Consider the following 57671-nt stretch of genomic DNA (forward strand, 5'->3'; position numbering starts at 1 on the left):
TGTCGCCAGCTACCACTCATGTTTATCATAGGCCTTATCCGAATGATATTTTGAAGCCAAATTTCTTTCATAAATAATGTTTAGTATAGGGGATTTCCTAAAAAATATAAATTTTTTTAATTACTGTTATGTAGCAAATGGAAGCCTTTACTATTGGTTGTTTTAGGAAGGGGCTTTTTGAATGAGGAAGTTCCTTATGTTATAATCAAATTTCTGTTTCGAAGACCTTATAGAAATATAAGGTCTTTTGTTTTGCTTTTTTATGTAAGAGGAATAGATTATTTCTTTTAAATAAGGGATTTGGCATATTTTTAGGGACAACATAAGTATGTGGGAAATCGATAAAATATTATTCATATATAATTATTGTGTTTTGGGTTTAAACAAGAAAACATAATAAAGTTGTTTTTTTAGATTGCTGAGGAAGGAGGAAGTGTAAATGAGGATGAAGAGTCGAAAAACGGATTGGCCTGTATTTCTTATTAGTGGTGGTTCGCTTTTATTATTTGTAATCGCGGTTTTCTTAAATAAAAGTTACGTAGAGGGAGCTATTAATAGTAGTTTTGCATTTTCAATTCAGTACTTCGGAGCTTTCTGGCAAATTTTATTGTTAGGTACATTTATTGTTGCAATGTGTATGGCGTTCTCGAAATATGGGAGAGTTAAACTTGGGGGATTAGAAAAACCTGAGATTAGTACGGCAAAATGGCTTGCTATTATTATGTCTACATTACTTGCCGGGGGTGGCGTTTTTTGGGCAGCAGCAGAGCCAATGTATCACTTTATGACAGTTCCACCAATACATGAAGGGATATCTGCCGGAACGAAAGAAGCAGTCATGCCTGCTTTAGCACAAAGTTATATGCATTGGGGTTTCTTAGCTTGGACAATTTTAGGAACAATTAGTGCAGTAGTGATGATGTATGGGCATTACCATAAAGGGATGCCGTTAAAACCTCGCACACTTTTATATCCTATTTTCGGGGAGAAATTACGAAAGAGTATGCTTGGAACGATGATTGATGTATTTGCAATTATTGCGGTAGCTGCAGGGACAATTGGTCCAATTGGATTTTTAGGTTTACAAGCAAGCTATGGCTTACAAGCATTATTTGGGATACCTAATGTGTTTACGACTCAATTAATGATTATTGTTTGTGTCGTGGCTGTTTCTACTATATCTACAGTAACAGGAATTAATAAAGGGATTCAAATTATAAGTGATTTAAATGTTAAGTTAGCGATTTTATTGATGGTATTTGTATTATTCTGTGGACCAGGCGGATTTATTATTGATTCCTTTATTTCTTCGTTTGGCTTTTATATAAATGAATTTATTCCAATGAGCACATATCGAGGGGATACAGCTTGGTTAGGATCTTGGACGATCTTTTTCTGGGGATGGTTTATTGGATATGGACCGATGATGGCAATTTTAGTGAGCCGTATTTCAAGAGGAAGAACAATTCGAGAAATCATAGTTGCAATTGGAATTATTGCCCCAATTATTACAACGTTTTGGTTTACTATACTAGGGGGATCAGGTGTGTTTTATGAGTTAATGAATCCTGGTTCTATATCGGGTGCATTAAGTGAATCTGGTATGCCGGCGGCTATGATTGCAATTACAGAGCAGTTGCCACTTTCTAATATTATTGGACCTGCATTTCTATTATTAACAATTTTATTTGTAGTGACAACAGGAGATTCAATGGCTTATTCTATTTCAATGGCAGTGACTGGAGATGGAGATCCTAGAGTTAGTTTGCGAATTTTTTGGTCGCTTATTATGGGAACAGTTGCAGCGATTCTTTTATACATGGGTGAGGGAAGCATTAATGCGTTGCAATCATTCATTGTAGTGACCGCTGTTCCGGTATCAATTCTATTATTCCCAATGCTATGGTTAGCTCCTAAAGTTGCAGGAGAATTAGCATTAAAACAAGGTATTGTAAAAGAAGAAGATAAAACGGCTTTCTTATTCCAAAAGGCTAGTAGATCGAAATAAATAAATAAACATTGAAAAGAGGAAGCATCTTAAATGAGATGCTTCCTCTTTCACGTTTAATCTAACACTTTTCCTTTTGTTTCTGGTACACATAACAGCATTGTAACTAAACCAATTGGATAGATAATGAAGATGAGAGATAGTGCTCCCATTAAATTACCACCTGCAGCAAGTAATCCGATAATTACAGGTCCAAATCCAGCTAAACCACGTCCGGTACCGAAAATAAAGTTTTCTGCTGTAGAGCGAGCTTCAGCGGGGTAGTTTTCAGCTAAAATTGCCCCGAATCCTCCCATCATTCCATTTGCAAAGAAACCGAGCAATGCGCTTCCCCATAATAATAATGTTGAATCTGTGAATAAGAAGAAATAAATGAGACAGTATATAGTACCGCCGACATAATAGATTGTAAAAGTTTTACGGCGACCAATTTTATCGGCTAGAATACCAAAAGTTGCAATGCCAATTAGCATTCCGATCGTAGAGATGAACATCCAACCGCTCGCCTTTGCTAATGTGTAGTTATATTTATTCGCTAAGATAGTTGGCATCCATGTGAAAATTCCATAATATCCAAAGTTCTGGATGAACGACATAATAATAAGACCAATTGTCGTTATCGTTACCTTTTTATTTGCAAATAACTTTCGAAGTGGGAACTTTTTCATTTGCTTTAGTTGTTCTGCTTCAGTATTCGTTAAATTACCTTCAGCTTCCTTTTGCAACAATTCCTTTTTGTAACGTTGCTTTTGTTCCCATATTTTCGGTTCACTTAAACTTTTGCGGACGTAAACAGCTAATAAAGCAGGAATGAGTCCAAATAAGAAAACAGCTCTCCAGCCAAAATGTGGGACAATAAATGCTGGAAGGAGTGAAGCAACGAGAACACCAAACTGCCAACCGAGTGCAACGACTGATGTCGCCTTAGCACGCATTTCTTTAGACCATGTTTCTGTTACGATGGCCATTCCAATTCCGAATTCACCACCAACTCCCATTCCGACTAAAAAACGAAGAACTAATAACTGCCAGTAATCTGTTGCGAAATAAATAAGTGCTGTTGCTAGTGAAAATAATAAGATTGTGAAGGCCATTGTACGGATACGGCCAAATAAATCAGCAATAAATCCAAATAAATAAGAACCAATTAGCATCCCGATTGTGGTAGCTAATGTTAAGTTTCCACCTTCAACAGGGCTTAGATGAAATTCTTTTAAAATATAGACAAGCACGAAAGATAAGAGCAACATATCTAAACCTTCTGCAGCGTATCCTAGTGCAGAACCAAACAATGTTTTATATCGTTTCTCTTTCGTCTCCTCTGTTGTTTGTTGTACATCAGTAGTGATGTTCATTATTACTCCTCCTTATTTTCTTCTACAGTCGCTATGGAAGAATAACAAAAGGCCTTCTCACCTGATATGATGAGAAGGCCAAAAAAAGCATACGTATCCCTAAAAAAGAACATACGTATATTATATTCCGACTTCCTTCTCAACCTCACGGGGTTGGGTTAAAGGACTGTATTATATTACTTTATTTTTAGCACTCTTCTATCATATTGTCAAATAGAGAAGAGTATTTTATGGGTAAAATATTTCAAAAACTATTGTATTCTTCTTGACTGCTACTTCATTATTTTCCCATAATAAAACTAACGAACTAAAAAGGGATGACTCACAGATGTTAAATTTAGTACTTATGATGATTGAACGTGTTGGACTTATTGTGATTTTAGGTTTTTTACTCTCTCATACTAAGACATTCAGGCGCCTACTTTATAGGCAGGACGGATATATAGATAAGTTTAAGCTTATTTGTATTTTTTCAGTGTTTACAATTGTAAGTAATTACACAGGAATTGAAATTGCAGGGAATACGATTATGAATGAAAATTGGCTACAAGGCGTTTCTTCATCGAGTACGATTGCAAATACACGTATTATGGGTGTTGGAATTAGTGGATTGCTCGGTGGTCCTATCGTTGGGATGGGAGTAGGATCGATTGCTGGTATTCATCGTTATATGCTTGGCGGGACGACAGCGGCAAGCTGTGCAATATCGTCAATTTTAGCAGGAGTAATAGCGGGGTATATTGGGTACATTTTCAAAAAATATAATCGTACCATTACACCTAAATTTTCAGCGATTTTAAGTGTATTTATCGTTTCTTTAGAAATGATTATGATTCTAGTAATTGTAGAGGATGGAATGAGTATTGTGAAAACAATTGCGATACCGATGATCCTGGTGAATAGTTTCGGGAGCTTTATTTTACTTTCAATGATTCAAGCTATTTTGCGTCAGGAAGAGAATGCAAAAGCATTGCAAACTCATAAGGTATTGCGTATTGCTGATAAAACGTTACCTTATTTTCGCCGAGGCTTAACAGAGGAATCTTGTAAGCATGTGGCACAAATTATTCACCGCTTTACAGGAACAGATGCGGTATCCTTAACAGATACAGAGAAAATATTAGCTCACGTTGGATTAGCATCAGATCATCATATTCCTTCACACAGTTTAATAACAGGTTTATCGAAAGAGGTTCTATATACAGGGAAAATAATGAAGGCGAAATCGCGTGAGATTATTAATTGTGAACATGAAGGGTGTCCATTACAAGCAGCAGTTGTTATTCCGTTAACTTCACATGGGAATACGATAGGAACGTTAAAACTTTATTTTAAAAACGCTAGTCAATTAAGTCGTGTTGAGGAAGAGTTAGCGGAGGGATTAGCAAAAATATTCTCCACGCAGCTTGAATTAGGTGAAGCTGAGTTGCAAAGTAAGCTATTGCAAGATGCTGAAATAAAAGCGTTACAAGCACAAATCAATCCGCATTTTTTATTTAACGCAATTAATACAGTGTCCGCTTTATGTCGAACAGATGTAGAGAAAGCGAGAAAATTATTATTACAACTTAGCGTCTATTTCCGTTGTAATTTGCAAGGGGCACGCCAATTACTTATTCCATTAGAACAAGAATTAAACCATGTACACGCATATTTATCACTGGAACAAGCGAGGTTTCCAAATAAGTATGAAGTAAACATGTATATTGAGGAGGAGCTAAAGACAACTTTAGTCCCACCGTTTGTTCTTCAACTATTAGTTGAAAATGCATTGCGACATGCTTTTCCGAAGAAACAACCAGTATGTCAGGTCGAGGTACACGCGTTTGAAAAAGAGGGAATGGTTCACTTTGAAGTGAAGGATAATGGACAAGGGATTGAGGAAGAACGTTTAGAGCAATTAGGAAAGATGGTAGTTTCGTCAAAAAAAGGGACCGGAACAGCTTTATATAATATTAATGAACGCCTAGTCGGTTTATTTGGGAAAGAGACGATGCTTCATATTGAAAGTGCGCTACAAAAGGGAACGGATATTACTTTTATAATTCCCAAAAAAGTAAAGGAGGAAGAACGGGTTGTTAAAGGTATTAGTAGTTGATGATGAAATGTTAGCACGTGATGAACTAAAGTATCTATTAGAAAGAACGAAAGAAGTTGAGATAATTGGTGAGGCTGATTGTGTGGAAGACGCATTAGAGGAACTAATGAACAATAGACCAGATATTGTATTTCTAGATATTCAATTATCGGATGATAATGGATTTGAAATCGCAAATATATTAAAAAAGATGAAAAATCCCCCTTCAATTGTATTTGCGACTGCCTATGATCAATATGCACTGCAAGCATTTGAGGTAGATGCATTGGATTACATTTTAAAACCATTTGATGAAGAACGTATTGTACAGACATTAAAGAAGTATAAAAAACAAAAACAAGCGAAAATAGAAACAAAGCAAGAAATAAAGGGAGGCGATGTAACAGCAGAGATGCACAAATTAGCATTGCCAATTGAGGAATCAATCGTACTTGTAAATATTGAAGATATTATATATGTAGGACTTGTAGATGGAAAGGTAACCGTAAAAACAATGAGAGAAACGTATGTAACACACGATACACTTGTAATTTTGGAAAAGAAGTTGCCACAGGCAAGTTTTATGCGTGTTCATCGTAGTTTTATTGCAAATATTAATCATATTGTAGAGGTACAACCGTGGTTCAATTCTACTTATAACTTAGTTATGAAAGATGGATCTAAAGTCCCTGTTAGCCGTACATATGCAAAAGAACTCAAGAAGCTGCTTCGTATTTAGGAAGCAGCTTTTGTATTTCACCCTCATATTATTGCAACTGATTATCTGTATTTAACGCTCTACTTTGTAAGCGCTTACTAAAATCGTTATATCTTATACAATAAGGGTACCAAATCGAAAGAGGTGGCCAAAATGAGTACAAAAAAAGTATATGGTTTTCTATCACAAGTATTTATTTTCTCAGCTATTATGCTAGCTTCTAATATTATTGCAACACATTTACCAATTCCGATGCCTTCATCGGTAATCGGTTTAGTTGTTTTATTTATTCTATTATGTTTAAAGGTTATCAAATTGGAGCAAGTTGAATCATTCGGAACAGCTTTAACAGGTATTATCGGATTTCTTTTCGTTCCATCAGGTATTTCGGTTATTAATTCTCTTGGCGTAATGAGCCAATATTTCGTACAAATCTTAACTGTAATTGTTGTGGCGACAATTATTTTACTTGCTGTAACAGGTTTATTTGCACAAATGATCTTAGGGAAAGATGACAAAGAAACAAAAGATACAAAAGAATTAAAAGTTGTAAACAAAGGACGCAAACACGGAAAAGTCGCATAGCTATTTTAGACCATAAATGGTTAGGAGGTAATGAACATGACAAGCACAATGACTCCATATTTCGGAATCGTCGTTTCATTAATTGCATACGGAATCGGAACATTTTTATTCAAACATTCAAAAGGATTCTTCTTATTTACACCATTATTCGTAGCGATGGTATTAGGGATTGTATTTTTAAAGGTAGGTAACTTTACTTTTGAAGAATATAATACTGGTGGGAAAATGATCAGTTTCTTCTTAGAACCAGCAACAATCGCATTTGCAATTCCATTGTATAAACAAGTGGATAAGTTAAAAAAATACTGGTGGCAAATTTTATCAGCCATCGTGGTCGGATCTATTTGTTCAGTGGTTGTCGTGTTCATTATTGCAAAAGCAATTGGTTTAGATACAGCGGTAATGAATTCAATGTTACCACAGGCAGCAACAACAGCTATTGCATTACCAATTTCTGAAAGTATTGGCGGTATTCCAGCAATTACATCATTTGCAGTTATTTTTAACGCAGTTATCGTATATGCATTAGGAGCGTTATTCTTAAAAACATTTAGAGTGAAACATCCAATTGCAAAAGGTCTAGCACTTGGAACAGCAGGTCATGCATTAGGAGTTTCAGTAGGAATTGAAATGGGTGAAGTAGAGGCAGCGATGGCAAGCATTGCTGTAACAGTAGTTGGGGTTGTGACAGTAGTTGTCATACCGATGTTCATGCCATTTATTGGATAGTAAAACTTACTTAAAAAAATGAGAAAAGCAAGCTATTTGTAGGACGGATTTCTACTGATGGCTTGCTTTTTATGTTACAGTAGTGGTAAGACCTATCGGAATACAAGTTTCCTTAAATCTTCATTAATACTATGTATAATACGTGTTGAATTAGGTCATTGTATTGTAAAATAAGAAGTAAGCTATTATAGAGTCCGGTAAGGGATGCGTATACTAAGCTTATAAGAATCTTAATATGAATGAATAATTAAAGGTAGAAAAGAGAGATAAATCTACTTATTAACGTTTTACTTTATAGGACAGGAGAGAGTACTCGTCGATTATGCAAATAAAAAACCTGTTTCAAAGCAAAGGATTTCAGAGGTTAATCGTATTAGTATTACTTGCTCTCGTATTGTATGGGATGCAAAGTATGTTAAATTTAATTTTAATTACGTTTATGTTGACGTATTTAATGGATCGATTCCAAAAGTTTATTTCTCGTAAATTAGAACATTTCATGCCAATTAATCGAAAAATTATTATAGCGCTTTTATATGTAATGTTAGTGGCGGGAATTGCCATTACGCTATTTAAATATTTACCGGTATTAACAATACAAATTTCGCAATTGATTTATCAATTCAATGTATTTTTAAGAAATCCACCGGATAGTGAATTAATTAAGTATGCGGTTAATGCTGTTAATCATATGGAGCTTTCTAAATATGTAGGGCAAGGCGTAGACATTTTGTATAAATCCATTACGAATGTTGGGAAATTTGGCCTTCAAGTTTTACTTTCTGTAATTTTAAGCTTATTTTTCTTACTTGAAAAAGGGCGTATCGTTGCTTTTACTGCGAAGTTTAAAGAAAGCAGGCTTGCAATTTTCTATACGGAAATTGAGTATTTTGGAAAGAAATTTGCACGTTCATTCGGAAAAGTAATCGAAGCACAATTTTTAATTGCAATTGTTAACTGTGTTTTATCTGTTATCGCATTATGGATATTAGACTTCCCGCAATTATTAGGCTTAGGGTTAATGATTTTCTTGCTTGGTTTAATTCCAGTGGCAGGTGTTATTATTTCGTTATTCCCACTTTGTATGATTGCTTACAATATCGGCGGTATTATGTATGTCGTTTATATTTTAATTATCGTAACAGTAATCCATGCGCTCGAAAGCTATGTGTTAAACCCGAAATTTATGTCACAAAAAACAAATTTACCGATCTTCTACACGTTTATGATACTAATTTTCTCTGAACACTTTTTAGGTGTTTGGGGACTAATTATCGGTATTCCAATCTTCATTTTCTTATTGGATGTTTTAGATGTGACAAGTGATGAAATGGATCAGGATGTTGGAAAACAATAGAGTAAAGAAAAAGCATCGATATTCGGTGCTTTTTCTTTTATAACATGGTGTTTCTTATGCCATACTGTAAGAAGAATATAGAATAGGGGTGAAAGAATGGCTGTAAATGAAAAGGTAGAATTAGCTACATTTGCCGGAGGATGTTTCTGGTGCATGGTTTCGCCATTTGAAGAGATGGAAGGGATTATACAAGTTGTTTCAGGCTATACAGGTGGCCATACAGAGAATCCAACGTATAAAGAAGTATGCTCGGAAACAACTGGACATTATGAGGCAGTACAAATTACATTTGATGCAAACAAAATGCCGTATGAAGAGTTATTAAATATATATTGGAGACAAATTGATCCGACTGATATCGGAGGGCAATTCCATGACCGTGGACAGTCTTACGAAACAGTGATTTTTTATCATAATGAAGAACAACATAAAAAGGCAGAAGCTTCAAAAGAAGAGCTTGAGCATAGTGGGCGCTTTTCAAAACGAATTGCGACAAAAATATTGCCTGCTACTACATTTTATCCAGCTGAAGAATATCATCAAGGATATCATAAGAAAAATACATTTCGCTATGAGTTATATCGTAAAGGCTCGGGCCGAGATGCTTTTATTAAGCAACATTGGCCAAAGGATAATGCCCATTTAAAAGAAAAACTCAATGAGATGCAGTTTTATGTAACACAGGAAAATGGTACAGAACCACCATTTCGAAATGAGTATTGGAACCATCAAGATGAAGGTCTTTATGTAGACATCGTTTCAGGTGAACCGTTGTTTACTTCTATAGATAAATTTGATAGTGGGTGTGGATGGCCGAGTTTTACAAAACCAGTTATGGCAGCAAGTGTGAAAGAAAAAATGGATGTGAGTCATAATATGACGCGTACAGAAGTGAGAAGTAAAGAAGGGGATTCACATCTTGGGCATGTATTTCCAGACGGTCCAGGACCAAATGGCCTTCGTTACTGCATTAATTCAGCAGCCCTTCGATTTATCCCAAAAGGGGAATTAGAGAAAGAAGGATACGGTGATTTCCTAATCTTGTTTGGGAATAAAAAATAACCTCGCATTTAGCGAGGTTGTTTTTTTATTTTACTTTACTTTTTTATTTTTAAATTTGCTTAGTGCTTCATAAACGATTGGAACGATAAGAAGTGTTAATAACGTTGAACTTGTTAGCCCACCAATTACAGTTACACCAAGTCCTTTCGAAATTAAACCGCTACCTTCAAATCCTAATGCAAGCGGGATAAGGGCTCCGATTGTTGCGATTGCAGTCATTAAGATAGGACGCAGACGTGTTGCACCAGCTTCTAATAAAGCTTCACGTGTTGATGCACCTTCATTTTCTTTATGAATAACGCGATCGATAAGAACGATTGCGTTTGTTACAACGATACCGATTAACATAAGCGCACCAATCATTGCAGATACACTTAATGTTTCGCCAGAGATTAATAAGGCAACAAGAGCCCCAATAATTGTGAATGGTAGCGAGAATAAAATTGCGAATGGTGCAAGTGCACCGCCAAATGTAACGACAAGAACGAAGTATACAATAGCAATCGCAGCTAGCATCGCTAAACCAAGTTGCTTAAATGATTCTTGAATATCTTCTGTAACACCGCCCATAGAAACATCTACACCAGAAGGAAGATCCATTTTATCCACTTCTTTTTGGACTGCAGAAGATGCTTTTGAAACGTCATCAGATGTTAATTTTGCACTTACTTCTGCATAAACGCGGCCATCACGATGTGTTACTGTGTTAGAAGTTTCACCTTCTTTTACAGTCATCACATCTTTAACTGCAATCTCATTACCAAGTGGTGTTGTAATTTTACGATTCGTTAAATCATCGATTGTTTCATACTGCTGTTTCTCAGCTTCTACATATACATTTACATCTTTACCGTCTTTTTTAATTGTTGTAAGAACGGGGCGATCGTGTTGATTAGAAAGTCCCATTCCAATTTGAGCGGCCGTTAGACCCATCTTGCTTAGTTTTTCCTGATCTGCGACTAAAGTGTACTCTGCATACGTTTTGGCCATACTAGAATCTACATCTTTTAAGTCTTTATTTTTCTTCATGATATTTTGAATATCTTTCACGACAGGTTTAATATCTTCCGAGTTATCTCCGTAAACGTATAGTTTAATTTCGTTACTACCGCTACTTGCTCCGAAGTCTTGGTTTTTCCATTCGCCTTTTCCAGACATTTTTTGTAAATCTTTCACGACTTGTTCTTTTTCTTTTTCGAAGTTTTTCGTGTCGTTATCATATTGAACGAAGAACATCGCTTGGTTTGTTTGACCAGGACTCATTGGGTTTTCTCCACCTAATGAGAACTGAATTGTTTTCACGTCTTTTTTATCTTGGAAGTGCTTTTCAGCTTTCGTTGCAATTTTTTCAACGTCTTCTAACGTTTGACCCGGTTCAGGGTTGTATGTTGCAATAATCATTTTTTCTTCTTCAGATGGTAAGAAACTTACACCGATAACCGGTACAAGTGCAAGACTGCCTACTAATAGAAGGACAGCGATACTTGATGTAATGATTTTATGATTTAAAGCCCATTCCAATATACGTTTATAACCATTTGCTAATTTACTTGGTTTTTCTTCATGATGTACTTCTTTCTCTCGCAAGCTTTCTTTTCTAAATAAAGAATGAGCTAACATTGGTACGATTGTAATTGCCACTAGTAACGATGCTAATAAAGCGAAGACGATAGTTAAGGCGAATGGTAAGAACATTTCACCAATCATACCTTTCACAAGTCCGAGCGGTAAGAATACGGCAATTGTTACAATAGTAGAAGACATAATTGGGATAAACATTTCCTTCGTGGCTTCACGAATTAAATCTTTTCCACGTAATTTTTCTTCGGATAACGACATGCGTCGGTAAATATTTTCAATAACAACAATGGAATCATCAACAACGCGTCCGATAGCGACTGTCATGGCACCCAGTGTCATAATGTTCAGCGTAATATCCATTTGCTTTATAACTGAAACAGCAATTAATAAAGAAAGTGGTATAGAAACGACAGAGATTAACGTCGTTCGGATATTTCGTAGGAACAACATGATAATAACAATCGCAAAGATAGCCCCGAAAATTGCTTTGCTCAGCATTGTTTCAACTGATTTTTCAATCGGTGCACCTTGGTCGAATGTTGAAATGATCTCTAAGTCTTTATATTTTTTCTCAAGGTCGTTTACTTTGTCTTTAACAGCATTTACGACATCAACTGTGTTTGCATCAGCAGCTTTCACAATTTGAATTCCAATTGCTTCTTTTCCATTTGTTCGAGAAATCGATTCTGCTTTCCCAACTTCTTTAATGTCAGCAATTTCTTCTAATGTAACTGTTGGAATGCCATTCATAGTAGCTGGATTCATTTGTGTGGCTTGTGCGTTAGCGCCAGCATTTGGAATACCTTGACCGTTCGGTGACGAAGGGATAACTGGAATTTTTAATTCTTTTAATGCTTTAATCGTTGTAATATTACCATCTACAACAACTGATTTTTCCGTATCTTTAAATGTATATAAGCCAAGTGGTAAAGATACGTCCGATCCTTTAATCATATTTTTTACAGTATCTTCACTTAGCCCTAATTCTTTCATCTTATCTTTCTTAAAGACAAGTTGTACTTCATCTACTTGTTGTCCCGAAATTTGAACAGATGCAACTCCATCAAGCCCTTTTAATCCTGGAATAACATTTTTTTCTACATTTTCAGTTAAAGTAGCTAAGGATTCATTTTTACTCGCTACGCTTAATGAAATAACAGGAAAAGCATTGAAGTTTACTCGAGAAACTTTCGGATCTTTAACACTGTCTGGCAGTTTCACATTCGTGAGAGCTTCTTTAATTTCTGTTTCTGCTTTTTCCATGTTTTTATCAAAATCATATTCTACTTGAATAGAAGATGCGTTTTGAAAAGATGATGAACTAACAACGTTAACACCGCTTAAATTTTGCAGTTGTTCTTCAATCGGCTTTGAAACTTTATCAGCTACTTCTTCTGGTGTAGCACCAGGATAAACCGTAGTTACTGTTACAATGGGTGTTGTAATATCAGGAATTGTTTCCAGCTTCATATTGAGCCCAGAATAGATCCCGGCGATAGTAACAATAATGGTTAGTAGCCAAACTGCGAACTTATTTTTTAACGAGAAATTGATGATTTTGTTCATGTTTGCGCTCCCTTTTTATTATATTGACCAATCGGTCAGTCTAATACATAATATAACTGACTGATTGGTCAGTAGTCAATGAAAAGAGATGGTATAATAAAGTGAAACTGTAATCAGTGGGTGGGTGCCCATCCCACACTGGTTATTAGCCCTCATTAATCGGGCATTTACCTCCCGCCCAATGTCCTCGTATTCGCCGAATGTGAGATGGGAGTTTTACTGCCCATAAATAGCGGGATAAAGTGAAACTTTAATTCATGATTTTTTACTGTGGCAAGTAGTGGGATATATTTAGTATAAGATGCGAGATTAAATTTAGGAGAGAAGATATGAAAGAAAAAGAACGCTTAATTATAGAGATGGCTATGAAGTTATTTGCGACCAAGGGTGTGAATGCGACATCAGTACAAGAAATCGTCACAGCCTGTGGTATATCGAAAGGGGCTTTTTACTTATATTTTAAATCGAAGGATGAGTTGTTATTAGCAACACTTCGATATTATTATGACAAAATCCAAAATAAAATGATGGATATTGATAAAGAATCATTATTACCGCGTGAAAAATTTGAAAAACAATTATATTGTCAGTTTAATGATATACAGAAGCATAAAGAATTTATTATTATGCATGCGAGAGAAAATGCTATTCCATTTAATAAAGAAGTGGAAGAATTTATGATGCGGATGAAATTAGAGTCGCACGCATTTTATCGGAATAGCTTATTGTCTATTTATGGTGACAAGGTCATTCCATATTTATTGGACTTAGTAATTATAGTGGAAGGGATATGCCGTGGGTATTTAGAATTAATCATTTTACAAGCACCAAAAATTGACTTAGCCTATGTATCAACGTTTATTTTAAAAAGGATAGATCATCTAGTAGAGGGACTTATAGGGTCTATGGAAGAGCCTGTTTTACATGAAGAAAGGCTTGGAGAGTTTCTTTGTAAATCAGAACTAATTAAGGAACAAGTTAAGGAGCACTTTTTAAAAGAAATCATTGTGTTTAAACGTACATTAGCTGATCAATTAGAAGATGATGGATTACTTGTTACGTTAGATGTTTTGGAGGCGGAAATGAGGTTGCCAAATCCAAGGCTTCCGGTTATTCAAGGGATGCTGTCTAATTTAGATGTATATCCAAATTTAAAAGAATTTCGCTTGCGACTTATGGGATATTACAATATAAAAAGGTAACAATGATTGTTTTCATTGTTACCTTTTTTATTATACATTCACTGTTTCTTTTTTCTGTGCTGTCTCTTCATTTTCAATGTTAATTGTTTCTTTCACAATATAAATCGGACGGTTTTTACTTTCGTCATAAATACGAGCTATATACTGACCGACGATTCCAAGACCAAGTAACTGAATACCGCTAAAGAATGTAATAGCGACCATAATGGATGCCCAACCTGTTTGAGTACCATCGCCGATGATTTTCACAGTAATTGTATATATCAATACGATTATAGAAATGAGGACTGATAATAAGCCTAAAGACATAACGATGCGTAACGGTTTTGTCGAAAATGCAATAATGCCATCTGATGCAAATTTAATCATTTTCTTTAATGGATATTTTGTTTCGCCGGCAAAGCGCTCATCACGTTCATATTCAACATACGTTTGGCGGAAGCCAACCCAAGACATCATACCGCGAATGAAGCGATTTCGCTCCGTCATTTGATTGAAAACATCAGCTACTTTGCGATCGATGATTCGGAAATCACCAGTATCTTTTGGGATATCGATATCAGACATGTAGTTTAAGAATTTATAGAAATATTTAGCTGTTAAAAGTTTAAACCAAGTTTCACCTTTACGTTGTTTACGTTTTGCATAAACAACTTCATATCCTTCTTCCCATTTTGCAATAAGTTCAGGAATAACTTCTGGTGGATCTTGTAAGTCTGCATCTATAATGACAATAGCATCGCCCTTTGCAGCAGCAATACCAGCTGTAACAGCTACTTGGTGTCCAAAGTTGCGTGCAAAATTAACGATTTTCGTACGGTAATCATTTGCAGCAATTTCTGATAGGATGTCCATTGTACGGTCTGTACTACCGTCGTTTACAAAGACAAACTCATAATTAATATCATTTTGAAGCATAACGGACTTTAAACGGTTATAACATTCCTGTGCTACTTCTTCCTCGAAGTACATAGGAACTACAACCGAAATTAATTTTTGCATGTTGTATCCTCCGTATTTTTAATAAGTCGTTCAAATTTAATTAGTAGCTTTTTCAGTTTGGTTGAATGTCCAAATTTTATTAAGGACAAAATTGATAACCATTCCGACACCAATTGCGAAAATCTGTGCAATTAATGCATTAAAGGAAAGTTTATCTACTAATATAAATAAACATAATGTATTAAAAGCATATACAATTAAATTTACAGTTAGAAATTTAAAGAACATTGACGTGCTTTTATTATTAGGTTTAAACACCCAATTTTTATTCCAATAGTAGCTATTGGCAACACCAATTGAATAGGCAATGGTATTCGCAATAAGGTAGTTCATCCCGAATTTTAATAATATCCAAAAGCTAATAATTGTAATGAGTGTATTAAAGATTCCTACTAAACCGAACTTTAAGAGTTTCTCCATAATAGTATCCTCATCTTTATAAAATATATAAATAAAATAAGACATGTAGAAAAGGTATTTCTACATAACAAATATTTATTATAGCATATTTTATGCTGAAACGTTAATAAAATTGAGTAGCTTCAATCTTGCAGGAATTTGAATTTATGTGACATTTAATTAGAGAGAGTAGTCATATAAGTGCTTATACTTTGTGAAAGTAAACGTGGTGTGTCGATCCAAAAGGTGAAAATGGAAACAATATCAAAATTCATGTATAGTGGTATGTAGTATGGTTCGTACGTCATTATTTGGGATTATTTGAATACTCATATAGATTATAGCATAAATGAAAATAAGAATGTTTTTGATTTTCATTTATAATTGATTAGTTATAAAGTGCTTTAGCTTTATACAGTATATAGTGGTGCCTTTGTACCAATGTTTAAAGGAGTAGATTGTATTGGAATTATTTTTAAAAGGGTTATCGACTTTCTCTACACGTGCAGTGTACATAATATATGTGTTTTTTGCCTCAATATTAATTATTGATTATTTTTCGGATACGCAAAAATACAATTACACAATGATAGTAACTGGGGTCATACTTTTATGTACAATTGGGTCCTATATACTTAGAAAAGGTTCGTTATATCTAGAAAAATTCAACGAGAAAAAATGCTTTTTTGTGTTAGTAATTATTTGCTTAGCCGTTAAATTAACGTGGGTTCTGACATACAAAATCCAGCCGTTGGTTGATTACGCTACTTTTTATTATACTGCAGAAGCATTAAGTAAAGAATTTGTTATTAATAATAATTACATCGCGTTATTTCCACACATTTTTGGTTACGCCTCATTTTTAAGTATTTTCTTAAAAATATTTGGAGCAAGTTATATGGTAGCTCCCATTATAAATGTTGTTTTAACTACAATATCAATGGGATTAATATATATTATATCTAGAAAAATTGGTGGAGTTAAAACAGCAATAACAGCAAGTATTTTATGGATCGTATTGCCTTCTCAAACGATTTATAATATGTTTGCACTGTCAGAGCCATTGTATTGTACAATACTGCTATTGATTTGGACAGTTATGATAATGGTTCATGAGAAGATTCATAATATAAATATAAAAAAATTACTCGTCTATTCGATTTTATTAGCAGCACTATTTGCATTAATGAATATGGTGCGACCAATTGCAGCTGTCCCAATTATAGCTTTAGTCATATGGTTATTTATTATTAATACGAAGCACATAGGAAATAAAAAAATATTATTAAATAAGGTAGTATATGTAGGGGCTATCGTTATTGGATATATTATTTTTTCTTCGGCGATTAATCAGTATATAACATTACGTTTAGGTGAAGAGATAGCATCAACCCCGGGCTATAATATTTATGTAGGATTTAACCAGGAGAACGCAGGGAAGTGGAACATGCCAGATGCAGAATTATTGTTTGAGTACAGTAATAAACCAGGATGGACTGCTAATGATGCTCAACAAAAAATGCTAGAAGAGGCGAAAAATAGAGTACAAAATGATAATATCGATTTTATGAAATTATTTTCGGATAAATTCTTTGTCTTTTTAAGTGAAGATAGTGCAGCGGTTTCTTACGCAGAGCCTGCGCTAGACAATGTAGTAAGATACACTGTGGCATCTAATATTTTTTATTACTTCTTAATTGTGACTTCGATATTAGGTGTGTTAATAATGATAAAAAATAAAGATAAATCGATCCTATTTATGATTTGTTTATTTACAATAGGATTAACAATGGCGCAGTTATTAGTAGAAGTAGCATCAAGATATCATTATTCGGCTACAATATCTATGATCATTTTGTCGGCCTTTGCTATAAATTATGTTTACAATAAAAAAGAGAATATGGGTAGAAATAAAAAGGCATGAGTTCGGTATTGCACCGGGCTCATGCCTTTTTATTTCGTTTTTGTTTATTGTGATAATTAAATCATCATTGTATTTTATATTTTTGAGGTCTTTCTGTTCGATATAAATCGATAGCATAAATATAGACCGTAGCTTTGAATAATCGTAAAGCTAGGAATGATGAAGTATCGATATCTTGTTTGGTATTCGATTAAGAAATGAACAGTTACATAACCAATTATCAATAATAAAAACAGTGTATAATGTGTATTATTTTGCTTCGTCAATGTGAGATAAAGAAGTGCTACTGTGCTAAGGAGCATAGCTGTAATGTACATATACTTTTCATATTTCGTAAGGTTGTCTTTTAAAGTCAGCATATCATTATCTGTGTCCCCTAGTGTTAGTAAACTCCATAATGGGGCGGAATCGTAATCTGCCCACATGAGCGTGAACTTATCACCAAATAAAGATAAAACTTTTTGTGGATCAGATATTCGCTCTTGAATTAGTTTCTTTTCAGCAGCTTTGCGTTCTTCACCGATTTCAAAGGACATAATATATTCTGCATCTGATGCAGAATATCCCCCTTTTGTTTCGTGATTAAACCCTACTGTGAATTTCCAAAGAGGATCACGGTTAGATAATGGGTATTGTGTAATTCCGGCATATATAAATGAATAACTTATAATGTAATGTACAAGGTAAAATACGACAAAAATCCCACAAAGTTTTTTAATGGAAGTAAAAATATCTTGTTTTGATTTTCCTAGTATACCTTGTAAAAAGACATAAATAGTTACTGCAATTAGGATGATAGCTCCAAGCGGGCGCATGATATCGCCTAAAGAAAGCGAAATTCCTATGAAAATCCACATATATTTATGGCTTAAGCCTTTTGTAATTAATAAATAAAACCCAAGATAAAATAAGAATGTAGCAAGATGTTGATTTGTTAGGACTGAGCTCAATACGACGCTTGGGATATATATTGCGTATAGTAATCCAGCGACGCGTCCAGACCACTCATTAAATATATGAGAAGTTATTTTGTAAACGAGTAATGTCGTTCCTGTACAATATAATATATTTAAAAGCTTTAGAAGGAAGGTTCCTTCACCAAATAAATTAATAATAAGAGCCTGGTACATTGTAAATCCAAGTTGGTAAACCCATGAAGTATAATATGTACTTTGGGCAAAACTAAAATCTCCTTTAGTTGCTTGTACAGCACTATTGTACATCATAGCAAAATCTGATTCGACAGGAGTTTGGACAGTAAGAACCCAGATTAATCGAATAGAGAAAGCTAAAATGATAAGTGAAATAGTGAATACTAGTGTTGACATATATTTATTAGAAATATAGCCAATTAATAAGAATAGAAGACCGATTAGAATAATACTCGGGATTATAATAAGTAAACGAGTGTGGGCTTGTTCTCTAACCACAGAAACTGATTGCCATGTAATGGCTGCAGAAATAATGAGACATAGTACTAACAAGGATTTCACACAAAATGTATTGAGTTTTAGAAAAAATGAACTTTGCATTATAATTAAAAACTCCTTATTGAATTTTATAGCTATTTTAAGGGGAAATCCCTTTACACACTAAGTGATGGTGTAAAGGGATGATTTCAGGTGATTAAGAATTTTCTTGGGCCCATTTCTCTACATCCCAAGTCTTTGTTATCCAACCTTCATAAAAATCTGGTTCGTGACATACAAGCAGAATTGTTCCTTTGTATGCTTTCATCGCCTTTTTCAGCTCTTCTTTTGCTGTAACATCAAGGTGGTTTGTTGGCTCATCGAAGAGTAACCAGTTACTTTCTTCACCCATTAGCTTACATAAACGAACTTTAGCTTGTTCGCCACCGCTTAGTTGATTTAGTGGACGAGAGATGTGTTCATTTTTTAAACCACATTTCGCTAACATTGCACGAATTTGATGCTGATCTAAGCTAGGGAATGTATTCCAAACATCATCAATTGGTGTTATATTATCAGCTTTCACTTCTTGTTCGAAGTATGATGGGTTTAAGAAGTCACCAAGACTTGTTTTTCCGCTTAATGGTTTAATCTTACCTAAAATCGTCTTTAATAGTGTTGACTTACCGACACCATTACATCCAACAATTGCAATTTTTTCACCACGTTCAATTGTCATTGTTAACTTTGGTAATAACGGATGTGTATATCCAATCTCTACATTTTCTCCTTCGAAGACGAATCGACTACTCGCACGACTTTCTTTAAATGAGAATTCAGGTTTAATAGCAGTTTCAGGACGATCGATACGTTCCATACGATCCAATTGTTTTTGACGACTCTTTGCACGGCCTGTCGTTGAGTAACGAGCCTTATTTTTCGCAATAAAATCTTCTTGTTTTTTAATAAACTCTCGTTGCTTTTCATAAGCGTTTATATGTTGGTTTTTATTCATTTCCGCTAGCTCTAAGAATTTTTCATATGTCGCTGTATAACGCGTCATTTTCGTAAATTCTAGATGGAAAATAATATCTACACATTTATTCATAAATTCCGTATCATGGGAAATTAATAGGAATGCATGTGGGTATTCTTTTAAATAAGTTGTTAGCCAATGAATGTGTTCAACATCTAAATAGTTGGTAGGCTCATCTAATAGTAATACTTCAGGTTGCTCAAGTAGTAACTTTGCAAGTAATACTTTTGTACGTTGTCCACCACTTAATGCTGCAACATCACGATCTAGACCAATTGCGTCAATTCCAAGACCACGCGCTGCTTCTTCAATTTTAATATCTAATAAATAGAAACCACCTGCTTCAAGGGCATCTTGAATCTCCGCCATTTGCTCAAGAAGTTCTTCTAATTCTTCTGGTGTAGCAGTTCCCATTTTTTCTGTAACTTCATTTAGTGCTTTTTCTTTTTCAAATAAAGGTAAAAACGCATCTGCTAATACGTCACGAATTGTACGACCAGGCGTTAAAATTGTATGTTGGTCTAAGTAACCGTAATTTGTACCAGGTGTCCATTCTACACGACCTTCATCATGGATAAGTTGTCCAGTAATAATATTCATAAATGTTGATTTACCAACACCGTTTGCACCAACTAAACCAACGTGCTCTCCTGCTAGTAAACGCATAGATACATCTTTAAATAGTGTTCGATCACCAAATGTATGTCCTAGTTTTTCGACTGTTAATAAGCTCATAATATCCTCCGTCCAATTTGAAATAGTACCTTGAATCATGATACTAAATTCTTTCGTATAATGCTATCATTTCAAAAACGGATATTTTTAAAAGTAAGGTGTTGCATTATTTTGGAAAAAATATATAATGTAATTGAACAGTGGTTAATTATTTTGTGAGGTATAAACAATGTCGCCAAGAAAAGCAGTCAAACAAGAATTAACAAGAGAAATGATTATGAATGTAGCAAGGGATTTATTTGTACAGCAAGGATATCAACACACTTCAATGCGTAAAATTGCGACAGAACTAGGGTATAGCCATGGTTCGATTTACTACCATTTTAAAAATAAGGCTGAACTTTTTTATGCGATGGTAGAACAAGACTTTCAATTGTTAAATAACAAATTAGATGAAATTAGCAAAAGAAGTTTATCTTCAGAAGAGCAGTTAAAAGAAGTCTTGTTTGGCTTTATAGAATTTGGTTTGGAAAATCAAAGCCATTATGAAATTATGTTTTTAATTAAAGATAGCGAGTTAAAGAAATGTTTAGCGGACAGTCCGAATGTTAGTTATGAAAAATTTGCAAAGGTTATTTTTTCTTTATGTAATAAAAAAATAGATACAATGACGATATGGTCTGTCTTTTTATCATTACATGGGTTTGTGGCGCATTATTGCGGAAGTGGGCAAACATTTGATGAGGTAAAAGGGTTAGCTAGGGCGCATGTAGAGTTTCTTTCGAAATCGCTTCTAATGTAAGTGATTTTCTTTTTGTAATTAATTGAACGGTGGTTAATTAATTAGGGAGGGAATTATGATGAAAAAAGCGTTAGTACTGGGAGCATCTGGAGCAATGGGATATGCAATTACAAAGGAGTTATGTAATAGAGGAATTGATGTAATTGCTTTTGCGAGAAATAAGGGGAAGCTGGAGAGTTTATTTCAAGGAGAAGAACATATACAAACGGTAGCGGGGGATGTATTTGTAAAGAAAGACATAATAGGTGCAGCGAAAGGTGTAGATGTTATATTTCATGCTGTTAATATTCCATATTCAGATTGGGAAGAGAAACAGCCTAAACTACTAAGAAATATATTAGAAGTAACAAAAGAGAATGATCTGAAGTTAGGGATCGTTGATAATATTTATGCATATGGAAGGCAAGTTCAAGGGCTTGTTAAAGAAAGTGCTGAAAAGGAACCCCATACGAAGAAGGGGAAAATCCGATTACAACTCGGCATGATGGCGGAGCAGAGTGGCGTCAAAATGTTTATCGCTCATTTTCCTGACTTTTACGGTCCACAGGCAGAAAGCACACTTATTCATCATACTTTAAATGGAGTGCTTGCAAATAAAGGATCTAGTTTTGTTGGAGATAAGAAGATTGCACGTGAGTACATTTTTACGCCAGATGGCGCAAAAGCGATGGTAGAATTAGCATTACATGAGGAAGCGTATGGGCAACATTGGAATATACCAGGTTGTGGTGTTATTACAGGAGAAGAAATGATTCAATATATACGTGAATTAACGGGATATACAAAACGGGTTATGACTGTAAAACGAGGTATGATAAAGTTAATTGGTTTATTTGATAAGCAGATGAAGGAATATGTTGAAATGTTATATTTGACAGAAAAACCAGTTATATTAAGTGGAGAGAAATATGAAAAGTATATAGGTATTCTACCTAAAACTTCATATTATGAAGGGTTAAAAGAAACCATTATATATATGAATAATAATAGTAAATAAAAAGCGGATTTCTTTCTCAAATGGATGAGAAAGAAATCCGCTTTTATCCGCTATTTGCGTGATAATAATCAGTGGGGATGAACAAAACCGCCACTGATTAAAGTTTCCTTTTATGCTATGTTCTTACCAAGTTTTGTATTTACGAAGTCTAAAAGTAACCTGCGTATTTGTGGATCAATGGCAAGACCGATAATGCCGTACAATATACCAGTAAGTGTTAAAGCTACTAGTGGTGGCAAGTAAATGAATACTGTGCGGTATAGGGCGTAACTAATTATAAATGCGAGGCTATTAAATATAATTCCTTTAAATAATAGCCCGAAACCTTTACGGACAAATAAAGTAAATCCAATTAATAAAGTAACTTCAGTAAGGATAGCTGCTACAGAAGCTCCCATCATTCCAAATTCACTACCTAAAATGATGTAACTTATGATGGCAACAGCCAATCCAATTCCCATTATTGTCGCACGTTTCCACTGTTGTCCAATTGTTGTTAAGTTATCAGCGAGTGGATAGTTGATAGATTGTAAAATGACCATAAAGGCTAAAATTGCAAGAGCATCACCAGCTGGTGCGTATTTTTCACCTAATAAAGTAACAATCCAAAAACTTGGATCGGCGATAAATGGGATAGCGATTCCCATACCTAAAAAGGACATAAGTTTTAATTCGAACTGAGATAGCTTTCTATGTTCGTCAATATTTTTTTCATTTCCAAAAGCGAATAATTTTGGATAAAAGGCCGCTGCAATTACACCAGGTATTTGATACAGTACGGCAGGTATTTTATAGGCAGCCCCAAAGAATCCAACTTGCTCATGTGTTGAAACTTTTTCTAATATAATAGGACCTAATTGTGGTAAAAGCATAATGATAATGCCATTGATTGTGAAAATAAGCAGTTGATCTAAAATTCCTTTGTCCCAGCCTTTATGAACTTTTGTATGGCGGAGTACCATTAAGAAGGCGATAATCCCTGTTACAAGGCTAGATATTCCGTACATGGCAGCTACCATCATAAGTGACCATTTAAATGACATCCCTAGCAGAAGAGCGGCTGCGGCTGTCACACCTTGTAGTACAGAAATAATTGCTGTAAATTGCATGCGTTCTGTTACTTGGAAATATGCCATCCCAACACCTTGTAAAGTGGCTCCAAACATGGTTGGTAGTACGACCCAATATACCATGGCACGTAAGTAAGCATCAGTGTAGAAGAACTGAGCAAAAATAGCGAAGAGCACAGAAATTACGATAGCTAATACTAAACGAATACGTAAATAACTACTTATTAATACGCTAATGTTAGCGTCACTTCTCGTTCCTTCACGCATAAACGTATGTGTTAAACCTGCATCTGTAAAATAACAAATGACAGCGGAAACTGCTAATGCAACTGTAAACATCCCGTACTCATTTGGTGAAACATATCTTGCAAAGAGAATCGTGGCAATAGCAAGTACAAATCGAACAGTAATATTTCCTACAAAGAGGTAGGAGGCATTTTTTAGGATTTTATTTGTTTTCATGGAAAAAGACCTTTCTATTCTTCAGGACACGTTTTGTCCAATTTGTAAATTAAATTTGTTTAAGGGAAGAATGTTTAAAAGCTTATTTTTTATTTAAGAAAACAGAAATCTGATGCGTACAAACCAAAGCATCGCGTATAATTTTTTGCTACGCTTTCCATTTTTTGAATAGATTTTGCGACAATATTTCTTTATATCGCTTTTAATTAATTGGACTTTTGATTTATCTAATTTAGAGCTCGCTTTAATGTATATACAAGCATTGTTAATGACTGTATATGGAAATAGGTAAGTCTCAAGGATTTCAATAAGCTCTGTAGAATCCTTCGTGATTAAGTCTTCAGATTTATTATGAATCCAATTCTTCATTCGAGTAAATACTTCTAATTCTTTCGTTGTTTTTAATTCATACTCTTTATAATTCGAAGAAAGGCTTCCTCCTGATAGGATTCGATAATATGTTAAATATTCATCGACATAACACACATTTGTTACACTCATTAATTTAAATAGAAATTCTAAGTCTTCTCCCCAGCTACATCCTGGTGTGAAACGAATATTATGATCCATCACGATAGATTTTTTGAAAATCCAAGTACTCGTTTGTGCAAAAACTTGATGTGTTAAGAAATCTTTTGTCATATTTCCTTTAACAAAGTTTGTCGTGTTTTCAACCTTTTCACCAGTTTCTTCGTAAAAGTTCATATATCCACAATAGCAAGCATTCATATTATTTTTGTGCATGCTTTCCATTTGCTTTTCTATTTTTGTATGATGCCATAAATCATCACTATCAAGAAAAGAAATATATTCTCCGCTTGCGTTTTCAATTCCTGTATTACGAGCAACAGAAACACCTTGATTTTTTTGTAAGATATATTTTATTTGTTCAGGATATTTTCTTTCGATATTTTTAACAATAGAAGCTGATTGATCTTTACTTCCATCATCAACAACTACAATTTCAATATTTTTATATGTCTGATTCAGGATTGATTCCATCGTCTCTTCAATGTATTTTTCCGCATTATACAGCGGGATAATAACGGAAACGAGTTGTGTTTGTTCCATCATATAATTATTATCTCCTCAAATTTTTTATGTTGTACATTATATAGGCCTTTTGCAAGGTAGAAGATTACAAGAACATCTGTATAAGTTTACCGCATATAAACTTTGTAAATCAACAATATGTATTTTATATAAAAAACCTTCCTTTTTGATGTGTAAAAAGGAAGGTAAATCAAATATTACATACCCCAAGGTTTGCTTAATGTTAATACTTCGGCCATTTCTTTGCTTTTTAAACGCCCTTTTTTTCTATTTTCTGCACGCTCTGAACCAGTTGTGTGTAGCCAATGTTCTTCTTCGGTTTCAGGAAGTACTTGTGGAACAGATGAAGGTTTTCCATCTTTTAACGCAACGAATGTAATGAAACATGTTGCAGCTATTCTACGTTCACCTGCTAGCAAATTCTCTGCAATTACTTTTACGAAAACTTCCATGGAAGATTTTCCAGTGTAACATACGAATGCTTCATAACAAACAGAATCTGCCTGGTGAATGGGAGTTAAAAAATCAACGGAATCGATAGATGCTGTGACGCAATGTTTACGGCTATGTCTTGCAGCTGCAATTGAGGCGATGCTATCAATTTCTGCTAATAGTTTTCCTCCGAAAAGCGTTTGGTGGTTATTTAAATCATTAGGAAAAACACGTGTTGTTTTAATTGCTTTTGATTCTCGCATGAATTTCTTTTCCATATATTCAGCCCCTATTTTCTGTTTTCAATCAGAATGACATGTATTGTAAGTGGAGTACAAAATTATTAAAAATCGTTAGATATTTAATGAAGTAAAGAATTCCAGAAGAGGGTTAGTAAAACTTCTGTATTTGTATTCATGTAACTGAAAGAAAATTTATCATATATAAAGTGTAGTGTAAAAGAGGATTCGCTTACATTGCAAGTGAAAAAGTTATGACTCTGTATTTGTCATAGAAATTCCCTATCAGCCGTGTACCTATTCATGATAGAATCGTTTTGTTATGAATGGAAATAGAGGTGCAATGGATATATGAATCATATACAAACAAATTTTTCATCTTTCTTCAGTAAAATAATGATCGGTGCGATGCTCGCATTTTTTGTGTATAGTTGTTGGTCGGCGTTTGAAACAAGTAAGCAATTTTTCGGAGGAAATACAACAAGTGTAATAATCGTAATGGTGATTTTTGTTATTCTTATGCTGTTAGTGGCATCGATTTTACAGTATCGTTTTACAGATAAACAATTTCTTATTTTTCTTTTAAGTATATCTATAGTTACGAGACTTAGTGTGGTTCTATTTGTAGATGTTCCGATAATCGGTGATATGAAAGCTATGTTTGAGTCTGCTAAGCAGATTGCAATTGGCAATAACGTAGAGAATGTAGTGCAGTTGCCTTTTATTATTTATGAATCAATTATTATTCGTATATTTGGCGATACAGTATTCGCATTGCAATTATTTAACGTTTTGCTCTGCGCGGGGACTGCATTTTTCATTTATCGTATTGCAACTATGGTTTTTGGGGAAGAGTGTGGTCGCATTGCGTCTGTATTTTACGCTTTATATATTCCGAATGTATTTATGAGTTCCTTATTAACGCCAGAATCACTTGCAATATTTTTATTTTATTTTGCTTGTTACATACTCTTATATAAAGGATTGGATCATCCTTATATGTGGGTGCTTTCAGCGATTTTATTTGCATTTAGCAATATGATTTTGCCAATGGGATTATTTCTCCCTATTTTTATCGCCGTATATGTGTTATTAATTGAACTCTTTCAATCGGCAACGAAACAAAAAGTGCTATTAAAGATGATAGGGATCCTTATTCTGTTTTATAGCGTTCATTTTGGTGTGAGTTACGGGATTCATACAATGGGAATGTCACAATATACGATTTCGAACGAGGCGTATGTTCAATCTGTCTTAATCGGAGAAACTCAAAGTGAGGAAAAAATACCGAAAAATCAAAGTGTAACAGAGCATATTGATCAAAAGTTAAAAGAGATTGAGGGAGAAAGATTTAAAACTTTAACACCAGTAATGAATCAGTTTTCAAACGAGGGAACAAATTCTATTCTGTCCAAATGCGAAAAGCTTATATATATAGCTGTAACGTTATTTATGGCTATAGCCTTATTGCACTTCCTTATTAAAAAACAACAAAATGAAGGATATATGTTGTTCGTATTGCTAATTAGCGGATATGTATTATTAAGGTTATTCCAAGTAGATGTGGCATATTATAATATCATTGTGCCAGCATTGTTTATTTTGCAAAGTTTTGGTGTTTATATGAGTTATGTTTACTGTCAAAAAATATTCTTCAGAAAATAAAAAGAATCCATTTCGGATTCTTTTTTTGTTGATGGAAGGAGAGGGCTAGTTGTCAGTGGGATGAATGATCGCCACTGACCTACGTTTTACCTTATCGGTTTAATTCTAGCTGTAAACTATCAGCTGTTAGGGCCATTTTTGAAGAATCGTCTTGAATACTCTTCATTACTTGTGAAATAGTTTCCAACTCATTTTCAATTTTTTTATTCTGTTCTTTTGAGTTAGACATGTCGTTTACGATTTCTTGGAAGTATTGATCTGTTGCATACATACTATCTGTTCCTTCAGAAACGAGAGAGCTAATTTGCTTTACGGAAGAAGAGACACGAGTAATCTGTTCATTTGTTTTTTCAACGAGTTTTGTAACGTTAAATATAGATTCTTTCGTTTGCTCAGATAACTTGCGAATTTCTCCGGCTACAACAGAAAAGCCTTTACCAAATTCTCCAGCACGTGCAGATTCAATAGCAGCATTTAGTGCTAGTAAATTTGTTTGCTCTGCAATTGATTTTACGATATCTATAATTTCGTTAATTTTGTTAGAAATATCGAGAAGTTCATGAGTATCTGTAATAATGGTTTCCATATTCGTTTGAATGGATTCCATTCGTTTGTTTTGCTGATTTAATTGTTCTTTACCCTTATTCGCTTTTTCTTCCGATGTTGTAGCTAATGATGTACCTGTTTTAGCGATTTCTACAATCGTTTCCGATTTAGCGGTTAATTTTTGAATAGAAGAGTTCGTTTTTTCAGATACAGATGCTAGTTCTGTTGCGATATGTGTAATTGTCATAGCTGTTATTTCTTTTTCTTTTTCATGTTCTTTTTGTATTCTTTCATACTCCGCTTCATAAGCAGCAAGAACAAGTTCTTGTTCAAGAGTGAATAATTTATTTATTACATTTATAGAATGAGAAAAATCCTCGATTGTTGTAATTTTTGTTTGTAAAATCTTCATGATAGAGCGGAATAATTCTTGATAAGCAGCAGTATACCACTTTCTATGTAAACCAATTTGCACATGCCTTTTGGCAATTCTAACACGTTGTTCAATAAAATCTTCGTGCATATTTCCGCTGAATAATTCTTTTATATGTGTTTTTAAAGTTTGTTTTAGTTTTGGAATAGAGCTGTAACGTTCAATAACATCGATTAAATTAGGTTGTTTTGTAATATTGGTATAGAACTTTTCCGTAATCCAATCTATCTCCTCATAGATAAAGGGTTGTAGTACTTTAACAATTTGTAAATCTTCTTTTGAAATATGTAGCATATCCATTTGGATTTTTAGTTCAGAATTAGCAGGAATGTTAAATATTATTTGTTTATCCTTACTTAATTCAATTATACTATCGCTTGTTTTAGTAGTATGTTTTTTAAAAACCCCAAGCATTGTTCTGCCTCCTGTTTGTAAAGCGTTTTCATTTTTTTGTCTTATATAATTATATATCTTTATATATAATTACTCTACATTGATGTATAGAATAGTATATAAATTAAGAGAATTCTATGCAGAATTCTCTTAATGGCTTTTATTAATTTTAGCATGTGTTTTAAAGAAAACTGGGAAATGCACATTATATATTACAGTGACGACACGAATAACGAATGTTACTAATAAACAAACATAGAAAGCTAACACGTGTGCGCCCATTGCATGTGTGATTAGGAAGCTAATTGCTCCCAAGATAGAAGCGATTGCGTAAATCTCTTTTCGGAATACATAAGGGATATCTTGAGCGCAAATGTCACGCAAAATACCGCCTCCAATACCTGTAATGACTCCCATTGAAACGACTAAAAACGAGGCGTCAACGTGATGTGACATTGCCGCATTTGCACCAATAGCTGTAAAAACACCTAAGCCAACAGCATCAGAAAGCATAATAACGACTTGAAGCTTATTAATACGTTCAAAAAACATACAAGTAAATAATGCCGATAATACGCTTACGAAAAAGTAAATGGGTTTTACAAATGCGACAGGAGGCAGGTTACCGATCATAATATCACGAATAATACCGCCGCCGAGCGCAGTAGCTACGGCTAAACAAAGGACACCGAATAAATCTAAATCTTTTTTTAAACCAACTAATGTACCGGAAATAGCAGCGGCGATAATGCCAAGAAACGTAAATATGTCGATTAATAACATGGCTGTAATCCCTTCCTCCTAAAGATGTTCCAGAGAAAAAATATACACTAAAGTTATGTAAATAACAATGCATTTTCGTTACATGCAGAAAAAAAGAAAAAATGAGAAAAGAAAGCGCTTGGAAATACAAATTTGCTTTTTTTCTATAAGGTAAATTGAGGGAGAAATGTGAGACGTTTAATTGAAAAATATATGTTATAATAAATATTTGAGACAATAAAAAAGTATAAACTGTATAGATTGAAATTAGGTAATAGTTATGGAGGTTCTAAATGTTAAGCGAAAATGGTAAGAGTAATAAATTTGAAAATTTTCTACTAATCTTTATTTTGTTGCAACCAATTTTAGATTTGCTTACGGCATTCTGTATAATGGTTCTAAAAATTGATACGACTATTGGGGTTATTACACGCTTATTCGTTATGTTTTTAGGTGGAATATATATTTTAATTCAAACGAAGAAAAAGGGAAATATAAAATATATAGCGTATATAATTCTAGTTGGAATAGTTTTCACCATTGGATTGGTAAATAATAAATTTACAAAGGATCCTATGGTACTTACAGAAGAAATCAAGTTTATAGCAAAAGCATTATATCCATTTGTTATGCTTACTTGCTATGTATTTGTTTTTAAATCGTTAAAGGAAAAAGGCCATTCGAAAATGCGTGACTATGTTACGTATGCATCATTAATTATTGGAGTAGTAATGGTAGCTTCGATTGCAACAGGAACAGATTACAATAATTATGAGTGGTTAAAGTTAGGATCACGTGGCTGGTTTTATGCAGGCAATGAGTTAGGATCTATTTTAGCGATCATGTGTCCGATTGTTGTTTTATATTCAATTGAAAAAACAAAAAGTATGGGAAAAATATACTACTGGATTCCTTCCATTTTAGTTGTTTTTTCATTATTTGCAGTTGGTACGAAGGTTGGCGTAGGCGCAATTTATGCAACAATGGCTATTGCAGTTGTTATGTGCTTTATTCAAGCCTTTACACAAGGTAAAAAAGGAAAGAAAAATATATATTTATTAAACGGTTTTATTGCAATGACCGTTTTTGTAGGAATTATGGCGTATACACCTTTTTCACCATTCTTGAAAAATATGGGTATTCACGTTCAATTAATTGAAGACCAACAGACTGCGAAAAAGGAAGAGAAGAAAAAAGAGCCGGGAGCAGGCAAAGAGCATAAACCTCCTGTTACAGAGAAAGAAAAAGAGAAAGAAAAAGAAAAAGAGAAAGTTGCAGAGAAAAAAGAAGAAACACAAGCTATTATTTTTAGTGGGCGTCAATTATTTGAGCAAATGTATAAAGACTTCTATAAAGAAGCCCCAACGTCTCAAAAATTATTAGGTATGGGTTATGCTGGTAACTATAAAGCAGAGCCGAAATTAATTGAACGTGACTTCCACGATTGGTTCTATTCTTTTGGAATCATAGGGTTCATTTTACTTGTAATTCCATTCTTATACTTTGGTATTAAATTTATCGTATGTGTATTTACTAAATTTAGACAAGTATTCACAGTGAAATATGCAATGGTGATTGCATCGATACTTCTCGGATTAGGTATTTCATTTATAGCTGGTCATATTTTAATGTCACCGGGAGTAAGTTTCTATTTAGTATTAATCATGGCATATTTAATAGTTGACTTGGAAATTGAATGATAGAAAAATAAAAGCTAGCATATGTTAGCTTTTATTTTGTTAGAGTAAATAAAAAGAAAAATGGGGGATGTAAGAAATGAAAGTGTTGCATATGAATGCTGGTGCAGAAGAAGGTGGGGGAAAAACACATATTATTTCACTTTTATCTCAATTTTCAAAGGAAGAAGTGGAATTAATGGTATTTGAAGAAGGTGCGATCGCTAGAGAGGCGAGGGACCTCGGTATTCAAGTACATGTTTTTACTCAATCATCTCGGTACGACCTATCAATTCTTTCAAAAATAAAGGCATTTATTAATGAAAACCAATTTGACATTGTGCATACACATGGCGCACGAGCAAATTTCTATCTCTCCCTCTTGAAAAAAGGTATAAAAGCGAAATGGATAATGACTGTCCACAGTGATCCAACTTTGGATTTTATGAAGAGAGGATTAAAGGGATGGGTATTTACGAAGTTAAATTTACGTTCTTTCAGGAAGGTAGATTTGTTCTTTGCAATTACGGAAAATTTCAAAGAAAATATAATGAAACTTGGTGTACCAGAAGAGAAAATTTGTACCGTTTATAACGGAATCGAGTATGATAACACTCCAGCAAAGCCTTATGATAAGAGTGAATTTGGCATCGGCGAAGGAGTATTTACGGCCATCCAAGTGGCACGTCTTCATCCTGTTAAAGGCCATAACATTTTATTTGAAGCGTTACAAAAAACTAAAATTCCAAATATAAAGGTGCTCTTACTTGGTGATGGACCTATAGAAGCAGAACTAAAAGAGATGGTGAAACAAAAAGGCTTAGAGGATAAGGTGATTTTTCTAGGTTTTCGTACAGATTCAAAAGAATTATATGCATCTGCACACATTAATTTGTTAACCTCTTATAGTGAAAGTTTCCCTCTTGTTTTATTAGAAGCGGCGAATCAACGCCTAACATCTATTGCAACAAATGTAGGTGATATGAGCAAGTTAATAGTTGATGATACGTATGGATGGATTGTACCAATTGGTGATGCAGATTCGTTAGCAAGCGCATTAGAAAATGCGTATGAAAAATGGTTGAATAATGAATTAGAAGCGATGGGAAATCGTTTATATAATCATGCATCTACTCATTTCTCACTAAAGAATTTGTATGAAGATACTCGTAATGCATATAAAAAACTTTTATTGAAATAGAGAGGATAGTTAATTATGGAAGTACAAAAGGTTGATATTTTAGGTGTCCCTTTCTCCACAATGACAATGGATGAAACGATCCAATATTTAAAGAAACAATTAGAATTGGAGCGAGCTCATACTTTTCAGGTAGTAACAGCAAATCCGGAAATTGTTATGTGCGCAAAAAAGGATGAAAAGTTCCATAAAACATTATTAAATACAGATTTAATTACACCTGATGGTATTGGAGTTGTAAAAGCAAGTGGTATGCTTGGTACACCTTTAAAAGAACGTGTAGCAGGTTTTGATTTAATGTGTAATTTATTTGCGAAGTTATCAGAAGAGAATAAACCAGTATCGGTTTTCTTACTAGGTGCAAAACCGCATGTTGTACAAGCTGCAGCGGAGCATTTAACGAAGACATATTCAGCGGTATCTATTGTAGGTACACAAGATGGGTATTTTAAACAAGAAGAAGAAGAGAATATTGTTTCTCGCATTCAAGAGGCAAAACCAGACTTACTGCTTGTTGCACTTGGTTTCCCAAGACAAGAGAACTTCATCCAAACGAATAAGCAGCGTTTAGAAACGAAAATGGCTGTTGGAGTAGGTGGAAGTTTAGATGTATGGGCTGGAGAGGTAAAACGTGCGCCAAAATGGATTCAAGCTATTAACTTAGAATGGTTTTATAGATTATGTAGTAATCCAACACGTTGGCGCCGTCAGTTAGTATTAGCGGAATTTTTAAAAGAAGTAATGCGTTCAAAAAAGTAGCGGAATATCGCTACTTTTTTTATTTGTTCATTTTTGATAAATATTTTATTTCTCGGGAATGATGAAGGAGAATTTTTTTAAACGAAAGTATTTTACTTATACAATTCACACATGTAAAATGATGTGTAAAGACAGCTGTGTAAGGAGGACTTCTTGTGGGCAAGGTAAAGGAAATTTCGAAGCGAAAGCTACTTGGTATAGCGGGGCTTGGATGGTTATTTGATGCAATGGATGTTGGAATGCTTTCATTTGTAATGGTAGCATTGCAAAAAGAGTGGGGATTAACGAGTCAGGAAATGGGCTGGATAGGTAGCATTAACTCAATTGGTATGGCAGTAGGGGCGCTTATTTTTGGAATACTATCAGATAAAATAGGACGGAAATCAGTCTTTATTATTACATTATTACTATTTTCTATCGGTAGTGGTTTAACGGCTTTAACGACGACACTCGCGATGTTCCTCGTGTTACGATTTTTAATCGGTATGGGACTTGGCGGAGAGTTGCCGGTTGCCTCTACACTAGTATCAGAAAGTGTTGAAGCACATGAGCGAGGCAAAATTGTTGTGCTATTAGAAAGTTTTTGGGCAGGTGGCTGGCTAATTGCAGCCCTTATCTCGTATTTTGTTATCCCGAAATATGGTTGGGAAGTTGCGATGATATTGAGTGCGGTTCCAGCAATATATGCTTTATATTTAAGATGGAGTTTGCCGGATTCTCCAAGATTCCAAAAGGCTGAAAAAAGACCATCTGTTACCCAAAATATAAAGTCAGTTTGGTCTGGAGAATATCGTAAAGCTACAATTATGCTATGGATTTTATGGTTTTGTGTTGTCTTTTCCTATTATGGAATGTTCCTTTGGTTACCTAGTGTAATGGTATTAAAAGGGTTTAGTTTAATAAAAAGCTTCCAGTATGTACTTATTATGACATTAGCTCAACTTCCAGGTTATTTCACTGCCGCTTGGTTTATTGAACGTATTGGTCGTAAATTTGTGTTAGTTACGTATTTAATCGGTACAGCGTGCAGTGCTTACTTGTTTGGAATTGCAGAGTCATTAACAGTTTTAATCGTGGCGGGTATGTTATTATCCTTCTTTAATTTAGGTGCTTGGGGTGCGTTATACGCTTATACGCCTGAACAGTATCCAACAGTTATTCGTGGTACAGGTGCAGGTATGGCAGCGGCATTCGGCCGTATTGGTGGTATTCTTGGGCCGCTACTAGTAGGATATTTAGTTGCTTCACAAGCTTCATTATCATTAATATTTACGATTTTCTGTGGATCAATTTTAATTGGCGTCTTTGCTGTGATAGTACTTGGGCAAGAAACGAAGCAACGGGAATTAATATAAAGTGAAACTTTAATGAGTGGGTGATCTATCCCCGCTCATTTCATTATTGGCCGCACCAGTCGGAATAAAAGAACAGAGGGAACCGTGATGGTTTCCTTTTTTCTGTTTTTTTAGATAAATCATGGTATAGTAAGAAAAAGGAATTATTTTTTATAAAAGCGAATGTATACAACAGGAAATACGGAGAAAAGAATTAGGTGGTTGAAGAAATGAAAATTTTACTAATCATGGAAAATGCAGAAGAACGAAAAGTTTTAGCTGAAACATTTACTGAAAATATACGAAATGTAGAATGCTTTGAAGCAAAGACGGGAACAGAATCATTATTTTTGATGAAAAAACATACACCAGATTTTGTTTTTTTAAATTCAAAATTACTAGATGGTACTGGTTTTGAATATGCGGGTCTATTACGGGAAGTAAATTGCTATACAAAATTTATTTTTGTAGGTGAAGATCTAGAAGAGTCCATTACAGCTTTTCGTTTCCAAGCATTTTATTATTTACTACGACCATTTCGTGAAGATGATTTACAATTTCTTTTATATAGAATGGGTAAAGAGCAAGGAGAGAGAGCAAAGAGTTGTTTACGAAAGCTACCGATAGAAGGCCAAGAGGGAATTCGCTATATCTTCCCGGAAAATATTGTATATGTAAGTAAAAATAAAGAGAATAAAACAGTTTCCATTTATACAACAAATAATCAGTATATTTCAACATATACACTTCAGGAATTAGAAAATAAGCTAAATGTATATGATTTTTTACGTGTGCATAAAAGCTATTTAATTAATATGTCATATGTACAAGAATTGAAGCCTTATTATAATGGCACATATAATTTGTATTTAGATAGATATGATGAGCAACCGATTCCAGTCAGCCGTAATTATGTAAAACGCCTTCGAAATAAAATTGAATTATAGCAGGTAATAAGAGTATTTTAACATGATAAACTAAAAATCCTTCATGATAAGGGGGATTCAATTTAAATATTCAGAAAATTTAGTACAATTTCCACTAAGAAGTAGTATTGGGGGGATTGTATTTGAAGACATTGAAGTCGATCTTACTTTGGGGAGTTATTGCGGCAGTAGGAGCAGGTGCTTTTGGCGTAATAGCTTTATCACAAGGTGAAACTATTAATGCTGTATGGCTTTTAGTAGCAGCGGTATGTGTATATGCAGTTGCTTATCGGTTTTATAGTAGATTTATAGCGAGAAAAGTTTTTGGTTTAGATAACAATCGGCAAACGCCAGCCCATACATTAAATGATGGGAAAGACTATGTGCCAACAAATAAATGGGTATTATTTGGGCATCACTTTGCAGCAATTGCTGGGGCGGGACCTTTAGTAGGGCCGATTTTGGCGGCGCAAATGGGATATTTACCAGGAACAATTTGGATTATTGTTGGGGTAGTTGTCGCGGGAGCAGTACAAGATTTTGTTATTTTATTTGCTTCAATGAGACGTAATGGTAAATCATTAGGAGAAATGATCAAAGATGAGATTGGGCCTGTTACAGGGCTAATTGCAATGATAGGTATTTTAGGCATTATGATTATTTTATTAGCCGTATTAGCGTTAGTAGTAGTAAAGGCATTGATCGGAAGTCCTTGGGGAATGTTTACGATAGCGGCAACGATTCCTATCGCTATTTTAATGGGAGTTTACATGCGCTATATTAGGCCTGGACGGGTTGGAGAAGGGTCAGTAATTGGTATTATTCTACTTATTCTATCTCTTATTGGGGGACAGTATGTAGCAGAAAACCCAACGCTTGCAAGTATGTTCACATTTAGTGGTGAAACGATCGCTATTATGCTTATTGTATATGGGTTTATTGCATCAGCATTACCAGTTTGGATGCTTCTAGCACCGCGTGATTATTTAAGTACATTTTTAAAAGTAGGAACAATTGTTGGATTAGCAATCGGTATTTTAATTGTAGCACCGGATCTAAAAATGCCAGCAGTTTCTCAGTTTATCGATGGAACAGGTCCTGTTTTCTCAGGTAATTTATTCCCGTTCTTATTTATTACAATTGCCTGCGGTGCTGTGTCTGGATTCCATGCTCTCGTTTCATCAGGTACGACGCCAAAAATGATTGAACAAGAGGGACATGCACAGCCAATCGGTTATGGAGCAATGTTAATGGAGTCGTTTGTAGCAGCGATGGCGATGATTGCTGCTTGTGTATTAACACCCGGCACTTATTTTGCGATTAATAGTCCAGCGGCACTTATCGGTACGGATGTATCGCAGGCCGCTCAAGTAATTTCTTCATGGGGATTTGCTATTACACCAAATGAATTAAAAGAACTTGCTGTAAATGTTGGAGAGCAAACGATTTTATCCCGTACAGGTGGTGCACCAACGTTAGCGATAGGTATGTCATATATTTTCTCACAAGTAATAGGTGGAACGGCAATGATGGCATTTTGGTATCATTTTGCTATTCTATTTGAAGCACTATTTATTTTAACAACGATTGATGCTGGAACGCGTGTAGGTCGATTTATGATTCAAGATATTTTAGGGCATGTATATAAGCCATTTGCGAAAACAGATTCTACATTAGCAAATGTAATAGCTACAACGTTATGTGTATTAGGATGGGGCTATTTCTTATACCAAGGGGTAGTAGATCCGCTTGGTGGAATTAATACATTATGGCCACTTTTCGGGATTGCAAACCAAATGTTAGCAGGTATTGCATTACTACTTGGAACGACAATTTTATTCAAAATGGGGAAAAAGGCATATGTTTGGGTGACGCTAATTCCAACTGTCGGATTACTTATTGTAACAATGACGGCTGGTTATCAAAAGTTATTTCATGAAAATCCTAAAATAGGATTTCTATCCCACGCGAAGGTGTTTCAGGGAGCATTAGACGAGGGGAAAGTGTTAGCCCCAGCTAAAAATGTTGCTCAAATGAAGCAAATTATTTTTAATGATTATGTTGATGCAGCACTATGCGGGATTTTTATGATAGTTGTAATCGCTGTATTAATTTCTGCAATTCGAATTTGGATTCAAGTATTAAAAAATAAGCCGATGCCGTTAAAAGAGGCACCATATATTCCTAGAGATGAAAGTGAGTCGAGGAACTATGCTTAAAAGACTACGGCAAGTATGGGGGAAAAGGAAACAATTTATTAGCTTACTTGTTGGGGTACCGAGCTATGAAACATATGTCGCCCATATGAAAAAGCATCATCCAGAAGAAGAGATTGTATGTCAAAAGCAATTTTTTGCTGAGGCACAAGAAGCTAGATTTAACGCAAAAGGTGGAAAGATATCACGCTGTTGTTAATAAAAAAGGACGAAAATTCGTCCTTTTTTATTTTTTTGCTGTTTCACGTGGAACAGCAAAAAATAAATAAAAAGCTTTGGGAATTATAGACATTTCGTATACAATAAAATAAGGAAAGGGATAGATGGAAAAGTAGGGAGATTATTTTATGTTAAGAGATCTATTTGTAAACACAACAATTATTCTTTCCTTTATTTTTGTTGGAGGCCAGCTTTTAAGAGACAAGCCGTTAAAAGAAGGACTCTCTTTTTGGCAGAAATGTACAGTAGGTATGTTTACCGGAATATTAAGTGTACTGTTGATGCATTTTGGTGTGCATATTGAAGATATTATGTTGGATCTACGCTATTTAGCTGTTATTTTGGCAATTATAATTGGAGGTCCGATAGCAAGTAGTATAACAGTTACTATTATTTTAATTACTCGATTGTTTTTTACTGAGCACTCTTTAGCTTCTGAATTGGCTTGCTATACTATCGTATTGATAGGGATTGGAATTCACTTTATTTGGCGGATGAAAGTTTCAATATTTATAAAGTGGATATGGTTTAATGTGTGTAGTTTGTTTATTTTAATAATACCGATTTATATCTTGTTTAATGATATATATGTAGTAGCGTTATATTTAGTTTGTAGTAGTGTTACAGCATATATCACATTTATAAGCGCAAATTACGTATTGCAATCTAATGAGTTATTTCAAACGATGAAACAGTATGCGACGATAGATGCATTAACAGGCTTAGGAAACGTAAGGCAGTTTGATCTAGAGATGAATCATCATATTGGCAATAAGAACATGAAAAATGATTCACTTTGTTTACTATTTATAGATATTGACCACTTTAAGTATGTAAATGACACATATGGGCATCCTGCAGGAGATGAAGTGTTAAAACAGGTAGGACGTATTTTACAAGAAATTTCAACATTTCCAGATTTGGTTTTTCGAAAGGGTGGAGAAGAATTTGCACTTTTGATACCGAAAAAGGGGTTAACTTATGGAATGCGTATGGGTGAACAAATTCGTACAGCTGTTGAGAAACATTCATTTCAATTGTTAGATGGAACAAAAATAAAAATTACAGTTTCAGTAGGGATTTCCGAGTATGAGTCATCACCAAATCAATTTATTCAAGCAGCGGATGATGCGTTATATTACTCGAAACGAAATGGTAGAAATAAAGTTAGCTCTGCATCTTAAAGGTAAGATGACCAGAAGGGCTTATAAAAACACCCACAGAGACTCTGTGGGTGTTTTCATTTATCCCGCATCAACAGGCAGTAAGACCCTGATTGGTGAAGGATAATAATCAGTGGGGGATGAACAAAACCCCCACTGATGAAAGTTTCACTTTATATGTTAGACAAGCTCTTTTGATGCAACGAATTTACGATATGCACCGTGATGTGTAGGGCCTACGTATTCGTTAATTTTGAATGAATAACGAATAGCTGCTGTGATAAATTCTTTAGCAGTTTTTACTGCTTCTTTCACAGGTTTTCCTTTTGCAAGTTCTGCTGTAATTGCAGCAGAATATGTACAACCTGCACCATGTGTATTTGTCGTATCAATTTTTTCAGATTCTAGAAGATCGAATGTCTCTCCATCATATAGGACGTCGATTGCAGTTTCTGTACCAAGCTTGCTACCGCCTTTAATTAGGACGTATTTAGCACCTAAAGCGTGGATTTTTTTCGCTGCTTCTTTCATGTCCTCAAGAGAATTAATTTTCACGCCACTTAATTGGTAAGCTTCAAATAAGTTTGGTGTTACAACTAATGCCTTTGGAACAAGAACGTCACGTAAGCAATCATTCGTTTCAGGATGTAATGCTTCATCAGCACCTTTACATACCATAACAGGGTCAACTACTACGTTTTTAAAATTATGCTTTTCGATTGTTTCTGCAACCATCTCAATAATTTCTACTGATCCAAGCATACCTGTTTTTAAAGCATCTACGCCAACGCCCTCAATTGTCGTTTCTAATTGTGGTTTTAATGTAGAAGCCGGGATTGGGAATACGTTATGTGCCCAACCGTTATGTGGATCCATCGTTACGATTGTCGTAAGAGATGTCATTCCGTATACACCAAGTTCTTGGAATGTTTTTAAATCTGCTTGTATACCAGCACCACCACTTGTGTCAGAACCAGCGATGGTAAGTGCTTTATTTAATGTCATTATGAAATCCCCCTCAAGTGATATAATGAAAACTATGTTTTCACCATTATATCAATGTTACGAATAAGTACAAAGTGAAAAGTAGATGATTTACTTTAGGGGTAATTTAAAATCTTGTATGTAGGAGATTAAGTATGTTTCGAGATAATCGTACAAATGAATTAGTTATATTAAAAGAAATTGCAGAAACGCTAAATACATCAAATGATACATATCATGTACTACAAGCAGTGCTAGAAAAATTACTTAGTGTAACAGGTTTAACGACAGGATGGATTTTTCTTGCTGATGAAAATGGGAAATACACGAAGTTAATCGATTACCAGTTACCAGAGGCGCTTACATATGAAAACAAACGCCCGATGTGTGAAGGGGAATGTTGGTGTTTACGTGGTTTTGTAGATGGAAAGTTAGAGAGAGCTGTTAATATTATTGAATGTAAAAGAATTAATAATGCAATTGAATACAATTGGGGAGATACAGAGGGAATTCTTCATCATGCTACGGTACCTTTAAAAGCTGGAGGAGAAAAATTTGGGTTATTAAATGTTGCAAGCCCAGGTAAAACACATTTCTCGGAGGAAGAATTAGTATTGCTCCAATCAGTTGCCTTCCAAATTGGAACGGCCTTAAAGCGGGCAAAATTATATGAAAATGAAAAACGAAGAGCACATTATTATGTGAAATTAGAACGTTTCATTCAAGCTTTGAGAACGATTCATCAGTTTAATATATTGCCTGAAAAAGTTGTAAATCAATTAGGTGAAGTGTTTCAGTGGAATCAAGTAGCATTCTTTATTAGGGAAGAGGAAGAGTTAGCTTTGCGAGCATCTTATTGCCAGGAAGAATTACAAGAGGATGTAAAAGAAGCGGCGAAAGAAGCATTAGAAAAAGGTGAATCTATTTTATTAAAACGTCAAATTAGTCATAGGGTCCCTTCGAATAGGACAGTTATTGCCACACCAATACAGATTCAAAGTCACATATTTGGTGTTTTATGTGTTAGTTCAAATAATGGTGAATTTGATGTGAATACGATAGATGTGCTTCAAGCTATAACAAATCATATTTCTTTCGTGATAGAGAATTTAAGATTAAATGAGCAACGACGCGAACTTGTACGAATGGAAGAAAGAAATCGTTTAGCAAGAGATTTACATGACTCCGTCTCACAAAAGCTATTTTCGTTAACCTTTATGACAAAAGGTGCTGAGGCAGTTTTAAAAGGCCAAAATGAGAGAGTAGATCAATCTTTGCACGAGATGCGTGAATTAGCGCAAGGTGCTTTAAAGGAAATGAGGACGTTAATTTGGCAGCTCCGTCCGGCAGGATTAGAGAAAGGCTTATTACCAGCTTTAAAGCAGTATGGTGAAAATTTAGGATTGAAAGTTAGGGAAGAAGTTACAGGTGTTCGTGATTTACCACGTGTAGTAGAAGAAGCATTATGGCGTATTGGACAAGAAGCGTTAAATAATGTAAGTAAGCATGCAGGTGTAAAAGAAGCAACGATTTATTTTAAAGTGACTGAGAAAAATGTATCATTAGAAATAGTAGATCAAGGTAATGGATTTATAGAAAAGGACATAAAAGAGAAGAAATCACTTGGTATGACAACGATGCGTGAAAGAGTAGCGCTGATTGGCGGGACAATTAAAATTGTAAGTGAAAACAAACGAACAAGTATACAAATAAATGTACCATTATGATGTGAAAATGAGGGAAGTTTGTGAAAATAAAAGTATTGCTAGTTGATGATCATACAGTTGTTTTAAAAGGATTAGCATTTTTCTTAAGTACCCAGGAGGATTTAGAGTTAGTTGGGGAAGCAAATAACGGGAAAGAGGCTTTAGTGAAAGTAGGAGAAGCAAATCCTGATGTTGTATTAATGGATTTATACATGCCTGAAATGGATGGGGTTGAGGCAACAGCTCACATAAAAAAGGAATATCCAGATGTAAAAGTAATTGTATTAACGAGTTTTTCTGATCAAGCGCATGTTTTACCAGCATTAAAAGCGGGAGCAAGTGGGTATATTTTAAAAGATGTAGAACCAGATCAACTTGTTGAGGCAATCCGTAGTGCATATAAAGGGAATATACAGTTACATCCGGATATAGCAAATGCGCTTCTTTCTCAATCTTTACCGGAGGAAGAGAAAGAAGAGGAACACTTCATTCATGTAGATGTATTAACAGCAAGAGAAAATGAAGTGTTACAGCTATTAGCAAAAGGGATGAGTAATAAAGAAGTTGCTGCGGTTTTAGTCATTACAGAAAAAACGGTTAAAGCGCATGTGAGTAGTATTTTGAGTAAATTAAATTTATCCGATCGTACGCAAGCAGCGTTATATGCAGTGAGAAATGGAATTGTATAAGACAAAAGTCGTAAGACCCAGTTCGCCTTTAGAAGGTGGACTTTTTTTATGGAAAAATACGTCTATGTGAGGACGAAATTATCTTGATATGAAGATAAAATATGTTTGTAAGCAACAAAACAACAATTACAAGGGATACCTTTTTTGGAAAATATGACAACATAAGAGTAAGTTTTAGGAGGAAAATATAAATGACAACAGTTTTATTCGTAAAAGCAAACAACCGCCCAGCAGAACAAGCAGTTAGTGTGAAATTATACGAGGCGTTTTTAGCAAACTATAAAGAAGCACATCCAAATGATACAGTAGTAGAACTTGATTTATATAAAGAAGAATTACCATACGTAGGCGTAGACATGATTAACGGTACATTCAAAGCTGGTAAAGGATTTGATTTAACAGAAGAAGAAGCAAAAGCGGTAGCAGTTGCTGATAAGTATTTAAATCAATTCTTAGAAGCTGATAAAGTCGTTTTCGGTTTCCCATTATGGAACTTAACGATTCCAGCAGTACTACACACATATATTGATTATTTAAACCGTGCTGGTAAAACGTTTAAATATACACCAGAAGGTCCAGTTGGTCTAATTGGAGATAAGAAAATTGCATTATTAAACGCACGCGGCGGCGTATATTCTGAAGGTCCAGCAGCAGAAGTTGAAATGGCTGTTAAATATGTAGCAAGCATGATGGGCTTCTTCGGTGCAACAAACATGGAAACAATCGTTATTGAAGGTCATAACCAATTCCCAGACAAAGCAGAAGAAATTATTGCAACAGGTCTTGAAGAGGCTGCTAAAGTAGCAAGCAAATTTTAGTTGAAATTATAATCGTCACTCAAAGAAACAGCATTAACGTTTATGTTAATGCTGTTTTTTTATATTTTTATTAATCTGTAGCTTCGTTATGTTTAGGAAGCGGAAATGCATTACCGATAGCTGCTGCGCCGAGCATTGGCAATAGTAAATTGAGCGGGAAAAACATAAGTAATAGCAATGTTATAGCTATCGGTTTTCTTAACGCATAGCTTGAAATAGCTGTTGTGACGATAGCCACAGATGCGATTGGATCTATAGGAAGTATTGAAGCCATCGCGAATCCGATACTTGACCCAGAAAATATAATTGGGAAAATATGTCCGCCGCGCCAACCTGTATTTAAACAAACGGCAGTAATGCATAATTTTAAAACTCCTGAAAGAAGTAATACCCAAAAAGATAAATGAGTCCATTCAACAACTAAATCTTTTAATTGATGTTCCCCTGAAAATAATGTGTATGGGAGAAAAGTACCCGCGATTCCTAATAAAATACCACCTATAATTCCAAGTGTTAGTTTGTATTCGCGGAAAGGATGGATGATTTTCTCTAGTGTAAATTCTACTTTGAAATACAAGAAACCAACGAGAGCACCGATGCAAGTAAGAGGGAGAAAGGCGATCCATTCATTGATTGAAAGGGATCCTTCCCCAAAATCAACAATAAAGGATCCACGATTATCGAGTTTACTAAGCAATAAATAAACGGAAAAACCAGCAAAAGTAGTAGTTAAATATACAATTGCTTTCTTTCTTTTAGAAAACCCGGCAATTTGTTCACCCTCATTTTCATTCGGAGCTAAATAACCGAATAATGGTGCATTAAAAATGACGCTTAAAGTAGCACCAATTCCAACTTCTGTTAGTTCGTTCATTCCCTTTAAAGCGAAGTTAAAGCGATCCCCTACCCATGTACAAAGTCCGCCGATAATTCCGACAAGTGCTGCCTCTGGACCGAGGCTAGCTCCAAATATTAAAACAATAAGCGCAGTTAAAGTAGCTTTATGTACAAAACGGTATTCAATTCTACCTGTTTTTTTATATTCCCCCATTACTTCTGGCATGAGACGTGGATATGTACCGAAGTATTTTTGTGTTAAACCAACGAGGATACCACCGATGATTGTTACACAAAGAGTGTAATAAGGGGGAGAAGAGAAAATGTTAGGTAAATATCCCCAAATAAAGTGGATTCCGATATTTAGCGTAACTAAAAATAACCAAACTGTAGCCCCTACTATAGAGCCTAAAAGAATGCCATATAGAGCGAGTATATAGTGCATGTCCTTTTTATTTGTCATGTTATACCTCCGTTATGTAAGTTGTAATAGAGAAAGGATTATATATGCTAGTGTGAAATGAATGGAATATATATAGTATCTTTGTGAGAGGTTGGCTTATTCAACATATATATTGGGATTTCATTAGAGCTTGGGTCCTATAAGTTAAACCACTTATTTAATTCTATATATTGATTGGGATTTTTTAAAGGTCTTTTTTGAATAAATATGGAATATACTTCTTTTGTTGTTTTATATGGAAATGTTGACGTTTATTTTAGAACATTCAGAAAAACAGATTGACATTAGGAAATTATTGCTATAAAATCAACGGTAATTGCATAGTCTTATCAAGAAAAGGTGGAGGGACAGGCCCGATGAAACCTTGGCAACAGCCGAATAACGGAATTGTGCCAAATCCTGCAGGTAATAGCCCTGAGAGATAAGAAAGAGATTTTAGAGCGTGTTTTCAAACTGCTTCTTTCTTATTTAGGAAAGGAGCAGTTTTTTATTTTGCATAAAAAGGAAGGAGAATGAGAGATGGGAGAATCATGGGGAAAGGGAACAATTTGTGTGCAAGGTGGCTATACGCCAAAGAATGGTGAGCCACGCGTTCTACCGCTTTATCAAAGTACAACGTATAAATACGATACGTCGGATGATTTAGCGGCATTATTTAACTTAGAGGCAGAGGGCTATATTTATACACGTATTGGGAATCCCACACTAGCTGCATTTGAACAAAAGTTATCAGATTTAGAAGGCGGTGTAGGAGCTGTTGCAACTGCCTCTGGGCAAGCGGCAATTATGCTCGCAGTTTTAAATATTTGTAGTAGTGGAGATCATCTTCTTTGTTCTTCAACAGTTTACGGGGGAACGTTTAATTTATTTGGAGTAAGTTTACGTAAGCTGGGCATTGATGTTACGTTCTTTAATCCAAATTTAACAGCTGACGAAATTGTAGCACTTGCTAACAATAAGACGAAACTCGTCTACGCAGAATCATTAGGAAATCCAGCAATGAACGTTTTGAATTTTAAAGAGTTTTCAGATGCAGCTAAAGAGTTGGAGGTACCTTTTATCGTTGATAATACATTAGCGACTCCGTATTTATGCCAAGCGTTTGAACATGGAGCAAATATTATCGTTCATTCTACGACGAAATATATTGATGGGCATGCAAGCTCTTTAGGTGGCATTGTTATTGATGGAGGAAACTTTGATTGGACAAATGGAAAATATCCTGAGCTTGTTGAACCAGATCCAAGTTATCACGGCGTAAGTTACGTTCAAAATTTTGGAGCAGCAGCTTATATTGTAAAAGCACGTGTTCAATTACTAAGAGACTACGGAAACTGTATGAGCCCATTCAATGCGTATATTAGCAATATTGGCTTAGAAACATTGCATTTACGCATGGAGCGTCATAGTGAGAATGCTCTAGCAGTTGCTAAGTGGCTTGCTAACCATGAGCGTATTGAATGGGTAAATTATCCGGGACTAGATAGTAATGAAAACTATTCATTAGCACAAAAATATTTGAAAAAAGGTGCTAGTGGTGTTTTAACTTTCGGTATTAAAGGTGGGGTAGAAGCGGCAAAAGAATTTATCGCAAATGTGAAACTAGCAACCCTCGTAACGCATGTAGCTGATGCACGAACTTGCGTTATACATCCTGCTAGTACGACGCATAGACAATTAAGTGCGGAAGATCAACGTTTGGCCGGTGTTACATCGGATTTAATTCGTTTATCGGTTGGCATAGAAGATGCTTCTGATATTATTGCCGATTTAGAAACAGCATTAATCGGAGGCAAACAACATGCCAATCATAATTGATAAAGATTTACCAGCTCGCAAAGTGTTGCAAAAAGAAAATATATTTGTGATGACGAAGGAGCGGGCAGAAACACAAGATATACGTGCCTTGAAAATTGCTATATTAAATTTAATGCCTACAAAGCAAGAAACAGAGGCGCAATTACTTCGTTTAATTGGAAATACACCGTTGCAATTAGATGTTCATTTACTCCATATGGAATCGCACCTATCTCGTAATGTTGCGCAAGAGCATTTAACAAGCTTTTATAAAACATTTCGTGATATTGAAAATGAAAAGTTTGATGGGCTCATTATTACGGGAGCGCCAGTTGAGACCCTTTCCTTTGAGGAAGTAGATTATTGGGAAGAGCTTAAACGTATTATGGAGTATTCAAAAGTGAATGTAACATCCACGCTTCATATTTGCTGGGGAGCACAAGCTGGTTTGTATCATCATTATGGTGTCCCGAAGTATCCTCTTAAGGAAAAAATGTTCGGGGTATTTGAACATGAAGTCTGTGAGCAACATGTGAAACTGTTACAAGGCTTTGATGAGTTATTTTTTGCTCCGCACTCTCGTCATACAGAAGTGCGAGAGAGTGACATTAGAGGAGTGAAAGAATTAACATTATTAGCAAGCTCTGAAGAAGCGGGTGTTCACCTTGTTATTGGGCAAGAGGGGAAGCAAGTGTTTGCGCTTGGGCATAGTGAATATAGTTGCGATACGTTAAAGCAGGAATACGAAAGAGATCAGCAAAAAGGGTTAAATATTGATGTGCCAAAAAATTATTTCAAACATAATAATCCAGATGAGAAACCAATTGTTAGATGGAGAAGTCATGGAAATCTATTATTCTCAAATTGGTTGAATTATTACGTGTATCAAGAAACCCCTTATATATTATAAAGATTGTGTAACACGTGGCAACGTTTTCTTTGTAAAGATTAACTTATATTTTTCCGAATGTTCAAAATACATTGTTTTTCAGTTTTTTTACTCATATAATTTCATCTAAACACAATTTTTGAGGGGTGACAGTACTATGAAAGAAATTCAAGTGGGTTTATTAGGTCTTGGGACAGTTGGTAGTGGTGTAGTTCGTATTATTACAGATCATCAAGAACGACTTATACATCAAGTAGGTTGTCCTGTAAAAGTAACGAAAGTACTAGTACAAAACATTGAGAAAGAGAGGGAGGTTGAGGTACCTTCTACTCTACTAACACAAAATGCAAATGAAATTTTAGATAATCCAAATATTGATGTGGTCATCGAAGTGATGGGTGGCATTGATGATGCAAAGGCATATATTTTGCAAGCTTTACAAAGCGGGAAGCATGTTGTGACTGCCAATAAAGATTTAATGGCGTTACATGGGGCGGAACTCTTAGCGGTAGCAAAAGCTAATAAGGCAGATCTGTTTTATGAAGCTAGTGTAGCCGGGGGAATTCCGATTTTACGAAGTATCGTAGAGGGACTTTCTTCAGATCTTATTACGAAAGTGATGGGAATTGTAAATGGAACGACAAATTTTATTTTGACGAAAATGTCAGATGAAGGGAGAGCATATAACGACGTGTTAAAAGAAGCCCAACAACTTGGATTTGCAGAAGCAGATCCAACATCAGATGTAGAAGGTTTAGATGCGGCAAGAAAAATGACGATTTTAGCTACCCTCGGTTTCTCTACAAATGTAGAGCTTGGAGATGTGAAAGTAAAAGGAATCACTTCTATTACAGCAGAAGATATTGAATATAGTAAGAGCTTAGGCTATACAATTAAATTAATTGGTCTTGCAAAGCGAGATGGTGAAAAATTAGAGGTTACAGTTGAACCAACGTTACTTCCAAATACACATCCTCTTGCAGCTGTGCAAAACGAATATAACGCTGTATATGTGTATGGTGAAGCAGTTGGGGAAACAATGTTTTATGGTCCAGGTGCAGGAAGTTTACCAACGGCAACAGCTGTTGTTTCAGATTTAGTAGCTGTAATGCAAAATATTAGGTTAGGTGTAAACGGAAATAGTGCGGTATCACCGCAGTATAAAAAGGTATTAAAAGAGCCAGATGAAATTGTTGTGAAGAAGTTTTTAAGACTGCATGTAAAAGACGAGATTGGTGTATTTGCAAAAATTACATCATTGTTCTCTGAGCGTGGCGTTAGTTTTGAAAAGATTATTCAAATGCCGCTTGAAGAGAAAGGAAAAGCAGAGATTGTAATTGTAACGCATCGAGCTTCTCTTGCGGATTATGATTATATTCTACATACATTGCAAGGGTATGAAGAAATAGATTGTGTGAAAGCAAATTACCGAATTGAAGGGGACGCTAAGTAGTATCTCTTATCATAAAACAGAAGGAACCTATTAAGCAGCTTGCTTAATAGGTTCTTCTTTGTTTAAAATTTGCGTGCCGATTTGAATGAATGCTTGAATAATCCAGCCAGTTGTAAAGGACAAGATAATTGTACCGAAATAAATAGGACCATCTAATAAGAAACTTAACGTTAAAAATAAAAAAGCTAATGAAATTTCTGTTTTTCTAAATGTCCATTTTTTCTTCTCAGCAACCGTTAAAACGAAAGCTTCTTGAGGTGCTGCGCAAAGGTTTGTGGAGACGTAAAGACCAATGCCAGATCCGACGAATAGATTTCCACAAATAAGTGTTATATATTTTGGAAGAGAGCGGATAGCGTCCATAATAGTTGTAATGGAACCAATCCAATCAACAAAAAGAGAAATAAGAATCATCGTTACAATTGTGCCGATAGTAATTTGTTTTTTATTCCAAAAGAGTACGATAAGTGTAAATGCAAAATTAATCATGAAAATCCAAAAACCAATACTTATCCCGAAATTTTGATATAGTGCAATAAAGAAGGAATCATAAGGGCTAAGTCCAAAGGAAGTAATTGTTGTCATCATATTAATGCCGATGGAGAGAATGAGTAAACCGCCAATGAAAAATATATATTCTAATTTGAATCGAAGCATAGTTGTATATCCTTTCTAAATGTATTTGCTAGGAAAGGATATATTGTGGAAAGCTTACCAGGTCAAGTGAGAATTTTTGTGAGAAGGGGAGAATGAGATGACGAATATAAGAAAGATTGCTGAGCTTGCTGGGGTATCTGTTTCGACTGTTTCACGTGTACTGAATAATCATCCGTACGTAAATGAACAAAAGCGAAAAGAAATTTTAGCGATTATCGAAGAATTAAATTATACGCAAAATGTGAATGCGATTCATTTAGTGAAAGGAAAAACGAATGTAATTGGAGTGCTATTACCACACGTAAATGATCAATATTATAGCGCTATTATTGAGGGGATATCAAAGGAAACCGCAAAGAAAAATTATAATATGATGCTTTGTCAGACGAACTATAGTGAGGAAAGAGAATTAGAAATTTTGCACATGTTAAAAATGAAGAAACTTGATGGGGTTATTATATGTTCTCGGGCGAATAGTAAGGAGAAGCTTGAAGAATATACGAAATTTGGTCCAATTGTTACGTGTGAAGAAATAGATTCAAAATATATTTCCAGTGTACATATCGATTACTATAAAGTGTTCTCACAAGGGATGAAAAGCTTAATAGATGCTGGGCATACACGTATTGGGTATTGCATCGGAAGAAGTAATAGTATAAATAGCGAAAGAAGAAAAAAAGCGTATGAAGATTCGCTTGAGCAGATTATGGTAACATCACTAGATCATTGGAAGTTTAAAGGATGTTTTACAGTAGAAGATGGACGTAATGTAGTCAGGGAGTGGGCTTGCATGTCTGTAAAACCGACGGCGTTTCTTGTATCTTGCAACCATATTGCAGCGGGGATGGTAACAGAAGCGAAAAAACAAGGCATTCGTATTCCAGAGGATATTACGATTATCGGGTGCGATGATCAAGAGGTGGCAAATATATTAGGTATAACAACGATTTCGCATCCTAGTAAAAATGTTGGAGTAAAGGCGTTTGAATTATTATATGAAAAGGTTAATGAAGAGAAGTTAGATGTGAAGCATATAGAGTTATTACCAGAGTTAGTAGATAGAGAAACGACATAATTGAGAAGGGGTGAAAATCGCTTTTCAAAATTTCGTTTGGTATAATTATGGACAATCTATGAGGGCTAAAAGGGGTTTTGATATGAGATCAAAAGTAGTAAAAGTAATTCTACTCATTACAATTGCATCTTTCTGTTTATTTGCATATGGCTTTGTTTCAGGTGTAAATGATGTATTAAATCCGAAAGCTTCAAATTTAATTAAGAAAAATGATGTAGTAGCAAAAGAGAAAAAGAAAACGGGAACGTTACAAATCGTTAGTTTAGGCGATTCATTAACGCGTGGCGTTGGTGATAAAGAAGGAATTGGCTATGTTGGGCGAATGAAAGAGGATTTACAAAAAGATTATAAGCAAAAAATTGCATTAACAAATTTAGCAGTTAGTGGTGCAAAAATGCCTGATTTATTAAAACAAATTGAGAGTAGTGGCGCTCAATATTCAATTAAGCAAGCAGACGTAATTGTTTTAACGATTGGTGGGAATGATCTATTTCCAGGTTGGGAATCAATCGGAAAAATAGATTTAGAGACGTATCGTCCTGATACGGAGACATTTCAAAATGAAGCGAAGAAAATTATAGAAGAAATTCGTAAATTAAATACAGATAGTCCTATTTTTTGGCTCGGTTTATACAATCCTTTTGAAGATGTAGAAGATTTAAAAGGGTCTTCAAACATTGTTGTGGACTGGAATGCATCTTTAGAGAAATTAGCGTTAAATGATAAAAATGTTTATATTATACCGACATTTGATTTATTCCAAAACCGCGGGAAAGAGTTATTATACTCTGATCATTTTCATCCGAATGAAGTAGGTTACACATATATGGCAGAACGTTTAGTTCAAAATGTTGCAAGTAAATTAAAACTAGAACAAGGAGGGATAAAATGACGACGATACTTTCTGTACGAGACTTGAAGAAGGTAATTGGAAAGAAGACACTTGTAGAGGATATTTCCTTTGATGTGAAGCAAGGAGAAGTCTTTGGGTTCCTAGGACCAAATGGTGCCGGGAAAACGACTACCATTCGAATGTTAGTCGGGTTGATTCAAGCGACAGAGGGTACGATTTCTATCGGTGGTTATTCGATTAAGGAAAATTTCAGAGAAGCGATGCGCCAAATTGGAAGTATCGTTGAAAACCCAGAGCTGTATACATATTTAACGGGATGGGAGAATTTAAAGCAATTCGCTCGTATGCTAGGTAATATATCAGATGAACGTATTATTGAAATTTCCAAAATGGTTCATTTGGACGAAAGAATTCATGACAAAGTAAAAACATACTCACTTGGTATGAAGCAACGCCTTGGAATTGCACAGGCGCTTCTTGGAAATCCTAAATTGCTTATATTAGATGAACCAACGAATGGTTTAGATCCAGCTGGAATTAGGGAACTTAGGGAATTTATACATAAGCTTGTGAAAGAAGAAAATATGAGTGTGTTTATTTCAAGTCATTTGCTAAGTGAAGTACAAATGATATGCGATCGTGTTGCTATTATTCATAAAGGGAAAATGATTACAGTGGCACCGATTGAAGAACTAATTAAAACAGCAAGTGATCGCGTAGAATGGATCGTTACGCCGATTGGAAAAGCGAAAGATATGCTAGAAGATGCTGCAGAGGTAAGAGAAGTGAGTATAGAGGATGAACGATTACTATGTCGCATGGATATTGCGTCTATAAGTAGCTGGAATAAACACTTTGTAGAAAATGGGATAGATGTACATAGTGTTAAGGAGCTTGTGTTTACGCTAGAAGATTTATTTATTGAACTCACAAGGGGTGAGCAGAATGCGTGAATTTGCGAATCTAGTTTTAAATGAGTCAGAAAAGATTTATCGTAAGAAGCGTATTTTTGTTGTTATGCTTATTTTAGCAATCTTAATCCCACTTTTTGTGTATGCGCAGTATCGTGAAATAGAAACGACACAAAAAAGGCTAGGTACAACTGATTGGAAAGTTTCATTGCAACAGCAAATTGTTGATTCTCAAAATCGGTTGAACAATTCTAGATTGCCAGAAGAATGGCGTGATTGGCTAAAAGTAAACGTGGAGCAACAACAATATTATTTAGATCATGATATTAACCCGATGGCGCCGGGCGCACCGACTTTTGTAAGAGCGTTTATTGAGCAAGGAATTACATTATTTATTCCACTTCTTGTCATGATTGTTGCCATTGATATTGTTTCAGGAGAACGAAGTGATGGGACGATGAAGATGCTACTTACTCGGCCAATTCGGCGCTGGAAAGTACTTCTTAGTAAATATGTGACGATGTTATTTTTCATTTCTCTCATATTACTCCTTGTCGGTTTATTTGCTTACGGATTCTCGGGGCTTGTATTTGGATACTCGGGATGGAATTTACCTGTTTTAACAGGGTTTGTTATTGATAAAGAGACATTAAATACAAATTTTGTACATCTTATTCCGCAGTGGCAGTATATCTTAATGGCGTACGGACTAGCTTGGTTTGTTGCTATCGTTGTCGGAACTATATCATTTATGGTTTCTGTTTTAATTCGTAATACACCAGCTGGAATGGGTGTTATGTTAGCTGCTTTAATCGCAGGTGGCATTTTAAGTTCATTCGCAACGTCTTGGGAAGGTGCGAAATACATTTTTAGTGTGAACTTATCGCTAACGGATTATTTATCAGGAAAGCTGCCTGCATTACAAGGACTATCGATGGAATTTTCTTTAATGAATTTAACAGTTTGGGCAGTCGTTTCTCTTATCATTTCATTTGTAGTATTTACAAAGCAGGATATGGTGAATTAATTGGACAGGAAGTGAAGGCATGGAAAATGTTTTAAAGAATGATTGGGGACCATTATTGGCACCAGAATTTGAGAAAGAATACTATCGTACTTTAGCTAATTTTTTGAAAGAAGAATATAGCACACATGTTGTTTATCCAAAAGTAGAAGATATATTTAATGCTCTAGCGTATACGAGTTATGAAAATACGAAGGTTGTTATTTTGGGACAAGATCCCTATCATGGACCGAATCAAGCACATGGTTTAAGTTTTTCTGTACAACCGGGTGTTAAAACGCCACCGTCGTTGTTAAATATGTATAAAGAACTTCGAGATGAGTATGGTTATGACATTCCGAATAACGGTTATTTAGTAAAATGGGCAGAGCAAGGCGTTTTATTATTAAATACTGTATTAACGGTTCGTCAAGGTGAAGCAAATTCTCATAAAGGAAAAGGGTGGGAGCATTTCACAGATCGTGTGATTGAACTGCTGAATGCGCGTGAAAAACCAGTTATCTTCATATTGTGGGGACGCCACGCACAGGCGAAGAAGAAGTTAATTACGAATACGAATCATCATATTATTGAATCCGTCCATCCAAGTCCATTATCAGCAAGACGAGGTTTCTTTGGTAGTAAGCCCTACTCTAAAGTAAATACAATTTTAGCTAATATGGGCGGAAGAGAAATTGATTGGGAAATTCCAAATTTATAAAGTGAAATTTTAATTAGTAGGGGGGTGTTTATCCCCCTACTAATTATTAGCCCACAAATAGCGGAATAAATAGAAAAGGTAGTTAACAGTCGTTAACTACCTTTTTGTTATTGTTGTTCATTTTTTAGTTTTGCATCTAGTACAAATGTACCGAATGGGATAACTGAGGAAATGAATGCCCCAAGTGCCCATAAAATTGATTTACGGTGTACGATTGTTACTTGGATTAACGCAAAGATGAATAGAATAAATAACACACCATGAGCCATGCCTGTAATTTTAACAGCTGTTGCAAATCCTGCGAAATATTTTAATGGCATTGCTACAAATAATAGTAATAGGAAAGAAATACCTTCGATTAAGCCGATTGCTCTTAAGCGTCCGATTGGTGTAGATAACATGAAGTAGCCTCCTTTAATATATGCTTGTATATAGTAAATTTGTATTCTTTTTCAAAATAAAATAGTCTATTTTGTTCCATTATATACAAAAAGAAAGTTTACACTACGAGAATAGTACAAAGTTCGAAATATAGTCACAAAAACATTGGGAATTAAATAAAAACCTATTTGAAGTATTTGACTTCAAATAGGTTTTGTGAATGAAAATATTAAACAAGTGCTTCGCTTTTTAGCACAAATTTCTCTACAACTTTTGCAACGCCATCATTCATATTTGTATCTGTTACGTAGTTTGCGATTTCTTTAATATCGTCAGGTGCATTTCCCATTGCAACACCAAGACCTGCAAATTCAATCATCGCTTGGTCGTTATAACTATCGCCCATGGCGATAACCTCTTCACGTTCAATACCTAGAGTTTGAATTAATTGATTTAAGCTTGTTCCTTTTGTAACACCAGCCTCAGTAAATTCTAAGAAGAATGGTTTTGAACGCATAACGCTTAATTGGCCTTCTAGTTGTTTTTGTAGTTTTGTTTCTACAGCTTGTAAGTGTTCTGGATTTTCTACCATTAGTACTTTTACAACTGGTTGTTGTACAGCTTCTTTCAGGTTATTTACTTCTACGATTGGCATACCAGTAATTTGACCTTCAATTTCTGTATAAGAGTTATTTTCCTCAGTTATAATATCATCACCAATATATGTGTGAATCCATACATTTTCTTCTTTACTAATATCATATAAGCTGTGAACGATTTCAGGAGATAACGTACTACTAAATAATTCTTCATCTGTTTTACAGTTAATAATCTTTGCACCGTTAAATGAAAGAATAAAACTGCCGTATTCCTCTAAATGTAATTCTTTTGCAATTGCACGCATTGCGAATGTTGGACGTCCAGAAGCAAGTACAACTTTTATTCCTTGCTCTTGTGCTGTCATTAAAGCCTCTTTCGTACGAGGTGAAATGGTATGGTCATCGCGTAATAAAGTATCATCTAAATCTAAAACAATCATTTTATAAGTCATATCGAAAATTCCCTTCTTTACTTAAATAGAAATACATGTTCATGAAGATGTTAAGGAATAATAGTAAGGTATCGAACTTCTTTAGAAAGAAGTAGATAAATTATCACGAGCGTATTGCTCATGATAATTTATCGTAACAACTCTATAGGTAGAGTGCAATAATGGAAGTTTTCCAATTTACGATAGTTGTTTTTCGTTAGAACGAGAAAATAGTATTTCCAGTAAGATAGCCATTACAGATCCAAGAACGAGACCGTTACTTAAAAATGATGCTAGAAATGGTGGGAGCGTAGAAAATGCTCCTGCTGGGACGAACATAACGCCTACCCCGGTGAAGATGGAAAGACCGGCTACTTTAAATAATCGTTCTTTATTTTGTACAGTGTCATATTCACGAAAAGCGAGACCAATCATACTTGCGAATACAGGGTAAATGGCAGCGTATCCGACTGCAACTGGGATTGCTGCAAAGAATGAAGTGATCTTTGGGAATATGCTAATTAAAATAATAAAGCTTGATCCTAACATAAATGGGAGTCGTTTATAAATATTAGTCGTTGCAATAAACCCAGCTGATCCAGAAATGGCGACAGGCCCAATAGCTGAAAATAGACCGCCTAGCAATTGGTTTATTCCTGTTATAATGCCTGCTTGTTTGAAGCGATTTTCAGCTGGATTTTCTTCGTACTTAGAAACAACCCTCTGTACAACACGAATACTTGCTAACATATTTGTTAGAAGGAGTAACGTGACGAAAACGACTGTAATTGCCATATTCCATTCAATGCGAGGCATTCCGAAAACAAATAGAGAAGGAAGACGTATTATGTCTGTCACAGGTGTTATTGGATTAGATAATCCGAAGCATGCGAATAATATCCAGCCACAAACAATACTGAAAAGAACAGAGTATTGTCCAATAATAGGTAGCTTCATAATGAAAAAGGATAGTAAAATAACAATAAGTGAAAGAATAAATACGTTAGGTTGTATTTCTGTATGTTTTCCATCGAGGCCAAACATTCCTTTTAAGAAGGAGCCACTAAGTTGCGTGACAAGAAGAAATAGATACGTTCCGATGACTGTTGGTGTAAAATAGCGAACGAGTTTATCAATAAGTCCAAAAACGCTAAGAAGAATGCAAATAATTCCGCTTAATAGGAAGGCGTAACCGAGAACTTTAAGTGTCTCATTGCTTGATCCAAATAATACGACACCTAAACTTGAATAAAGGGAAAAAATGCCCCACCAAAGGCCTGCAGGACCTTCTTGAATAGGAAGTTTATGTCCAAATATAGCTTGCAGTAGGCCGGCAAATCCAAGAACAAATAATGTTCTTTGTACAAACGCGATAGCCTCAGCACCATCGAGACCATAACTAGTTGCGACGCTAATTGGTACAATAAGACTTCCAGCTAAAATAAATAGTGCCCATTGTAAGGCAGAAAGAAATGTCTTCATTATATCAACCTCTTTCATAGATTCCGTATCTAGTATATACGTATTTCATTTCCACTGGCAAAGATTGTAGATAGAGAAAAGAGTTGAAACACGATATGAATGCACGTAAACAATTATTGATAGCAGTTGTATGTATGACTTTTGTTGTAATGCTAGGAACACTAGGATTTATGATGATTGAAGAAATTAGTTTGTTTCAGGCATTTTGGATGACGATGATTACAGTATTAACGGTTGGATACGGAGATGCGGTTCCTATAACGCAGGCGGGGAAAGTGTTCGCACTCCTCATTATTCCTGTTGGAGTCGGTATTGTTACGTATGCAATTGGGGTAGTAGCAGCTATGATTATTGAAGGAAACCTATTTCATGCAGTACGGAGGAAGAAGATGGATAAAAAAATAGCACAGTTGCAAAACCATATTATAGTATGTGGTTGCGGTAGAGTGGGGCTTCAAGTTGTACATGAATTACAGGAGAAGGAAATTCCGTTTGTCGTTGTGGATAAGGATGAAAGTATATTGGAGCAGGAAAAACTTTTGTATGTACATGGGGATGCAACGGAAGATCAAGTGTTACATCATGCTGGAATTTCAAAAGCGGCGGGTCTAGTTGCTATTGTAGCGAATGATGCTGAAAATGTATTTATTACATTAACAGCGAGAGGATTAAACGATACAATTAAAATTGTGGCGAGAGCTGAGAAGCCGGAAACCGAAGAAAAATTAAAGCGTGCTGGTGCAAATAAGGTTATTAATCCATCTAGTATGGCAGGGATTCATATTGCAAAAGGTATTGCGAATCCGCTAACAGTTCATTATATTGATACAGTACTGTATGGAGTAGATCAGTCGTTTGTAATCGAAGAAATTTCAGTCGGAAAAGATTCTAT

The 57671-nt window shown here is 35.0% G+C and carries 50 protein-coding genes, 1 pseudogene and 1 riboswitch (2 of these 52 cut by a window edge); of the genes and pseudogenes, 33 read left to right on the top strand and 18 right to left on the bottom strand.

Annotated features, from left to right (window positions below):
* Together ACQKNI_RS22800 and ACQKNI_RS22805 are read left to right on the top strand one after the other, a co-directional pair.
* Positions 1-77, top strand: the 3' portion of a protein-coding gene (locus tag ACQKNI_RS22800) for a nitric oxide synthase oxygenase (RefSeq protein ID WP_088231872.1). It extends 994 nt beyond the left edge of the window; 77 of the gene's 1071 nt are visible here — the last part of the coding sequence; its start codon lies beyond the left edge, outside the window; the stop codon is at positions 75-77.
* A gap of 362 nt (positions 78-439) precedes the next feature.
* Entirely contained in the window at positions 440-2008 is a 1569-nt protein-coding gene (locus ACQKNI_RS22805; protein ID WP_088231873.1) for a BCCT family transporter, read from the top strand.
* 56 nt (positions 2009-2064) lie between these two features.
* Here the strand turns inward: ACQKNI_RS22805 and ACQKNI_RS22810 are convergent, their stop codons facing one another.
* Entirely contained in the window at positions 2065-3363 is a 1299-nt protein-coding gene (locus ACQKNI_RS22810) for an MFS transporter (RefSeq protein WP_088231874.1), read from the bottom strand.
* Positions 3364-3691: 328 nt separating this feature from the next.
* Between ACQKNI_RS22810 and lytS the strand changes: the two genes are divergently transcribed.
* The 6 genes from lytS to msrB all read left to right on the top strand — a co-directional run bounded on the left by lytS (position 3692) and on the right by msrB (position 9891).
* The gene (lytS, locus tag ACQKNI_RS22815; protein ID WP_088231875.1) at positions 3692-5461 is read left to right on the top strand and encodes a two-component system sensor histidine kinase LytS; all 1770 of its coding nucleotides are present in this window, start codon (positions 3692-3694) and stop codon (positions 5459-5461) included.
* Positions 5439-6179 carry a LytR/AlgR family response regulator transcription factor gene (locus tag ACQKNI_RS22820; protein WP_088231876.1) on the top strand — a complete coding sequence of 247 codons (741 nt, stop codon included), beginning with the start codon at positions 5439-5441 and terminating at the stop codon, positions 6177-6179. Before lytS ends, ACQKNI_RS22820 begins: the two co-directional genes overlap by 23 nt.
* Positions 6180-6311: 132 nt before the next feature.
* Positions 6312-6743, top strand: coding sequence for an antiholin-like murein hydrolase modulator LrgA (gene lrgA, locus ACQKNI_RS22825; protein WP_088231877.1), 432 nt, complete (start codon positions 6312-6314; stop codon positions 6741-6743).
* A 36-nt stretch (positions 6744-6779) separates the two neighbouring features.
* On the top strand, positions 6780-7472 hold the full coding sequence (gene lrgB / locus ACQKNI_RS22830; RefSeq protein ID WP_088231878.1) for an antiholin-like protein LrgB: 693 nt from the start codon (positions 6780-6782) through the stop codon (positions 7470-7472).
* Positions 7473-7794: 322 nt separating this feature from the next.
* Positions 7795-8829 carry an AI-2E family transporter gene (locus tag ACQKNI_RS22835; protein ID WP_088231879.1) on the top strand — a complete coding sequence of 345 codons (1035 nt, stop codon included), beginning with the start codon at positions 7795-7797 and terminating at the stop codon, positions 8827-8829.
* 96 nt (positions 8830-8925) lie between these two features.
* The gene (msrB, locus tag ACQKNI_RS22840; RefSeq protein ID WP_088231880.1) at positions 8926-9891 is read left to right on the top strand and encodes a peptide-methionine (R)-S-oxide reductase MsrB; all 966 of its coding nucleotides are present in this window, start codon (positions 8926-8928) and stop codon (positions 9889-9891) included.
* Positions 9892-9921: 30 nt separating this feature from the next.
* Here msrB and ACQKNI_RS22845 read toward each other — a convergent pair whose 3' ends face one another.
* On the bottom strand, positions 9922-13038 hold the full coding sequence (locus ACQKNI_RS22845) for an efflux RND transporter permease subunit (RefSeq protein WP_098840804.1): 3117 nt from the start codon (positions 13036-13038) through the stop codon (positions 9922-9924).
* Between the two features lie 329 nt (positions 13039-13367).
* Between ACQKNI_RS22845 and ACQKNI_RS22850 the strand changes: the two genes are divergently transcribed.
* Positions 13368-14240, top strand: coding sequence for a TetR/AcrR family transcriptional regulator (locus ACQKNI_RS22850; protein WP_088231882.1), 873 nt, complete (start codon positions 13368-13370; stop codon positions 14238-14240).
* Between the two features lie 30 nt (positions 14241-14270).
* Here the strand turns inward: ACQKNI_RS22850 and ACQKNI_RS22855 are convergent, their stop codons facing one another.
* The gene (locus ACQKNI_RS22855; RefSeq protein ID WP_088231883.1) at positions 14271-15242 is read right to left on the bottom strand and encodes a glycosyltransferase family 2 protein; all 972 of its coding nucleotides are present in this window, start codon (positions 15240-15242) and stop codon (positions 14271-14273) included.
* A gap of 36 nt (positions 15243-15278) precedes the next feature.
* Positions 15279-15662 carry a GtrA family protein gene (locus tag ACQKNI_RS22860; RefSeq protein WP_088231884.1) on the bottom strand — a complete coding sequence of 128 codons (384 nt, stop codon included), beginning with the start codon at positions 15660-15662 and terminating at the stop codon, positions 15279-15281.
* A 442-nt stretch (positions 15663-16104) separates the two neighbouring features.
* Between ACQKNI_RS22860 and ACQKNI_RS22865 the strand changes: the two genes are divergently transcribed.
* Complete coding sequence (locus ACQKNI_RS22865; RefSeq protein WP_088231885.1) at positions 16105-17565, top strand: glycosyltransferase family 39 protein; 1461 nt, start codon at positions 16105-16107, stop codon at positions 17563-17565.
* Between the two features lie 74 nt (positions 17566-17639).
* On the opposite strand, the gene ACQKNI_RS22870 is transcribed toward ACQKNI_RS22865, so the two are convergent.
* Together ACQKNI_RS22870 and ACQKNI_RS22875 are read right to left on the bottom strand one after the other, a co-directional pair.
* Positions 17640-19097: an ArnT family glycosyltransferase gene (locus tag ACQKNI_RS22870; RefSeq protein ID WP_088231886.1), complete on the bottom strand. Its 1458-nt coding sequence runs from the start codon at positions 19095-19097 to the stop codon at positions 17640-17642.
* A gap of 94 nt (positions 19098-19191) precedes the next feature.
* Positions 19192-20745: an ABC-F family ATP-binding cassette domain-containing protein gene (locus ACQKNI_RS22875; protein WP_088231887.1), complete on the bottom strand. Its 1554-nt coding sequence runs from the start codon at positions 20743-20745 to the stop codon at positions 19192-19194.
* Positions 20746-20914: 169 nt separating this feature from the next.
* Between ACQKNI_RS22875 and ACQKNI_RS22880 the strand changes: the two genes are divergently transcribed.
* The gene (locus tag ACQKNI_RS22880; RefSeq protein WP_088231888.1) at positions 20915-21487 is read left to right on the top strand and encodes a TetR/AcrR family transcriptional regulator; all 573 of its coding nucleotides are present in this window, start codon (positions 20915-20917) and stop codon (positions 21485-21487) included.
* Between the two features lie 58 nt (positions 21488-21545).
* On the top strand, positions 21546-22484 hold the full coding sequence (locus ACQKNI_RS22885; RefSeq protein WP_088231889.1) for an NAD-dependent epimerase/dehydratase family protein: 939 nt from the start codon (positions 21546-21548) through the stop codon (positions 22482-22484).
* 110 nt (positions 22485-22594) lie between these two features.
* Here ACQKNI_RS22885 and ACQKNI_RS22890 read toward each other — a convergent pair whose 3' ends face one another.
* The 3 genes from ACQKNI_RS22890 to ACQKNI_RS22900 form a co-directional block, all read right to left on the bottom strand.
* A complete protein-coding gene (locus ACQKNI_RS22890) occupies positions 22595-24016 on the bottom strand; it encodes an oligosaccharide flippase family protein (RefSeq protein WP_088231890.1) in 1422 nt (473 codons plus the stop codon).
* Between the two features lie 93 nt (positions 24017-24109).
* A complete protein-coding gene (locus tag ACQKNI_RS22895; protein WP_088231891.1) occupies positions 24110-25090 on the bottom strand; it encodes a glycosyltransferase family 2 protein in 981 nt (326 codons plus the stop codon).
* A 176-nt stretch (positions 25091-25266) separates the two neighbouring features.
* Positions 25267-25779 (bottom strand): acyl-CoA thioesterase, encoded by a 513-nt coding sequence (locus ACQKNI_RS22900; RefSeq protein ID WP_088231892.1) that lies wholly within the window; start codon positions 25777-25779, stop codon positions 25267-25269.
* 312 nt (positions 25780-26091) lie between these two features.
* Between ACQKNI_RS22900 and ACQKNI_RS22905 the strand changes: the two genes are divergently transcribed.
* Positions 26092-27405 (top strand): ArnT family glycosyltransferase, encoded by a 1314-nt coding sequence (locus tag ACQKNI_RS22905; RefSeq protein ID WP_088231893.1) that lies wholly within the window; start codon positions 26092-26094, stop codon positions 27403-27405.
* A gap of 91 nt (positions 27406-27496) precedes the next feature.
* Here ACQKNI_RS22905 and ACQKNI_RS22910 read toward each other — a convergent pair whose 3' ends face one another.
* The 3 genes and pseudogenes from ACQKNI_RS22910 to ACQKNI_RS22920 form a co-directional block, all read right to left on the bottom strand.
* Positions 27497-28198 (bottom strand): methyl-accepting chemotaxis protein, encoded by a 702-nt coding sequence (locus ACQKNI_RS22910; protein WP_373605063.1) that lies wholly within the window; start codon positions 28196-28198, stop codon positions 27497-27499.
* A 102-nt stretch (positions 28199-28300) separates the two neighbouring features.
* Positions 28301-28798, bottom strand: a pseudogene (locus ACQKNI_RS22915) (protoglobin family protein); the annotation flags it as partial.
* Between the two features lie 129 nt (positions 28799-28927).
* On the bottom strand, positions 28928-29560 hold the full coding sequence (locus ACQKNI_RS22920) for a trimeric intracellular cation channel family protein (protein ID WP_000924372.1): 633 nt from the start codon (positions 29558-29560) through the stop codon (positions 28928-28930).
* 272 nt (positions 29561-29832) lie between these two features.
* Between ACQKNI_RS22920 and ACQKNI_RS22925 the strand changes: the two genes are divergently transcribed.
* The 8 genes from ACQKNI_RS22925 (at position 29833) to ACQKNI_RS22960 (ending at position 39051) form a co-directional block, all read left to right on the top strand.
* Positions 29833-31239 carry an O-antigen ligase family protein gene (locus tag ACQKNI_RS22925; RefSeq protein ID WP_088231896.1) on the top strand — a complete coding sequence of 469 codons (1407 nt, stop codon included), beginning with the start codon at positions 29833-29835 and terminating at the stop codon, positions 31237-31239.
* A gap of 76 nt (positions 31240-31315) precedes the next feature.
* On the top strand, positions 31316-32416 hold the full coding sequence (locus tag ACQKNI_RS22930) for a glycosyltransferase family 4 protein (protein ID WP_088231897.1): 1101 nt from the start codon (positions 31316-31318) through the stop codon (positions 32414-32416).
* Positions 32417-32431: 15 nt separating this feature from the next.
* The gene (locus ACQKNI_RS22935) at positions 32432-33172 is read left to right on the top strand and encodes a WecB/TagA/CpsF family glycosyltransferase (protein WP_098357131.1); all 741 of its coding nucleotides are present in this window, start codon (positions 32432-32434) and stop codon (positions 33170-33172) included.
* 155 nt (positions 33173-33327) lie between these two features.
* On the top strand, positions 33328-34527 hold the full coding sequence (locus tag ACQKNI_RS22940; RefSeq protein ID WP_088231899.1) for an MFS transporter: 1200 nt from the start codon (positions 33328-33330) through the stop codon (positions 34525-34527).
* 209 nt (positions 34528-34736) lie between these two features.
* A complete protein-coding gene (locus ACQKNI_RS22945) occupies positions 34737-35453 on the top strand; it encodes a LytR/AlgR family response regulator transcription factor (RefSeq protein ID WP_088231900.1) in 717 nt (238 codons plus the stop codon).
* Positions 35454-35575: 122 nt separating this feature from the next.
* On the top strand, positions 35576-37651 hold the full coding sequence (gene cstA, locus ACQKNI_RS22950) for a carbon starvation protein CstA (protein WP_088231901.1): 2076 nt from the start codon (positions 35576-35578) through the stop codon (positions 37649-37651).
* Positions 37644-37847: a YbdD/YjiX family protein gene (locus tag ACQKNI_RS22955; protein ID WP_071710843.1), complete on the top strand. Its 204-nt coding sequence runs from the start codon at positions 37644-37646 to the stop codon at positions 37845-37847. Before cstA ends, ACQKNI_RS22955 begins: the two co-directional genes overlap by 8 nt.
* A gap of 148 nt (positions 37848-37995) precedes the next feature.
* On the top strand, positions 37996-39051 hold the full coding sequence (locus tag ACQKNI_RS22960) for a diguanylate cyclase (protein WP_098253553.1): 1056 nt from the start codon (positions 37996-37998) through the stop codon (positions 39049-39051).
* A 159-nt stretch (positions 39052-39210) separates the two neighbouring features.
* Here ACQKNI_RS22960 and pdxK read toward each other — a convergent pair whose 3' ends face one another.
* On the bottom strand, positions 39211-40035 hold the full coding sequence (gene pdxK / locus ACQKNI_RS22965; protein WP_000174251.1) for a pyridoxine/pyridoxal/pyridoxamine kinase: 825 nt from the start codon (positions 40033-40035) through the stop codon (positions 39211-39213).
* Positions 40036-40169: 134 nt separating this feature from the next.
* Here pdxK and ACQKNI_RS22970 point away from each other — a divergent pair, with 134 nt between their 5' ends.
* The 3 genes from ACQKNI_RS22970 to ACQKNI_RS22980 all read left to right on the top strand — a co-directional run bounded on the left by ACQKNI_RS22970 (position 40170) and on the right by ACQKNI_RS22980 (position 43227).
* A complete protein-coding gene (locus ACQKNI_RS22970) occupies positions 40170-41741 on the top strand; it encodes a GAF domain-containing sensor histidine kinase (RefSeq protein WP_088231903.1) in 1572 nt (523 codons plus the stop codon).
* A gap of 20 nt (positions 41742-41761) precedes the next feature.
* The gene (locus ACQKNI_RS22975; RefSeq protein WP_088231904.1) at positions 41762-42409 is read left to right on the top strand and encodes a response regulator; all 648 of its coding nucleotides are present in this window, start codon (positions 41762-41764) and stop codon (positions 42407-42409) included.
* Between the two features lie 191 nt (positions 42410-42600).
* The gene (locus ACQKNI_RS22980; RefSeq protein ID WP_098253552.1) at positions 42601-43227 is read left to right on the top strand and encodes an FMN-dependent NADH-azoreductase; all 627 of its coding nucleotides are present in this window, start codon (positions 42601-42603) and stop codon (positions 43225-43227) included.
* Between the two features lie 70 nt (positions 43228-43297).
* On the opposite strand, the gene ACQKNI_RS22985 is transcribed toward ACQKNI_RS22980, so the two are convergent.
* A complete protein-coding gene (locus ACQKNI_RS22985) occupies positions 43298-44527 on the bottom strand; it encodes a chloride channel protein (RefSeq protein ID WP_088231906.1) in 1230 nt (409 codons plus the stop codon).
* 323 nt (positions 44528-44850) lie between these two features.
* Positions 44851-44955: riboswitch (SAM riboswitch) on the top strand.
* Between the two features lie 91 nt (positions 44956-45046).
* On the opposite strand from ACQKNI_RS22985, the gene ACQKNI_RS22990 reads away from it, so the two are divergent.
* The 3 genes from ACQKNI_RS22990 (at position 45047) to ACQKNI_RS23000 (ending at position 48666) form a co-directional block, all read left to right on the top strand.
* Complete coding sequence (locus ACQKNI_RS22990; RefSeq protein WP_088231907.1) at positions 45047-46345, top strand: bifunctional O-acetylhomoserine aminocarboxypropyltransferase/cysteine synthase; 1299 nt, start codon at positions 45047-45049, stop codon at positions 46343-46345.
* Positions 46329-47234 carry a homoserine O-acetyltransferase MetA gene (gene metA / locus ACQKNI_RS22995; RefSeq protein ID WP_427282699.1) on the top strand — a complete coding sequence of 302 codons (906 nt, stop codon included), beginning with the start codon at positions 46329-46331 and terminating at the stop codon, positions 47232-47234. The genes ACQKNI_RS22990 and metA overlap by 17 nt, the downstream gene beginning before the upstream one ends.
* Before the next feature lie 136 nt (positions 47235-47370).
* On the top strand, positions 47371-48666 hold the full coding sequence (locus tag ACQKNI_RS23000) for a homoserine dehydrogenase (protein WP_098253551.1): 1296 nt from the start codon (positions 47371-47373) through the stop codon (positions 48664-48666).
* Positions 48667-48696: 30 nt separating this feature from the next.
* On the opposite strand, the gene ACQKNI_RS23005 is transcribed toward ACQKNI_RS23000, so the two are convergent.
* Complete coding sequence (locus ACQKNI_RS23005) at positions 48697-49323, bottom strand: YczE/YyaS/YitT family protein (RefSeq protein WP_088231910.1); 627 nt, start codon at positions 49321-49323, stop codon at positions 48697-48699.
* Positions 49324-49420: 97 nt separating this feature from the next.
* Here ACQKNI_RS23005 and ACQKNI_RS23010 point away from each other — a divergent pair, with 97 nt between their 5' ends.
* The 5 genes from ACQKNI_RS23010 to ACQKNI_RS23030 are packed head-to-tail and all read left to right on the top strand — an operon-like array spanning position 49421 to position 53886.
* Entirely contained in the window at positions 49421-50398 is a 978-nt protein-coding gene (locus ACQKNI_RS23010) for a LacI family DNA-binding transcriptional regulator (protein ID WP_088231911.1), read from the top strand.
* A gap of 10 nt (positions 50399-50408) precedes the next feature.
* Positions 50409-51290: an SGNH/GDSL hydrolase family protein gene (locus tag ACQKNI_RS23015; protein WP_140417434.1), complete on the top strand. Its 882-nt coding sequence runs from the start codon at positions 50409-50411 to the stop codon at positions 51288-51290.
* The gene (locus tag ACQKNI_RS23020) at positions 51287-52204 is read left to right on the top strand and encodes an ABC transporter ATP-binding protein (protein ID WP_088231913.1); all 918 of its coding nucleotides are present in this window, start codon (positions 51287-51289) and stop codon (positions 52202-52204) included. The genes ACQKNI_RS23015 and ACQKNI_RS23020 overlap by 4 nt, the downstream gene beginning before the upstream one ends.
* Complete coding sequence (locus ACQKNI_RS23025) at positions 52197-53189, top strand: ABC transporter permease subunit (protein ID WP_088231914.1); 993 nt, start codon at positions 52197-52199, stop codon at positions 53187-53189. The genes ACQKNI_RS23020 and ACQKNI_RS23025 overlap by 8 nt, the downstream gene beginning before the upstream one ends.
* Before the next feature lie 19 nt (positions 53190-53208).
* Entirely contained in the window at positions 53209-53886 is a 678-nt protein-coding gene (locus ACQKNI_RS23030; protein ID WP_088231915.1) for a uracil-DNA glycosylase, read from the top strand.
* A 107-nt stretch (positions 53887-53993) separates the two neighbouring features.
* Here the strand turns inward: ACQKNI_RS23030 and ACQKNI_RS23035 are convergent, their stop codons facing one another.
* The 3 genes from ACQKNI_RS23035 to ACQKNI_RS23045 form a co-directional block, all read right to left on the bottom strand.
* Positions 53994-54287, bottom strand: a complete 294-nt coding sequence (locus tag ACQKNI_RS23035) for a DUF3817 domain-containing protein (RefSeq protein ID WP_088231916.1) — start codon at positions 54285-54287, stop codon at positions 53994-53996.
* Between the two features lie 209 nt (positions 54288-54496).
* The gene (locus tag ACQKNI_RS23040) at positions 54497-55318 is read right to left on the bottom strand and encodes a Cof-type HAD-IIB family hydrolase (RefSeq protein WP_088231917.1); all 822 of its coding nucleotides are present in this window, start codon (positions 55316-55318) and stop codon (positions 54497-54499) included.
* A 177-nt stretch (positions 55319-55495) separates the two neighbouring features.
* A complete protein-coding gene (locus ACQKNI_RS23045; RefSeq protein WP_140417435.1) occupies positions 55496-56779 on the bottom strand; it encodes a purine/pyrimidine permease in 1284 nt (427 codons plus the stop codon).
* A 95-nt stretch (positions 56780-56874) separates the two neighbouring features.
* Here ACQKNI_RS23045 and ACQKNI_RS23050 point away from each other — a divergent pair, with 95 nt between their 5' ends.
* Positions 56875-57671 carry the 5' portion of a potassium channel family protein gene (locus ACQKNI_RS23050; protein WP_140417436.1) on the top strand. 196 nt of this gene lie beyond the right edge of the window, so 797 of the gene's 993 nt are visible here — the first part of the coding sequence; it begins with the start codon at positions 56875-56877; the stop codon falls past the right edge of the window.

Origin of the sequence: Bacillus sp. NPDC094064, from assembly GCF_050279585.1 — a bacterium.
Classification (GTDB): Bacteria; Bacillota; Bacilli; order Bacillales; family Bacillaceae_G; genus Bacillus_A.

What these genes read in the sequence shown, in the direction of transcription:
- ACQKNI_RS23025 (WP_088231914.1), top strand. Translation starts at nt 52,197, where the DNA reads ATGCGTGAATTTGCGAATCTAGTTTTAAATGAGTCAGAAAAGATTTAT.
- lytS (WP_088231875.1), top strand. Translation starts at nt 3,692, where the DNA reads ATGTTAAATTTAGTACTTATGATGATTGAACGTGTTGGACTTATTGTG.
- ACQKNI_RS22970 (WP_088231903.1), top strand. Translation starts at nt 40,170, where the DNA reads ATGTTTCGAGATAATCGTACAAATGAATTAGTTATATTAAAAGAAATT.
- ACQKNI_RS22855 (WP_088231883.1), bottom strand. Translation starts at nt 15,242, where the DNA reads ATGCAAAAATTAATTTCGGTTGTAGTTCCTATGTACTTCGAGGAAGAA.
- ACQKNI_RS22885 (WP_088231889.1), top strand. Translation starts at nt 21,546, where the DNA reads ATGAAAAAAGCGTTAGTACTGGGAGCATCTGGAGCAATGGGATATGCA.
- ACQKNI_RS23035 (WP_088231916.1), bottom strand. Translation starts at nt 54,287, where the DNA reads ATGTTATCTACACCAATCGGACGCTTAAGAGCAATCGGCTTAATCGAA.
- ACQKNI_RS22980 (WP_098253552.1), top strand. Translation starts at nt 42,601, where the DNA reads ATGACAACAGTTTTATTCGTAAAAGCAAACAACCGCCCAGCAGAACAA.
- ACQKNI_RS22910 (WP_373605063.1), bottom strand. Translation starts at nt 28,198, where the DNA reads ATGACAATTACACATATCGCAACAGAACTAGCATCTGTATCTGAAAAA.
- ACQKNI_RS23040 (WP_088231917.1), bottom strand. Translation starts at nt 55,318, where the DNA reads ATGACTTATAAAATGATTGTTTTAGATTTAGATGATACTTTATTACGC.
- ACQKNI_RS22930 (WP_088231897.1), top strand. Translation starts at nt 31,316, where the DNA reads ATGAAAGTGTTGCATATGAATGCTGGTGCAGAAGAAGGTGGGGGAAAA.
- ACQKNI_RS22985 (WP_088231906.1), bottom strand. Translation starts at nt 44,527, where the DNA reads ATGACAAATAAAAAGGACATGCACTATATACTCGCTCTATATGGCATT.
- ACQKNI_RS22905 (WP_088231893.1), top strand. Translation starts at nt 26,092, where the DNA reads ATGAATCATATACAAACAAATTTTTCATCTTTCTTCAGTAAAATAATG.
- ACQKNI_RS22955 (WP_071710843.1), top strand. Translation starts at nt 37,644, where the DNA reads ATGCTTAAAAGACTACGGCAAGTATGGGGGAAAAGGAAACAATTTATT.
- ACQKNI_RS22850 (WP_088231882.1), top strand. Translation starts at nt 13,368, where the DNA reads ATGAAAGAAAAAGAACGCTTAATTATAGAGATGGCTATGAAGTTATTT.
- ACQKNI_RS22890 (WP_088231890.1), bottom strand. Translation starts at nt 24,016, where the DNA reads ATGAAAACAAATAAAATCCTAAAAAATGCCTCCTACCTCTTTGTAGGA.
- metA (WP_427282699.1), top strand. Translation starts at nt 46,329, where the DNA reads ATGCCAATCATAATTGATAAAGATTTACCAGCTCGCAAAGTGTTGCAA.
- ACQKNI_RS23010 (WP_088231911.1), top strand. Translation starts at nt 49,421, where the DNA reads ATGACGAATATAAGAAAGATTGCTGAGCTTGCTGGGGTATCTGTTTCG.
- msrB (WP_088231880.1), top strand. Translation starts at nt 8,926, where the DNA reads ATGGCTGTAAATGAAAAGGTAGAATTAGCTACATTTGCCGGAGGATGT.
- ACQKNI_RS22935 (WP_098357131.1), top strand. Translation starts at nt 32,432, where the DNA reads ATGGAAGTACAAAAGGTTGATATTTTAGGTGTCCCTTTCTCCACAATG.
- ACQKNI_RS23005 (WP_088231910.1), bottom strand. Translation starts at nt 49,323, where the DNA reads ATGCTTCGATTCAAATTAGAATATATATTTTTCATTGGCGGTTTACTC.
- ACQKNI_RS22920 (WP_000924372.1), bottom strand. Translation starts at nt 29,560, where the DNA reads ATGTTATTAATCGACATATTTACGTTTCTTGGCATTATCGCCGCTGCT.
- ACQKNI_RS23030 (WP_088231915.1), top strand. Translation starts at nt 53,209, where the DNA reads ATGGAAAATGTTTTAAAGAATGATTGGGGACCATTATTGGCACCAGAA.
- ACQKNI_RS22925 (WP_088231896.1), top strand. Translation starts at nt 29,833, where the DNA reads ATGTTAAGCGAAAATGGTAAGAGTAATAAATTTGAAAATTTTCTACTA.
- ACQKNI_RS22870 (WP_088231886.1), bottom strand. Translation starts at nt 19,097, where the DNA reads ATGCAAAGTTCATTTTTTCTAAAACTCAATACATTTTGTGTGAAATCC.
- pdxK (WP_000174251.1), bottom strand. Translation starts at nt 40,035, where the DNA reads ATGACATTAAATAAAGCACTTACCATCGCTGGTTCTGACACAAGTGGT.
- ACQKNI_RS22875 (WP_088231887.1), bottom strand. Translation starts at nt 20,745, where the DNA reads ATGAGCTTATTAACAGTCGAAAAACTAGGACATACATTTGGTGATCGA.
- ACQKNI_RS22805 (WP_088231873.1), top strand. Translation starts at nt 440, where the DNA reads ATGAGGATGAAGAGTCGAAAAACGGATTGGCCTGTATTTCTTATTAGT.
- ACQKNI_RS23020 (WP_088231913.1), top strand. Translation starts at nt 51,287, where the DNA reads ATGACGACGATACTTTCTGTACGAGACTTGAAGAAGGTAATTGGAAAG.
- ACQKNI_RS22860 (WP_088231884.1), bottom strand. Translation starts at nt 15,662, where the DNA reads ATGGAGAAACTCTTAAAGTTCGGTTTAGTAGGAATCTTTAATACACTC.
- ACQKNI_RS22845 (WP_098840804.1), bottom strand. Translation starts at nt 13,038, where the DNA reads ATGAACAAAATCATCAATTTCTCGTTAAAAAATAAGTTCGCAGTTTGG.
- ACQKNI_RS23045 (WP_140417435.1), bottom strand. Translation starts at nt 56,779, where the DNA reads ATGAAGACATTTCTTTCTGCCTTACAATGGGCACTATTTATTTTAGCT.
- lrgA (WP_088231877.1), top strand. Translation starts at nt 6,312, where the DNA reads ATGAGTACAAAAAAAGTATATGGTTTTCTATCACAAGTATTTATTTTC.
- ACQKNI_RS22900 (WP_088231892.1), bottom strand. Translation starts at nt 25,779, where the DNA reads ATGGAAAAGAAATTCATGCGAGAATCAAAAGCAATTAAAACAACACGT.
- ACQKNI_RS22945 (WP_088231900.1), top strand. Translation starts at nt 34,737, where the DNA reads ATGAAAATTTTACTAATCATGGAAAATGCAGAAGAACGAAAAGTTTTA.
- ACQKNI_RS22835 (WP_088231879.1), top strand. Translation starts at nt 7,795, where the DNA reads ATGCAAATAAAAAACCTGTTTCAAAGCAAAGGATTTCAGAGGTTAATC.
- ACQKNI_RS22810 (WP_088231874.1), bottom strand. Translation starts at nt 3,363, where the DNA reads ATGAACATCACTACTGATGTACAACAAACAACAGAGGAGACGAAAGAG.
- ACQKNI_RS22880 (WP_088231888.1), top strand. Translation starts at nt 20,915, where the DNA reads ATGTCGCCAAGAAAAGCAGTCAAACAAGAATTAACAAGAGAAATGATT.
- ACQKNI_RS22990 (WP_088231907.1), top strand. Translation starts at nt 45,047, where the DNA reads ATGGGAGAATCATGGGGAAAGGGAACAATTTGTGTGCAAGGTGGCTAT.
- ACQKNI_RS22960 (WP_098253553.1), top strand. Translation starts at nt 37,996, where the DNA reads ATGTTAAGAGATCTATTTGTAAACACAACAATTATTCTTTCCTTTATT.
- lrgB (WP_088231878.1), top strand. Translation starts at nt 6,780, where the DNA reads ATGACAAGCACAATGACTCCATATTTCGGAATCGTCGTTTCATTAATT.
- ACQKNI_RS22895 (WP_088231891.1), bottom strand. Translation starts at nt 25,090, where the DNA reads ATGATGGAACAAACACAACTCGTTTCCGTTATTATCCCGCTGTATAAT.
- ACQKNI_RS23000 (WP_098253551.1), top strand. Translation starts at nt 47,371, where the DNA reads ATGAAAGAAATTCAAGTGGGTTTATTAGGTCTTGGGACAGTTGGTAGT.